Source organism: Sagittula sp. (assembly GCF_052825245.1).
Map to the genome: position 1 here is coordinate 225,206 of NZ_JBRBWD010000065.1, position 47,660 is coordinate 272,865.

Annotated in this window: 49 protein-coding genes and 2 tRNA genes (1 of these 51 cut by a window edge); 30 read left to right on the forward strand and 21 right to left on the reverse strand. The window is 66.4% G+C overall.

Annotated elements, in window-relative coordinates; translation table 11 throughout:
• Positions 1-411 carry the 3' portion of a nucleoside triphosphate pyrophosphohydrolase gene (gene mazG, locus ACU0DV_RS26285; protein WP_370313509.1) on the forward strand. Its footprint begins 390 nt before the window's first position, so the window shows 411 of its 801 coding nt (coding positions 391-801); its start codon lies off the left edge, out of view; it ends in the stop codon at positions 409-411.
• A gap of 79 nt (positions 412-490) precedes the next feature.
• Complete coding sequence (locus ACU0DV_RS26290) at positions 491-1,498, forward strand: Fe(3+) ABC transporter substrate-binding protein (protein ID WP_446242840.1); 1,008 nt, start codon at positions 491-493, stop codon at positions 1,496-1,498.
• Between the two features lie 253 nt (positions 1,499-1,751).
• On the opposite strand, the gene ACU0DV_RS26295 is transcribed toward ACU0DV_RS26290, so the two are convergent.
• Positions 1,752-1,985 (reverse strand): acyl carrier protein, encoded by a 234-nt coding sequence (locus ACU0DV_RS26295; RefSeq protein WP_005856007.1) that lies wholly within the window; start codon positions 1,983-1,985, stop codon positions 1,752-1,754.
• A gap of 222 nt (positions 1,986-2,207) precedes the next feature.
• On the reverse strand, positions 2,208-2,945 hold the full coding sequence (fabG, locus tag ACU0DV_RS26300) for a 3-oxoacyl-ACP reductase FabG (RefSeq protein WP_370313508.1): 738 nt from the start codon (positions 2,943-2,945) through the stop codon (positions 2,208-2,210).
• A 164-nt stretch (positions 2,946-3,109) separates the two neighbouring features.
• On the opposite strand from fabG, the gene ACU0DV_RS26305 reads away from it, so the two are divergent.
• Positions 3,110-4,036, forward strand: coding sequence for a CHAD domain-containing protein (locus ACU0DV_RS26305; protein ID WP_446242839.1), 927 nt, complete (start codon positions 3,110-3,112; stop codon positions 4,034-4,036).
• Between the two features lie 5 nt (positions 4,037-4,041).
• On the opposite strand, the gene fabD is transcribed toward ACU0DV_RS26305, so the two are convergent.
• Entirely contained in the window at positions 4,042-4,983 is a 942-nt protein-coding gene (gene fabD / locus ACU0DV_RS26310; protein ID WP_370313506.1) for an ACP S-malonyltransferase, read from the reverse strand.
• Positions 4,984-5,146: 163 nt separating this feature from the next.
• Here fabD and ACU0DV_RS26315 point away from each other — a divergent pair, with 163 nt between their 5' ends.
• The gene (locus ACU0DV_RS26315) at positions 5,147-6,367 is read left to right on the forward strand and encodes a cytochrome b/b6 domain-containing protein (RefSeq protein WP_446242838.1); all 1,221 of its coding nucleotides are present in this window, start codon (positions 5,147-5,149) and stop codon (positions 6,365-6,367) included.
• A gap of 72 nt (positions 6,368-6,439) precedes the next feature.
• Here ACU0DV_RS26315 and ACU0DV_RS26320 read toward each other — a convergent pair whose 3' ends face one another.
• The 4 genes from ACU0DV_RS26320 to ACU0DV_RS26335 form a co-directional block, all read right to left on the reverse strand.
• Complete coding sequence (locus tag ACU0DV_RS26320) at positions 6,440-7,105, reverse strand: hypothetical protein (RefSeq protein WP_446242837.1); 666 nt, start codon at positions 7,103-7,105, stop codon at positions 6,440-6,442.
• 256 nt (positions 7,106-7,361) lie between these two features.
• A complete protein-coding gene (locus tag ACU0DV_RS26325) occupies positions 7,362-7,931 on the reverse strand; it encodes a YceI family protein (RefSeq protein WP_446242836.1) in 570 nt (189 codons plus the stop codon).
• Positions 7,932-8,032: 101 nt separating this feature from the next.
• Positions 8,033-8,290 carry a hypothetical protein gene (locus tag ACU0DV_RS26330; protein WP_446242835.1) on the reverse strand — a complete coding sequence of 86 codons (258 nt, stop codon included), beginning with the start codon at positions 8,288-8,290 and terminating at the stop codon, positions 8,033-8,035.
• Positions 8,287-9,219 carry a dienelactone hydrolase family protein gene (locus ACU0DV_RS26335; RefSeq protein ID WP_446242834.1) on the reverse strand — a complete coding sequence of 311 codons (933 nt, stop codon included), beginning with the start codon at positions 9,217-9,219 and terminating at the stop codon, positions 8,287-8,289. Before ACU0DV_RS26335 ends, ACU0DV_RS26330 begins: the two co-directional genes overlap by 4 nt.
• Before the next feature lie 250 nt (positions 9,220-9,469).
• On the opposite strand from ACU0DV_RS26335, the gene rpsF reads away from it, so the two are divergent.
• The 4 genes from rpsF (at position 9,470) to ACU0DV_RS26355 (ending at position 12,246) form a co-directional block, all read left to right on the forward strand.
• Positions 9,470-9,832 (forward strand): 30S ribosomal protein S6, encoded by a 363-nt coding sequence (gene rpsF / locus ACU0DV_RS26340; protein WP_100927094.1) that lies wholly within the window; start codon positions 9,470-9,472, stop codon positions 9,830-9,832.
• A gap of 26 nt (positions 9,833-9,858) precedes the next feature.
• The gene (gene rpsR / locus ACU0DV_RS26345) at positions 9,859-10,086 is read left to right on the forward strand and encodes a 30S ribosomal protein S18 (RefSeq protein ID WP_005608650.1); all 228 of its coding nucleotides are present in this window, start codon (positions 9,859-9,861) and stop codon (positions 10,084-10,086) included.
• 10 nt (positions 10,087-10,096) lie between these two features.
• The gene (rplI, locus tag ACU0DV_RS26350; RefSeq protein WP_283982959.1) at positions 10,097-10,714 is read left to right on the forward strand and encodes a 50S ribosomal protein L9; all 618 of its coding nucleotides are present in this window, start codon (positions 10,097-10,099) and stop codon (positions 10,712-10,714) included.
• Positions 10,715-10,899: 185 nt separating this feature from the next.
• Positions 10,900-12,246 carry a methyl-accepting chemotaxis protein gene (locus ACU0DV_RS26355; RefSeq protein WP_446242833.1) on the forward strand — a complete coding sequence of 449 codons (1,347 nt, stop codon included), beginning with the start codon at positions 10,900-10,902 and terminating at the stop codon, positions 12,244-12,246.
• 113 nt (positions 12,247-12,359) lie between these two features.
• Here the strand turns inward: ACU0DV_RS26355 and tig are convergent, their stop codons facing one another.
• From tig to ACU0DV_RS26370, 3 genes are all read right to left on the reverse strand, one after another.
• Complete coding sequence (gene tig / locus ACU0DV_RS26360) at positions 12,360-13,688, reverse strand: trigger factor (protein ID WP_100927097.1); 1,329 nt, start codon at positions 13,686-13,688, stop codon at positions 12,360-12,362.
• A gap of 334 nt (positions 13,689-14,022) precedes the next feature.
• Positions 14,023-15,117, reverse strand: coding sequence for an AI-2E family transporter (locus tag ACU0DV_RS26365; protein WP_254698264.1), 1,095 nt, complete (start codon positions 15,115-15,117; stop codon positions 14,023-14,025).
• Positions 15,118-15,495: 378 nt separating this feature from the next.
• Positions 15,496-15,580 (reverse strand) — tRNA-Leu (locus ACU0DV_RS26370).
• A gap of 145 nt (positions 15,581-15,725) precedes the next feature.
• Between ACU0DV_RS26370 and ACU0DV_RS26375 the strand changes: the two genes are divergently transcribed.
• Positions 15,726-16,211, forward strand: coding sequence for a Hint domain-containing protein (locus ACU0DV_RS26375; RefSeq protein WP_446242832.1), 486 nt, complete (start codon positions 15,726-15,728; stop codon positions 16,209-16,211).
• 7 nt (positions 16,212-16,218) lie between these two features.
• On the opposite strand, the gene ACU0DV_RS26380 is transcribed toward ACU0DV_RS26375, so the two are convergent.
• Positions 16,219-17,076, reverse strand: a complete 858-nt coding sequence (locus tag ACU0DV_RS26380) for an NAD(P)H-hydrate dehydratase (protein ID WP_446242831.1) — start codon at positions 17,074-17,076, stop codon at positions 16,219-16,221.
• A gap of 24 nt (positions 17,077-17,100) precedes the next feature.
• Complete coding sequence (locus ACU0DV_RS26385) at positions 17,101-17,793, reverse strand: NAD(P)H-hydrate epimerase (protein ID WP_446242830.1); 693 nt, start codon at positions 17,791-17,793, stop codon at positions 17,101-17,103.
• A 154-nt stretch (positions 17,794-17,947) separates the two neighbouring features.
• On the opposite strand from ACU0DV_RS26385, the gene ACU0DV_RS26390 reads away from it, so the two are divergent.
• The 5 genes from ACU0DV_RS26390 (at position 17,948) to ACU0DV_RS26410 (ending at position 22,597) form a co-directional block, all read left to right on the forward strand.
• Entirely contained in the window at positions 17,948-18,286 is a 339-nt protein-coding gene (locus tag ACU0DV_RS26390) for a P-II family nitrogen regulator (protein ID WP_005856074.1), read from the forward strand.
• 84 nt (positions 18,287-18,370) lie between these two features.
• Positions 18,371-19,777: a type I glutamate--ammonia ligase gene (gene glnA, locus ACU0DV_RS26395; protein ID WP_446242829.1), complete on the forward strand. Its 1,407-nt coding sequence runs from the start codon at positions 18,371-18,373 to the stop codon at positions 19,775-19,777.
• A 323-nt stretch (positions 19,778-20,100) separates the two neighbouring features.
• On the forward strand, positions 20,101-20,757 hold the full coding sequence (locus ACU0DV_RS26400; protein ID WP_446242828.1) for a hypothetical protein: 657 nt from the start codon (positions 20,101-20,103) through the stop codon (positions 20,755-20,757).
• Positions 20,758-20,825: 68 nt separating this feature from the next.
• Complete coding sequence (locus ACU0DV_RS26405) at positions 20,826-21,641, forward strand: lytic murein transglycosylase (RefSeq protein WP_446242827.1); 816 nt, start codon at positions 20,826-20,828, stop codon at positions 21,639-21,641.
• A 173-nt stretch (positions 21,642-21,814) separates the two neighbouring features.
• Entirely contained in the window at positions 21,815-22,597 is a 783-nt protein-coding gene (locus ACU0DV_RS26410; protein WP_283982954.1) for a hypothetical protein, read from the forward strand.
• 256 nt (positions 22,598-22,853) lie between these two features.
• On the opposite strand, the gene ACU0DV_RS26415 is transcribed toward ACU0DV_RS26410, so the two are convergent.
• A complete protein-coding gene (locus ACU0DV_RS26415) occupies positions 22,854-23,597 on the reverse strand; it encodes a heme-dependent oxidative N-demethylase family protein (protein WP_446242826.1) in 744 nt (247 codons plus the stop codon).
• A gap of 207 nt (positions 23,598-23,804) precedes the next feature.
• Positions 23,805-23,891, reverse strand: a tRNA-Leu gene (locus ACU0DV_RS26420).
• Positions 23,892-24,177: 286 nt separating this feature from the next.
• On the opposite strand from ACU0DV_RS26420, the gene lipB reads away from it, so the two are divergent.
• Entirely contained in the window at positions 24,178-24,849 is a 672-nt protein-coding gene (gene lipB / locus ACU0DV_RS26425) for a lipoyl(octanoyl) transferase LipB (protein WP_446242825.1), read from the forward strand.
• Positions 24,850-24,866: 17 nt separating this feature from the next.
• Here the strand turns inward: lipB and ACU0DV_RS26430 are convergent, their stop codons facing one another.
• Complete coding sequence (locus tag ACU0DV_RS26430; protein ID WP_254698265.1) at positions 24,867-25,082, reverse strand: hypothetical protein; 216 nt, start codon at positions 25,080-25,082, stop codon at positions 24,867-24,869.
• Positions 25,083-25,700: 618 nt separating this feature from the next.
• Between ACU0DV_RS26430 and ctaD the strand changes: the two genes are divergently transcribed.
• The 4 genes from ctaD to ACU0DV_RS26450 all read left to right on the forward strand — a co-directional run bounded on the left by ctaD (position 25,701) and on the right by ACU0DV_RS26450 (position 29,702).
• Positions 25,701-27,374, forward strand: coding sequence for a cytochrome c oxidase subunit I (gene ctaD, locus ACU0DV_RS26435; protein WP_100927104.1), 1,674 nt, complete (start codon positions 25,701-25,703; stop codon positions 27,372-27,374).
• A 222-nt stretch (positions 27,375-27,596) separates the two neighbouring features.
• A complete protein-coding gene (locus ACU0DV_RS26440; protein WP_446242824.1) occupies positions 27,597-28,115 on the forward strand; it encodes a hypothetical protein in 519 nt (172 codons plus the stop codon).
• Between the two features lie 104 nt (positions 28,116-28,219).
• Positions 28,220-28,714, forward strand: coding sequence for a DUF2244 domain-containing protein (locus ACU0DV_RS26445; protein ID WP_446242823.1), 495 nt, complete (start codon positions 28,220-28,222; stop codon positions 28,712-28,714).
• 1 nt (position 28,715) lies between these two features.
• Positions 28,716-29,702, forward strand: coding sequence for a hypothetical protein (locus tag ACU0DV_RS26450; protein ID WP_446242822.1), 987 nt, complete (start codon positions 28,716-28,718; stop codon positions 29,700-29,702).
• Positions 29,703-30,102: 400 nt separating this feature from the next.
• Here ACU0DV_RS26450 and ACU0DV_RS26455 read toward each other — a convergent pair whose 3' ends face one another.
• Positions 30,103-30,564: a GatB/YqeY domain-containing protein gene (locus ACU0DV_RS26455; RefSeq protein ID WP_100927108.1), complete on the reverse strand. Its 462-nt coding sequence runs from the start codon at positions 30,562-30,564 to the stop codon at positions 30,103-30,105.
• Between the two features lie 187 nt (positions 30,565-30,751).
• Here ACU0DV_RS26455 and carA point away from each other — a divergent pair, with 187 nt between their 5' ends.
• Together carA and ACU0DV_RS26465 are read left to right on the forward strand one after the other, a co-directional pair.
• Entirely contained in the window at positions 30,752-31,903 is a 1,152-nt protein-coding gene (carA, locus tag ACU0DV_RS26460; protein WP_100927109.1) for a glutamine-hydrolyzing carbamoyl-phosphate synthase small subunit, read from the forward strand.
• Positions 31,904-32,247: 344 nt separating this feature from the next.
• Positions 32,248-34,140: a glycosyltransferase family 2 protein gene (locus tag ACU0DV_RS26465; protein ID WP_446242821.1), complete on the forward strand. Its 1,893-nt coding sequence runs from the start codon at positions 32,248-32,250 to the stop codon at positions 34,138-34,140.
• 5 nt (positions 34,141-34,145) lie between these two features.
• Here ACU0DV_RS26465 and ACU0DV_RS26470 read toward each other — a convergent pair whose 3' ends face one another.
• Positions 34,146-34,796 (reverse strand): GntR family transcriptional regulator, encoded by a 651-nt coding sequence (locus ACU0DV_RS26470; RefSeq protein ID WP_100927111.1) that lies wholly within the window; start codon positions 34,794-34,796, stop codon positions 34,146-34,148.
• A 100-nt stretch (positions 34,797-34,896) separates the two neighbouring features.
• Between ACU0DV_RS26470 and ACU0DV_RS26475 the strand changes: the two genes are divergently transcribed.
• From ACU0DV_RS26475 to ACU0DV_RS26485, 3 genes are all read left to right on the forward strand, one after another.
• A complete protein-coding gene (locus ACU0DV_RS26475) occupies positions 34,897-35,550 on the forward strand; it encodes a pyrimidine 5'-nucleotidase (RefSeq protein ID WP_100927112.1) in 654 nt (217 codons plus the stop codon).
• Positions 35,551-35,666: 116 nt separating this feature from the next.
• The gene (locus ACU0DV_RS26480) at positions 35,667-35,873 is read left to right on the forward strand and encodes a hypothetical protein (RefSeq protein WP_446242820.1); all 207 of its coding nucleotides are present in this window, start codon (positions 35,667-35,669) and stop codon (positions 35,871-35,873) included.
• 63 nt (positions 35,874-35,936) lie between these two features.
• Complete coding sequence (locus ACU0DV_RS26485) at positions 35,937-37,130, forward strand: UbiH/UbiF family hydroxylase (protein ID WP_446242819.1); 1,194 nt, start codon at positions 35,937-35,939, stop codon at positions 37,128-37,130.
• Positions 37,131-37,226: 96 nt separating this feature from the next.
• Here ACU0DV_RS26485 and ACU0DV_RS26490 read toward each other — a convergent pair whose 3' ends face one another.
• Positions 37,227-38,354 (reverse strand): aminotransferase class V-fold PLP-dependent enzyme, encoded by a 1,128-nt coding sequence (locus tag ACU0DV_RS26490; protein WP_446242818.1) that lies wholly within the window; start codon positions 38,352-38,354, stop codon positions 37,227-37,229.
• Between the two features lie 205 nt (positions 38,355-38,559).
• Here ACU0DV_RS26490 and ACU0DV_RS26495 point away from each other — a divergent pair, with 205 nt between their 5' ends.
• The gene (locus tag ACU0DV_RS26495) at positions 38,560-39,684 is read left to right on the forward strand and encodes a Hint domain-containing protein (RefSeq protein WP_370312541.1); all 1,125 of its coding nucleotides are present in this window, start codon (positions 38,560-38,562) and stop codon (positions 39,682-39,684) included.
• Positions 39,685-39,699: 15 nt separating this feature from the next.
• On the opposite strand, the gene ACU0DV_RS26500 is transcribed toward ACU0DV_RS26495, so the two are convergent.
• Complete coding sequence (locus tag ACU0DV_RS26500) at positions 39,700-40,164, reverse strand: Lrp/AsnC family transcriptional regulator (RefSeq protein ID WP_446242817.1); 465 nt, start codon at positions 40,162-40,164, stop codon at positions 39,700-39,702.
• On the reverse strand, positions 40,161-40,616 hold the full coding sequence (locus ACU0DV_RS26505; protein WP_446242816.1) for an Lrp/AsnC family transcriptional regulator: 456 nt from the start codon (positions 40,614-40,616) through the stop codon (positions 40,161-40,163). Before ACU0DV_RS26505 ends, ACU0DV_RS26500 begins: the two co-directional genes overlap by 4 nt.
• A gap of 124 nt (positions 40,617-40,740) precedes the next feature.
• Between ACU0DV_RS26505 and ilvC the strand changes: the two genes are divergently transcribed.
• From ilvC to ACU0DV_RS26520, 3 genes are all read left to right on the forward strand, one after another.
• Complete coding sequence (gene ilvC, locus ACU0DV_RS26510; RefSeq protein ID WP_100927119.1) at positions 40,741-41,763, forward strand: ketol-acid reductoisomerase; 1,023 nt, start codon at positions 40,741-40,743, stop codon at positions 41,761-41,763.
• 389 nt (positions 41,764-42,152) lie between these two features.
• The gene (locus tag ACU0DV_RS26515) at positions 42,153-42,716 is read left to right on the forward strand and encodes a hemerythrin domain-containing protein (RefSeq protein ID WP_283982942.1); all 564 of its coding nucleotides are present in this window, start codon (positions 42,153-42,155) and stop codon (positions 42,714-42,716) included.
• A gap of 91 nt (positions 42,717-42,807) precedes the next feature.
• Positions 42,808-43,713 (forward strand): DMT family transporter, encoded by a 906-nt coding sequence (locus tag ACU0DV_RS26520; protein ID WP_446242815.1) that lies wholly within the window; start codon positions 42,808-42,810, stop codon positions 43,711-43,713.
• A 114-nt stretch (positions 43,714-43,827) separates the two neighbouring features.
• Here the strand turns inward: ACU0DV_RS26520 and ACU0DV_RS26525 are convergent, their stop codons facing one another.
• Positions 43,828-45,735 (reverse strand): trypsin-like peptidase domain-containing protein, encoded by a 1,908-nt coding sequence (locus ACU0DV_RS26525; RefSeq protein ID WP_446242814.1) that lies wholly within the window; start codon positions 45,733-45,735, stop codon positions 43,828-43,830.
• A 149-nt stretch (positions 45,736-45,884) separates the two neighbouring features.
• Here ACU0DV_RS26525 and ACU0DV_RS26530 point away from each other — a divergent pair, with 149 nt between their 5' ends.
• Together ACU0DV_RS26530 and ACU0DV_RS26535 are read left to right on the forward strand one after the other, a co-directional pair.
• Complete coding sequence (locus tag ACU0DV_RS26530; protein WP_446242813.1) at positions 45,885-46,838, forward strand: glycine--tRNA ligase subunit alpha; 954 nt, start codon at positions 45,885-45,887, stop codon at positions 46,836-46,838.
• Positions 46,835-47,353, forward strand: a complete 519-nt coding sequence (locus ACU0DV_RS26535) for a DUF6446 family protein (protein ID WP_100927123.1) — start codon at positions 46,835-46,837, stop codon at positions 47,351-47,353. The genes ACU0DV_RS26530 and ACU0DV_RS26535 overlap by 4 nt, the downstream gene beginning before the upstream one ends.
• Positions 47,354-47,660 lie beyond the last annotated feature (307 nt).

Here is a 47,660-nt window from a genome sequence, read left to right on the forward strand (position 1 = left end):
GAACGTGCGGCCAAGGCGCAGAAAGGCACGCTCGACGGTGTGGCCCTCGGCCTGCCCGCCCTGATGCGCGCGGTGAAGCTGCAGAAGCGCGCCGCCCGCGTGGGTTTCGACTGGCCCCACGCGGGCCACGTCATGGACAAGCTGGTGGAAGAGCTGGAAGAAATCCGCCAGGCGGAGGACAAGGACCAACAGTTCGAGGAATTCGGCGACATGCTTTTCGTGGTGGCCAACCTCGCCCGCCATCTGGACATTGACCCGGAGGCGGCGCTGCGGGCGGCCAACGCCAAGTTCACCCGCCGTTTCAAATACATAGAGAACCGTCTTGCAGAGGACGGCCGCCGGCCCGAGGACAGCGACCTCGAAGAGATGGACGCCCTCTGGGATTCGGCAAAGTTGCGCGAAAAAGCCTGAGCGTTCCCGTCGGGTATTGACTGATCTTTTTTGTCGGGTTCTAACGCCCCCATCTGACAATGCTCCGAAAGGATCTTCAATGTTCGTTCGTGCCACAACCGCACTGACCTGTCTTGCCCTGGCCGCGCCCGCGCTGGCCCAGGAAGAAGTCAACGTCTACAGCTACCGCCAGCCGGAACTGCTGGCCCCGCTGACCGACGCCTTCACCGAAGAGACCGGCATCAAGGTCAACGTCGCCTTCCTCGAACAGGGGATGGTGGAGCGCCTGCAGGCCGAGGGCCAGCGCTCTCCGGCGGACGTCGTGCTGACGGTCGACATCTCGCGCCTGAACGCCGTCGTGCAGGCCGGTGTCACCCAGCCCGTCGAAAGCGAGACGCTGATGGCGAACGTGCCGGCGATCTACCACGACCCGGAAAAGCAGTGGTGGGGCCTGACCACCCGCGCCCGCGTCGTCTACGCCTCCAAGGAGCGCGTGGCAGACGGCGAAGTGACCACCTACGAGGATCTCGCCGATCCGAAGTGGAAGGGCCGCATCTGCACCCGCTCCGGCACCCACGCCTACAACGTGGCGCTCGTCAGCGCGATGCTGGTCCACCACGGCGAAGAGTACACCCGCGAGTGGCTCGAAGGCGTGAAGGCCAACCTCGCCCGCAAGCCGCAGGGCAACGACCGCGCGCAGGTCAAGGCGATCTGGGCGGGCGAGTGCGACATCAGCCTCGGCAACACCTACTACATGGGCCAGATGCTGAACGACCCCGAACAGAAGGAATGGGCGGATTCGGTCGACATCGTGTTCCCGACCTTCGAGGATTCCGGCACGCATGTGAACATCTCCGGCGTGGCGATGACCGCCGCCGCTCCGAACAAGGAGAACGCGCTGAAACTCATGGAATTCCTGACCTCGCCGAAGGCGCAGGAGATCTATGCCGAGGCGAACTACGAGTACCCGATCGCACCGGGCGCAGAGCCGGCCGAACTGGTCGAGGGCTGGGGCACATTCACTCCGGACGAGACCAACCTGATGACCATCGCGGGCGAACGCGCGGCCGCGCTGAAGCTGATCGAGGAAGTCGACTTCGACGGCTGATGGCCGGAGCCTGAAGACAGCGGTCCGGCCCTGCGCTGACGGGGCCGGACACGAGTCATTCTGGAAGAGCAAAGGGGCGCCACCCATCGGGTCGGCGCCCCTTTTCATGTCCGCCGCAGCGCAAGACCGGGCGGCTGCGCCGTGCGGCCGGGGACGGTGGGCGGGGCGATGCCGCAGGCGAGCGCCGTCCCCCGTCCGGAACGACAAACGGCGCCCCCGAGGGAGCGCCGCTAAAGCCGTCAGACGGTAACGCTTACTGCGCTTCGGTGATGAACTTCACCGCGTCGCCGAAGGTCTGGATGGTCTCGGCCGCGTCGTCCGGGATCTCGATGCCGAACTCTTCTTCGAACGCCATCACCAGCTCGACGGTGTCGAGGCTGTCCGCGCCGAGGTCGTCGATGAACGAGGCCGATTCGACGACCTTGTCTTCGTCAACGCTCAGGTGCTCGACCACAATTTTCTTCACGCGATCTGCGATGTCGCTCATGTTCTTTCCTCACAAGTCTGTGGGCCACTCAGAGCCCAGTTTGCCCGACCCCGCGGCGGACGTTCGTTGCCCGATTGGCGGGCGGCTCGATCTTCCGGGCTCACCCCGGGTTCCAGTGCGCAAGGCTGCGCACCGGCCTGTAAATCAGTGCGGCCTATAGCACAGGCGGAGGGGATGGCAAATGCTTTCCCGTGCTGCCGCGCAGAAGGCCGCCTCGCGGCATCAAAGCATTGCCATCCCGCCGTTCACGTGCAGCGTGGCGCCTGTGACATAGGCGGCTTCGGGGCTGGCGAGGTACAGGACCGCCGCCGCGATTTCCTCCGACGTGCCCATGCGGCCTGCCGGGATCTGGTTGAGGATCGCGGCCTTCTGGTCGTCGTTCAGCTTGTCGGTCATCGCCGTCTCGATGAAGCCCGGCGCCACCGCGTTCACGGTGATCCCTCGGCTCGCCACCTCGTAGGCCAGCGACTTCGACATGCCCACCAAACCCGCCTTGGCGGCGGCATAGTTGCCCTGCCCCGGGTTGCCGGTCGAGCCGACAATGGACGAGATGTTCACGATCCGGCCCCAGCGCGCCTTCATCATGCCGCGCAGCACGCCCTTGCACAGGCGGAAGGTGGAGGTGAGGTTCACTTCCAGCACCTGTGCCCACTCTTCCTCGGACATACGCATGAACAGGTTGTCCCGGGTGATGCCCGCGTTGTTCACAAGGATGTCTAGGCTGCCCATCGCCTCGACCGCCTGCTTGGGCAGTGCGTTCACCGCGTCGGCGTCAGACAGGTTGCACGGCAGCACATGCGCGCGCTCGCCCAGTTCCGCGGCCAGCGCCTCAAGCGGTTCGGTGCGGGTGCCCGAAAGCCCCACCGTTGCCCCTGCGCCGTGCAGCGCCTTCGCGACCGCGCCGCCGATGCCCCCCGATGCGCCGGTCACCAGCGCCGTCTTGCCTGTCAGATCGAACATGACCCTCGTCTCCTTCGGACTTCCTTTGCTTCCGGTTACCAGCCGGACGCGGCCTCCGCCAGTGCCGCATGCCCCCGCGACCGAGGGAAACCTTTTCCAAGCCGGCGATTCTTCCCATGATGGCCGGGACAGACGCCTCCGCCGCGCCGCGAAAGGAAAGCACCGTGCCCTATCGCATCCGCAAGAAGGACACCGGCCCGCAGGACGCCCTGCGCCGCATCGCCTGCGAACAGATCGACCGCGCGCTGGCCGAGCTTGACGACCCTGGCCTCGACACGGCCACCCGCGTCCATCAGGTCCGCAAGCGCTGCAAGAAGACGCGCGGGCTCCTGCGGCTCGTCCGTCCGGCCTTTGCCAACTACGCCGCCGAAAACGCGGCGCTGCGCGACATCGGCCGCGGTCTCTCCGGGCTGCGCGACGCTAGCACGCTGGTGGAGACCTGCGACAGGGTCGCGGCGGAGCTCGACCCGGCCTCGGTCGCGGCCTATGCCCCGATCCGCGCGCGGCTGGTGCTGGACGCCAAGCGCGTGGCCTGGGACGACCAAACCGCGGACCGGCTGCAATCCGCGCGCGCAGCCCTCACCTTCCTGCGCGGACGTGCGGCGGGCTGGACGCTGGACGACGACGGCTTCAGGCCGCTGCGCAAGGGGATGGCGCGGACCTACGACCGCGCCCGCCGCACAATGGATGCCGCCTGGCGCACCCCGACCGAGCAGACGCTGCACGACTGGCGCAAGTGGGTGAAGTACCACCGGTCCCATTGCCGCCTGCTTGCGCCCACGCATCCAGAGATGATGTCCCCCCGCCTCGACGCGCTCGACCAGCTGTCGGACCTGCTGGGCCGCCACCACGACGCCTGCGTTTTGGAAGAGCGGCTCGAACCGGCCGACGACTTCGGGTCCGATACGGACGTTGCCGGATTCGCAGCGCTGGTGCGGGCGCACAGGATGACCCTGGAAGAAGAGGCCTTTGCCCTAGGGCGCCTCATCCTGGCGGAGGAGACGAAGCCGCTGGCAAAGCGGCTCCGTCGCTATTGGAAGGCGTGGCGCAAGGGCCGGTCAAACGATGCGGGGCTCCTGCCCGGCGCCTGACGCGGTCAGCCCTTGAGGCTCTCGGCGGCGGCGACCACCTCCGCCGCGGTGCCGATGTTGCGCACGGCGGCAGAGCGGTCGATGCGGCGCACCATGCCCGACAGCGCCTTGCCCGCGCCGATCTCCCAGAACTCGGTCACGCCCTTGCCGACCATGTATTCCACCGACTCGCGCCAGCGCACGGCGCCGCAGACCTGTTCGACCAGCAGGTTGCGGATCAGGGTAACGTCCGTCACGGCACTGGCGCGCACGTTGGCCACCAGCGGCACCTTGGGTTCGGCGATATTCACGTCGTCCAGCGCCTCGGCCATAACGTCGGCGGCCGGGTCCATCAGGTCGCAGTGGAACGGTGCGCTGACCGGCAGAAGGACGGCACGCTTCGCCCCCTTCTCCTTCGCGACCTCTACGGCGCGTTCGACCGCCGCCTTGGCACCGGAAATCACCACCTGTGCCGGGTCGTTATCGTTGGCCGCGGCCAGGACCTCGCCCTTCGCCGTCTGCGCCACGACAGCGCGCACCGCCGCAAGGTCCAGCCCGAGGATCGCCGCCATGGCACCTTCGCCCACCGGGACCGCCGCCTGCATCGCCTTGCCGCGCGCGCGCAGCAGCCGGGCCGCGTCGGTCACCGTCAGGGCGCCAGCCGCAGTCAGCGCGGTGTATTCGCCCAGCGAGTGGCCCGCCACGTAGGACGCGGCCCCGATGCCCACCCCTTCGGCCTCCAGCGCACGCAGCGCCGCGATGGATGTCGCCATCAGCGCAGGCTGCGCGTTCTCGGTCAGGGTCAGCGTGTCCTGGTCGCCCTCCCAGATCAGCGCCGACAGCTTTTCACCCAGTGCTGCGTCGACCTCGTCAAAGACGGCGCGGGCTGCCGGGTAGGCTTCGGCAAGATCGCGCCCCATGCCGATGGTCTGGGCACCCTGCCCGGGGAAAATGAAAGCACGGGTCATGGCCCTCTCCTCAGCGTCTGATCCTTGGCTTTCAGCCAATACCGCCCCCGGGACAGCCATGCAACGCCTGCCGCACGATGTGTGTGCACGTGCAGAGATTGCGCTGCACCGCGGCAGGACCACATGTTGGCGAAATCCGCGCCATCCCGCACAGGAGCAAACGATGTCCCTGACCAACACCGCCACCCGCTACGGCACCGTCGCCAAGACCCTGCACTGGGCCGTGGCCCTCGGCATCCTCGCCATGTTCCCGCTGGGGTTTCTGGCATCGAACGCGGCCTATGACACGGCCGAGCAGCTGGCCACCAAGGCCACGCTCTTTTCCATCCACAAGACGCTGGGCGTGACGATCCTCGCGCTGGCCGTCATCCGCATCGCCTGGGCGGTGACCCAGCCAAAGCCGGTGGCGCTGCACCCCGAACGGCGGGCCGAGACCTTCATGGCCGAACTGGTGCACTGGCTGCTGTACGGCAGCCTCGTCCTCGTGCCGCTGTCCGGCTGGATCGAGCACGCGGCAACCGAAGGGTTCGCGCCGATCTTGTGGCCCTTCGGACAGAGCCTGCCCTTCGTGCCGAAAAGCCCGGAGCTGGCCGAGGTCTTCGCCACCATCCATTACGTGTTGCAATGGGTGATGCTGGGCTCGGTCGGACTGCACGTCGCGGGCGCGGTGAAACACGCGGTGATCGACCGCGACGCCACCCTGCGGCGGATGTGGTTCGGGCGGACGGACGCCGGTGCACATCCCGCCAGGCGTCACGGCATCGCGGCCCCCACCGGCGCGCTGGCCACCTGGGCGCTAGCCTTCGGCGTGGCCGCCGCCTCCGGTCTCTTCAGCCACGACACGAGCGCCGCCCCCGGACCGGCCCCGCTGCGCCCCGCGCTGGCAGAGGTCGAAAGCGACTGGCAGGTGACGGAAGGCACGCTGGGGATTTCCGTCCAGCAGTTCGGCAAGACCGTCGAGGGCAGCTTTGCCGACTGGACCGCCGACATCGCCTTCGACGACAGCGAGGGCACGGGCCAGAAGGGCGAGGTCACCGTGACCGTCTCCATCCCGTCCCTGTCGCTGGGCAGCGTGACGAAGCAGGCGCTCGGCCCCGAGTATTTCGATGCGGAGCAGTTCACCACCGCGACCTTCACCGCGCCGATCGCCCGGACCGAGGACGGCTATGTTGCCGACGGGGTGCTGACGCTGCGCGGGACGGAGGTGCCGGTCACCCTGCCCTTCACGCTCGACCTCGCGGAGGGCACCGCGCAGATGGAAGGCACCACAACGCTCGACCGCCGCGCCTTCGGCATGGGCGAAACGATGACCGACCCTGCGCAGCTTGGCTTCGACGTGCAGGTCAGCGTCAACCTTACCGCCGCACGCGCCGGCGGATCCTGATCACTCGCGGAAGACGCCGCCCGGTCCCGCACCGTCGGGGCCGGGCGGCGTCACTTTGCCCTGCGGTCCGGTTTAGCCGCGCAGGGTGCGCCAGCCTTCCTTCCACCGGATGATGCGTGTGCCCATGGGCTTGCGCAGCAGTGGCAGCATGCTGTCGTCGATGTTCAGCACCAGCCCGATGGGCACATAATCCATTGCATGATCGGCGAGGCGCGGCGCCGCGTCGGGATAGAAGACCCACCCTGTCTCGCCGTAGATGCGGGCGTAGGGGCTGGTCTGCCCGGTCCAGGGCATCGGGTGGCGACGTTCGAGCGCACCGACCTCGGCCCCGCCCGACAGGATGCGTCCGTCGACGAGCGCGCAGGCGAGGAAGCGGGACTCCTCCTCATGCGCGCCCTCGTCGGCGCGCGCTTCCGGCACGGCCACGATGTGCCAGGGCCGGAACTCCACGAGGCTGCCCGCCTCCAGCCCCGCCAGGTCGCGCGGCGCGCTCATCAGCATGCCGAACCAGTGGTCCCCCGCCTGCGTGTCCAGCCGCACCGGCAGCCGCTGGCCGGGGTGGTCCCCGCGCGCGGGCGCCATGAATTCCAGCATGACGACGTCGCCCGGTTCCAGCCGGGCAAGTTCACGCGGGCTAGGGATGAAATAGGTATAGGGCGCCTCCGCCTTCAGCGGGCGCGGGTCGAGCAGGCGCCACGCCGCGCCGCCCCAGTCGCCATCGGGCATCACATCGAACATGCGGGAATACCTCCGTTCCGGGCCCCGTTTTCGATGACGTTTGTGGCGCGATTGCGGACACGGACCGATCCGAGTGCTTCAAACGAAGCTCGAATTGGCGGGGCCCACGGACGCCACCGAGGCGGCCAAAGCCCAGCGGACACCACCTGACAGCCCCTGAAACAGGAACGCCCGGCCTGCGCAAAAACGCGGGCCGGGCGCTGTCAGAACCTATGGCAACAGGCCGCACCCCGGCGGCCCGTCACCGTTAGACGGATCAGTCCGCCTTCATCGCCTCGATGGAGATCGACACCTCGACCTCGTCGCTGACGTAGGGCGCGAAGGCGCCGACGTTATAGTCGGAGCGCACCAGCGTCGTGGTGGCGTCGAAACCGGCCCAGGGCTTGCCTTCCATCGGGTGGTCCATCTGCTGGTTCAGCTTGGCATCCAGCACGACTTCCTTGGTCACGCCGTTCAGCGTCAGGTCGCCGGTGATCAGCGCGGTGTCCTCGCCGGTCACTTCGATGGAGGTCGACTCGAAGGTCACCATCTCGTCTTCGTTGGCGTCGAAGAAGTCGGGGGACATGAAGTGCTCGAACCGGGCTTCCCAGCCGGTCAGCATCGACATCACCGGGAAGGAGACGGACACGGACGAGGCCGCCGGATCTTCGGCATCCCAGTCGATGGTGCCTTCGAAACCGGAGAACATGCCGGTGCCGGTGGAATAGCCGAGGTGGTTGTAGGTAAAGACGATCTGGCTGTGGCTCGGGTCGAGCGTCCATGCCTCTCCTGCGAAGGCAGAGAGCGGCAGCAGCGAGACGACGGTGGCGAGAAGTGCGGATTTCATAGTGTCACCTTTGTGGACTGTAAGATGACCCACATGTCGCCGCATTGCAGCATCCGCACAACTCGCGCTGTCTCAACATGTTGTGTTGAATTTCGAACAGGTCAGGCCCTTGTCTGCGACTTCGACATGACAATCATCGACATGCCGACGATCAGCATGAAGAGCGATACGCCCAGTTTCATCAGCATCAGCACCGGCGAACCGATGCCTCCGCCGACAAGCCAGATCCCGAAGGCCGACATCGCCAGCCCCGCCCCCGCACACAGCAGGACAAGTCGCAGGACGAGGTGACGGACCGGCCACAGGTCCATGACGTCCGCGGCCGCGCGGCCCTCCGTTGCCTGTGCCATCGCCTTCATCTCGCGTCTCCTGTCGCTGTCTGGCCCTTGCGGACCGTTAACCTTGATCCGAGCGTGACCGGCAAACCCGACGGGATTGCGGCGGCTTCCGGGAAACTCCGGGGCGGCGGCAGGGTGGCCTCGAAACTGTGCCAGATGTCTGCCGACAATCGCAGACCCAGCGTGTAGTACCAGTGTGTGTGGTCGGGGATCACGGTCAGCGTCACGTCATGGCCTGACTGTTGCAGGGCCTTCAACGCATCCCGGTGGCCGTCGAGCGGAAAGAGGTGATCGCCCTCCCCAAGGTAGACAAAGACCGGCATCCGGCGCCCGTCCGGCGCCACCGGATCGCTGCCATGTCCGCCATGCGTCGCCACCGCCCGCCACGTTGGATCGCCGCGCCGCGCGAGGTTGTCTGCCATGACCGCCCCCGTTCCATGCCCCATCAAGAAGACCCGGTCGGCGTCGATCGGATGGACCTGGCCTGCCTCCTCCAGCAGCCGCCGCAGGAAGGCCGGGCCGCTGTCCTCCATCGCCCAGCCCTTCGGATCGGAGGAGTCCGGGGCGATCAGGATCAACCCCTCGCGCCGGGCCACCTCGTCCCACATGTCGATCATCGCGTGACCGTCGCGCCCGGCATCGTGCAGCAGGACAACGGTCGGGCGCGGCGCGCCGTTCACCGGACCGAAACCGATCCAGCGGCGCGGCCCCTTCCCCGACCAGAACCGGCACGGCATCACGTGCGTCTCGCCGATGTCGGTGGGCGGTGCGTATTCGTAGCTGTAGACCGGGCCGCCGTGCAGCTCGGGCACCATCCGCTCGACGTAGTGCCCCGCCACGGGCGCCACCACAGGCTGCGCGGCCCGCATCCCCTGCGCCCAGACCAGCGAAAGCGCTACGACCACCGCCACGGCCGATCCCGACACCACTGCATATCGCAGCCAACCCATACCTGACCTCACGCACGGGGCCCTTCACGACCCCTTTCACCTCGCGCTACACCTGACGGGCGATCCCGGCGCCATGATGACCGCCCGGGGGCAATTCCGGGTCCCCGCGCCGCGTCTTGCAATGGCCGGCAAAGCGTGTATACGGGCGCTTCCTTCCGCATGAACGGTTGAACCGCGCGGTCTCTCGTGGGTCGGGCGCGGAAGGCAAAGCCCGCCCTTTGAAACGCGCCTTGATAGAAATGGAGTGCACATGCCGCTTTACGAGCATGTCTTTATCTCGCGCCAGGACCTGTCCAACGCGCAGGCCGAAGGTCTTGTCGAACACTTCTCCACCGTGCTGAAGGACAATGGCGGCAACGTCGTCGAGTCCGAGTACTGGGGCGTGAAGACCATGGCCTACAAGATCAACAAGAACCGCAAGGGCCACTACGCCTTCCTGCGCACCGACGCACCGTCGTCCGCCGTGCAGGAAATGGAACGCCTGATGCGCCTGCACGACGACGTGATGCGCGTCCTGACCATCAAGGTCGACGAGCACGAGGAAGGCCCCTCCGTCCAGATGCAGAAGAAAGACGACCGTGGCGACCGCCGCGAGCGTCGTCCCCGCGACTGATCCCCAGAGAACAAGGAGCATAAACCATGGCTGCAAAACCGTTTTTCCGCCGCCGGAAGGTCTGCCCGTTCTCCGGTGAGAACGCGCCCAAGATCGACTACAAGGACACCCGCCTCCTGCAGCGCTACATCTCCGAGCGCGGCAAGATCGTTCCGTCCCGCATCACCGCCGTCTCGGCAAAGAAGCAGCGTGAACTGGCCCGTGCGATCAAGCGCGCCCGTTTCCTCGCCCTGCTTCCCTACGCCGTGAAGTAAGGAGGCCAACATGCAAGTCATTCTTCTCGAACGCGTGGCCAAGCTCGGCCAGATGGGCGACGTCGTCGACGTCAAGCCCGGTTTCGCGCGCAACTACCTGCTGCTGCAGGGCAAGGCCCTGACCGCCTCCAAGGAGAACATCGCCTCCTTCGAAGCGCAGAAGGCACAGCTCGAAGCACGCAACCTGGAATCCAAGAAAGAGGCCGAAGCACTGGCCGACCGTCTTGGCGGCCAGCAGTTCGTCGTGATTCGTCAGGCCTCCGACGGCGGCAACCTCTACGGCTCCGTCACCACCCGTGACGCGGCCGACGTGGCCACCGCCGAGGGCTTCTCGCTCGACCGCAAGCAGATCCTGATCCGGACCCCGATCAAGGAACTCGGCCTGCACGACATCGAGGTGCACCTGCACCCCGAGGTCATGGTCACCGTGACCCTCAACGTCGCACGCTCCCCCGAAGAGGCAGAGCTTCAGGAATCCGGCAAGTCCATCCAGGAACTGGCCGCCGAGGAAGAAGCACAGGCCGAATTCGAAGTGTCGCAACTGTTCGACGACCTCGGCTCTGCCGCGTCGGACGACGACGACGCAGCGCCTGCTCCGGCTCCGGCCGCCGAGGGCGAAGACGACTGACAGGCCTTGCGCCTCTGACATGCGAAAGCCGCGCGGTCCCGGACCGCGCGGCTTTTTTCTTGGCAAACCGGCCCGCAGGCAGCGCCAGAATTTGAGATAAAATTGCGGGCACCGAAATTTGGTCAGAATTTTTAAAGGATGCGCCCTTAGGGATGTTCGGAACATCATGCATCCAGAGGTGTCCCATGTGGCCTTTCAAGACAAATGCTCCCCAGACCACATCTCCCGACTCGGAGGAGATCGATCTCGTCAACATGGTGATCGCGACACATGCCGTCATCAGGTTCAAACCCGACGGAGAGATCGAATGGGCGAACGCCGCCTTCCTCGAAGTGCTGGGCTACACGCTGGACGAGATCCGCGGACAGAACCACTCCCTCTTCGTGGACAAGACCTACCGCGAAGGCGCCGAATACGCCTCGTTCTGGGACCGGCTCCGGAAAGGTGAAACCTTCACCAGCCAGTTCCCCCGCGTCACGAAGTCCGGGGAAACGGTATTCATTCAGGCCTGCTACTCGCCGGTCATCGGTGACGACGGCAAGGTCCGTGCGGTCATCAAGGTCGCCTCGGACATCACCGATCGCCAGCTTGCGATCACTGACATCAAGAAATCGCTGGAGGCGCTGTCGACCGGGGACCTGACACGCCATGTCGCGCCCTGCAACGCGCCGGACCTCAATGCGCTCGGCGAAACCTACAACGCCTGCATGACCCAGCTGGCGGAGCTGATCAAGAACGTCAAGAACGTCTCGACCGACGTGAGCCGCACCGCTGACGAGATGATGGAAACGACGGACGACCTCTCCCGCCGGACCGAAACGCAGGCGGCGACGCTGGAACAGACCGCCGCCGCCGTGGACCAGCTGACCTCCACCGCGCGCTCTGCCGCGTCAAACGCGAACGAGGTGCGCAACGTCGCCAACCAGACCCGCACCGCTGCCGAGGGCGGGCGCACCCTCGTGGCCAACCTGACTGCCGCCATGGACAAGATCGAGGGATCGTCCAGCCAGATCAGCCAGATCATCGCCGTGATCGAGGGCATCGCCTTCCAGACCAACCTGCTGGCTCTGAACGCCGGGGTAGAGGCCGCACGCGCCGGCGATTCCGGTCGCGGCTTCGCTGTCGTGGCGTCCGAAGTCCGGGGGCTTGCACAACGCAGCTCCGAGTCCGCGAACGAGATCAAGGCGCTGATCCAGTCCAGCTCGGAACACGTCGGCGAGGGCTCCGACCTCGTGAACCGCGCCACGACAGAGTTCGAAACGATCTTCCAGGGCGTGAACGGCATCTCCGAACGCGTGAAGGAAATCGCGCACGGCATGGAAGAGCAAAGCCAGACGCTGGCGGAAATCAACGCCTCTGTCTCGCAGCTCGACCAGGTGACGCAGCAGAACGCCGCGATGGTCCAGGAGTCCCGCGATTCCGGCACCCGCCTGCAGGGCGGCGCCCGCGACCTGCTGACCGAAATCGACTTCTTCACCGTGGGCGAGGCCCGGAGTTCCGGCAGCTTCCAGCCGTACCAGGCCGCCGTCTGACAACGCCGCCCGCCCGCAGATCCGCCGAAAAGAAAAAGCCGCCCTCAAGAGGGCGGCCTTCAAGTTTATCACTGTCCCCGACCGGCGGTTTGTGACCCGCCAGCCGCGCCGGGTCACTCTTCCTCGAGTGCCTCGACTGCTTTCTCAAGCTCGTCCTTGGAGATTTCCTTCTCCGTGACCTGCGCCTGGTCGGCGATGTGGTCGATGACCTTGTCTTCGAAGATCGGCGCGCGCAGCTGCTGCTGCATCTGAGCGTTCTGGCGGACGAAGTCGAAGAAGGCGCGCTCCTGACCCGGGTACTGGCGGGCCTGGTTCATGATCGCCTGCGTCATCTCGGCGTCGGTCACCTCGACCTCTGCCTTCTGACCCAGCTCGGCCAGCAGCAGACCGAGGCGCACGCGGCGCTCGGCCAGCTTCATGTGCTCTTCGGTCGGCTCGATGGTGTCGTGGTTGTGGTCGTGCACGTCCGGGTTTTCTTCGTGCCACAGCTGATGCGCGATCTGCTTGGCCTCTGCGTCCAGCAGGGTCGGCGGCAGGTCGAAGGACACCATGCCGTCAAGCTGGTCCAGCAGGCCGCGCTTCATCACCTGGCGCGCCGCACCGGCGTACTCAGCCTCCAGGCGCTCGCGGATCTGGTTCTTCAGGCTCTCGAGGTCCTCGGAACCGAACTTCTTGGCCAGCTCGTCGTCGATCTCGGCGGCCTTGGCAGCCTTCACTTCCTTGATCTTGCACTCGAAGGTCGCGTCCTTGCCGGCGAGGTTCTCCGCGCCGTACTCTTCCGGGAACTTCACCTCGACGGTCTTCTCGTCACCGGCGGACACGCCCACCAGCTGCTCTTCGAAGCCCGGGATGAAGGAGCCGGAGCCCAGCACCAGCGGGTAATCCTCTGCCGCGCCGCCCTCGAAGGCTTCGCCGTCGACCTTGCCGAGGAAGTCGAAGACCACCTGATCGCCGTCCTCGGCCGCACCTTCCTTGGTCTCGAAGTCCTTGGCGGTGGCGGCGAGGTTGTTCAGCGCGTCGTTCACCGACTCCTCGTCGGCCTTCACCACCAGCTTCTCGACGGTGATGGTGGACAGGTCGATCTCGGGGACTTCGGGCAGCGCCTCGTAGGACATCTCGACGCGCACGTCGTCGCCTTCCTTCCACTGCTCGCCGTCCATCATCTTGACTTCCGGCTGCAGCGCCGGGCGGTCGCCGGACGTCTCGAAGTGCTCGTTCATGGCACCGTCGATGACTTCCTGCATGGTTTCGCCCAGCACGCGCGGGCCGAACTGCTTCTTCAGCAGCGCAAGCGGCACCTTGCCCTTGCGGAAGCCCTTCATCTCGATATCCGGCTGCGCCTCTTTCAGCTTGGCAGTAACCTTCTCGTCCAGCTCGGCCGCCGTCACGGTGATGGCATAGCCGCGCTTGAGGCCTTCGTTCAGCGTCTCGGTGACCTGCATCGTCTCTTCCCTCGAATGAAGACGCGCCCCACGATGGGGGCGCAATTGAATTTGGCACCTTCTATTGACCTGCGCACAACAGTGCAAGCGGGTTTGGCCGCCGCAGCGTGCCCCGGGCAGGCCTCCGGGCCTCCCCTTGCCGCTTCCGGTCCTCGAAGCCGGTACAGCCCGACCGGCGGGCCTCCATCCGATCTGCCGGCAACCCGTCTTCGGCAGCGATTCGCGGCCCCGGGTGACCGCAACGGAACCGAGGGCCCGCAAAGCCCACAGCCGCCCCCCGGACCCCGGCGGGCGGCCTCGCCCGGCCTGCCGAGGCGAACCGGCCCGGGCGCGCTCACTCCGGCTGCGTGTGCCCCAGGTCGTCGTCGCCGCGTCCCGAAAGGAACACGCCCAGCCCGTGCAGGCTGTCGACCCGTTCGGACATCGCGCGTACGATGATCAGCACCGGCACCGCCACGAACATGCCCACCACCGACCAGGCCCAGCCCCAGAAGGCCACCGCCACGAACACCGCCACCGGGTTCAGGTTCAGGCTGCGTCCCACGGCATAGGGCGTCACGAGCTGCCCCTCGATGCTGGTGAGCACGAAGTATGTGGCCGCCGCCAGTCCCGCCGCCCCCACGGTGTCGAATGACACGATGCCGATGGCAAAGGTCAGCGCCACCCCGGCCAGTGCCCCGATGAAGGGGATGAAGTTAAGCGCGAACGCCAGCACGCCGAACAGCACCGGGTTCGGCATCCCCAGCGCCCAGAGGGCAAGGCCGACAGCAGCCCCCAGCCCCGCATTGATCACGGTGATGGTCAGGAAATAGCGGCTGATCTTGCGCTCTATGTCATAGACGATGCGGATGGCGCGGCGCTTGTCCTTGAAGGTTGGACTGACGGCCACGAGCTTTTCGTAGAACATGTCGCCCGACGCGATGAGGAAGAAGAGCATCACCAGCGTCAGTACAGCCTGGGCCATGACATAAGGCACGCTCATGACCGCCTGAGTAAAGAGGCCCGGCCCCGTGTCGACGGCAACCTTCGGCCCCTCGGCGTCGGTATCGGTCAGCTCGTCGACCTTCTCGGTCGCGTCCGAGACCTTGGCCACGAGGTCGCTGATGCCGCGCAGCTTGATCTCCACGTCGCGCATGATGCTCGGGCCGTTGTCGATGTAGCTTTGCACCGGCCCGGCCAGCCCCCCGGCGGCAACCGCGCAAAGCGAGACCAGCGACAGCACGATGATACCCGCCGAGATGGCGTCGGGCAGGCCCGTCCGCTTGAAGAAGCGCCTCACCGGAGAGAATGTCAGCGAAAGCAGGAAGGCGAGGATCAGCGGCATCAGGAAGGTCCGCGCAAGCAGCAGCACCCCGCCCGCCGCGATCAGGAAGAGGCCGATCACCGCCCAGTGGGAGCGTGATCGGAGGGTGTCTGGCGTGTCGGTCATCGAAGTCCTCCGGCTTCGGCGGTCGGGATCGAGATCGACCGCTGCTGTCAACCGCATCTAACGCGACCGGACTGGAAATCACCGGTCTGTGATATCGTTCGTTACGTTTTTCAGAAGATTTTCTCCGGCGCGTGGACGGCATAGGGAGAAGCCCGCCGACGACCGGCTTCGACTTTGCGTGCCATGTATAATGCGGCCTGACCATCGGCAGAATGCCCCAGGCGGCGCACAGCCTGCGCCCGATCGAATGGATCACACGACCCATGGTGCGCTGCCCTAAGGTACGGAAAAACCGGGATTTTCACTTGTCACAGCGAGGACCCAGCCGGGCGCCTCATGCGACGATCATGGGCAGCCTGTCGAACGTGCCGTGAACGGTGGTGCGGGTGGAGGGACTTGAACCCCCACGCCTTGCGGCGCCAGAACCTAAATCTGGTGCGTCTACCAATTTCGCCACACCCGCTCCGTGGCGCGCTCCATAGCAAAGGCCCCGCGCGCTTGCGAGGGAAAAAAGCAATGCCGCCCCGGTCAGAAAATCCGTGACTTTGGCCGCCTGTTACGGGACACTCCTGCAAAAACCAGAGGCAACCAGAGCAGGACGCCCAGAAATGACGAACCGACCGAACGCGCAGTTGCGCGCGCGGCATGTCGTGTCACGCGAGCCGCTGAATGCGGTCTGCGCGGGCACGCTTGTGCTGACTCTCGACGGCGAACTGCCGGTCGAACACCTGACACCCGGCGACCGGATCATCACCCGCACATCGGGCACCGCCCGCCTGTTCAGGCTGCGCCACCGCCGTCTCATGGTCGAGGCGGTCAGTATCGCGCATGGCACGCTGGGCAACGCGCGGCCCGACCGGGACGTGGTCCTTCCCGCCCGTCAGGAGATCCTGGTTCGCGACTGGCGCGCCAGCGCGCTGTTCGGGGCCAGTCAGGCGCTGGTTCCGGCCTGCAGGCTGATCGACGGCACCTATATCCGCAGCCTCGGCCGGCAGAGACTGGACCTGTTCGAGCTGCACTTCGAGACGCCGCAGATCCTCTATGCCGACGGGCTGGAACTGGCGGCGGTGCAATGCGTGACCGCCCCCGCCTGAGACAGCGCTAGAGCCCGAGGTCGCGGAACACCCTTGGCAGCATCTCCGGCAGGTCCTCCGCGATGAGGCCGGGGCCGAAGGCGCGCGCCGCCTCCACATGCAGCCATGCGCCGGCCTTCGCGGCGTCATAGGCCGGGAGGCGCCGCGCCATGAGCCCGCAGACGATCCCGGCCAGCACGTCGCCCGCGCCTGCCGTCGCCAGCCACGGCGCGGCGCGCTCGTCTACCGCCGCGTTCACCGCCACTCGCCCGTCCGGCGCGGCGATGACCGTCTCCGCGCCCTTGATCAGCACAACCGCCCCAGCGCGCATCGCCGCCTCGCGCGCGGCATCGATCCTTGAGAACGCGTCGTCGTTTTCCATCCGCCCGGCGAGATCGGGGAACAGCCGCCGGAATTCGCCGCCGTGGGGTGTCAGGACGCAATTGTCGTGAAGCATGTCGAACAGCGCCTGCGGCTCGCGCTGGAAACGAGAGAGGGCGTCGGCGTCCAGCACCGTGCCCCGCCGCGCCTTCAGCGCACCGCGCACCAGTTCGCCGGTGGCAGGCCCCAGCCCAAGCCCCGGCCCGAGGCAGAGAGCGTTGTATCGCTCGTCCTCCAGCATCTCGGCCAGCCCCGCCGTTCCGTCGAGCCCGCGGATCATGATCGCCGTCAGTTGCACCGCGTTTTCCGTCACCGCGCGCAGCGGACAGCCGAGCGTCACCAGACCCGCACCGACCCGCAGCGCCGCCCGTGCGGCCAAGCGGGCCGCCCCGCCCTGCCCCGGTGGTCCCGAAAGGACAACGGCGTGGCCGTGGTCGTACTTGTGCTGATCGACCCGCTTCGCAAGATCCGGCAGCGTGTCGCGCGTGATGGTTTCCGACTGCATGGCACCTCCGGGCATGTGGCTGTGTTAAAGCCCAATATCCTTGACGATCAGTTTCCCGCAATGCTCCGGGCCCTCTCCGCGAAGATGGCCGGGCTTGGCGCGGTGGAAGGTCACGGTCAGGGCGCAAAACGGGCACGGCGGCGCCCATTCCCCTGCCCCCTTTCCGGGGATCTCTCCGGTGTCCGCGTCGAGACCGGAGGGCACGTCCACCGCCACCAGCTTCGGCTGCAGGGTCATCCGGTCTCCGCCATGACCTGCCAAGTGGCTCAACACGCGTTCGAGCTCTCCGGTTGGGCGCCGCGACAGACCGATGCCGAATATCGCGTCGACCCAGACATCGGGTTCGCCGGCCTGCTTCACGACGCCGAGCGTCAGCGGCCCGACCGCCCCCGTCGCGGCCCAGCGGTCGTGGTTCGTGCGTGCGTCCGGCGGCAGCCGGTCGGCCTCGCCATGGAAAAGCGCCTCGACCTCCCAGCCGCTGTCCGCCAGGAGGCGCGCCACCACGAATCCGTCGCCGCCATTGTTGCCGGGGCCGCAGAGGACCACGGCCCGCCGCGTATCGGGCCAATGCGCCTTTATCGCCTCGGCCACCCCCTGCCCGGCCCGCTCCATCAGCTCCAGACCGGTGACCGATCCGCTGTCCATCGCGGCCCGTTCGAGCGCCCGCATCTGCTCTGCCGTCACCGTTTCCGTCATCATCTGACCCTGCGTTTCCATTTTGTCGCTTTTTTAATCATATCGCTTAAAAAACGATCTCGCCTTCAAGTTCGGATGGCCATTGCCCCCCAACTGACACTCTATGTGATTGTGGGCACAAGGCAGAAATGGTCTGCCGAAGCCCGACACGGGATGCGAAAGGGGGGAGAACCTCATGAAGAAGATCGAAGCCATCATCAAGCCGTTCAAGCTTGATGAAGTGAAAGAGGCTTTGCAGGAGGCCGGCATCCAGGGCCTTTCCGTCGTCGAGGTGAAGGGTTTCGGCCGCCAGAAAGGCCATACCGAACTGTATCGCGGTGCTGAATACGTGGTGGACTTCCTTCCCAAGGTGAAGATCGAGATCGTTCTTGACGACGATCAGGTCGATGGCGCCATCGAGGCCATCGTTTCCGCGGCCAAGACCGACAAGATCGGCGACGGCAAGATCTTCGTGAGTCACGTCGAGCAGGCAATCCGCATTCGTACCGGCGAATCCGGCTCGGACGCGCTCTGACCACTGGTTGACCTCACGGGGTCGCGCCCGCGCGCGGCGCCCCTGCAAACAAAATCCAATTCTGACAGAGAAGGACACTACAGAATGAGCAACGCTGACGTTCTCAAGCTGATCAAGGACGAGGAAGTTGCCTACGTCGACATCCGCTTCACCGATCCGCGCGGCAAGCTGCAGCACGTGACCGTGATGAGCGACCTGGTTGACGAGGACTTCCTCGAAGAAGGCTTCATGTTCGACGGTTCCTCCATCGCCGGCTGGAAGTCGATCGAAGCCTCCGACATGAAGCTGATGCCCGACCCGGATTCGGTCTACATCGACCCGTTCTATGCCGAGAAGACGCTCTGCATCCACTGCTCCGTCGTCGAGCCCGACACCGGCGAAGCCTACAACCGCGACCCGCGCGGCACCGCGCAGCTGGCAGAGGCTTACCTGAAGTCCTCCGGCATCGGTGACGTCGCCTACTTCGGCCCCGAGGCCGAGTTCTTCCTGTTCGACGACGTCAAGATCGCCGTCACACCGAACAAGGTGTCCTACGAGGTCGACGCCGACCACGCCGCATGGAACACCGACGCCGAGTTCGAGATGGGCAACCTGGGCCACCGTCCGACCTACAAGGGCGGCTACTTCCCGGTGAACCCGGCCGACGACGGCCAGGACATCCGCTCCGAGATGCTCTCGACCATGAAGCGCCTCGGCATGAAGGTCGACAAGCACCACCACGAAGTGGCGACCTCGCAGCACGAGCTGGGCCTCGTCTTCTCCTCGCTGACCAAGCAGGCCGACGAACTCCAGAAATACAAGTACGTCATCCACAACGTGGCACAGGCCTACGGCCGTTCGGCAACCTTCATGCCGAAGCCGATCAAGGGCGACAACGGCTCGGGCATGCACGTCAACATGTCGATCTGGAAGGACGGCAAGCCGCTCTTCGCGGGCGACAAGTACGCCGACCTCTCCGACGAGGCGCTGTACTTCATCGGCGGCATCCTGAAGCACGCCAAGGCGCTCAACGCCTTCACCAACCCGTCGACCAACTCCTACAAGCGTCTGGTCCCGGGCTACGAGGCCCCCGTTCTGCGCGCCTACTCCGCCTCCAACCGGTCGGGCTGCGTGCGTATTCCGTGGACCCAGTCGCCGAAGGCAAAGCGCGTCGAGGCCCGCTTCCCCGACCCGTCGTCCAACCCCTACCTGTGCTTCGCGGCCCTGCTGATGGCCGGCCTCGACGGGATCACCAACAAGATCCATCCGGGCGAAGCCATGGACAAGAACCTGTACGACCTGCCGCCGGAAGAGCTGGCCGGCATTCCGACCGTCTGCGGCTCGCTGCGCGAAGCGCTGACGGAACTCGAAGCCGACATGGACTTCCTGCTGGCCGGTGACGTGTTCACCAAGGACCAGATCGAAGGCTACATCGAGCTGAAGATGGAAGAGCTGGAAATGTACGAAATGACGCCGCACCCGGTGGAATTCGCACTGTACTACTCCTGCTGATCCAGCCGGACGGCACGCATATTCCTGGACGGGCTCCGCGTTTTCGCGGGGCCCGTTTCCGTTGACGCAAAGTCACGTCAAGACAGGTTTTTCAGGGCGCACGGAAACAAACCGTTTCCAAAGTTCGGTTTTCATGTCGGAAATATGGCATTTGCCGGGGTTTGCGGCGGTATCGCCACATTTGAACGTGAATAAGACCACATTTGCACAACTATGACGGACTGTGGCGGTTTCGCCCAAATACCCCAAGATAAGGTCCAGATTCTTCCAAAGACGGCGGCAAGACTGCCCCCACAAACAAAGAAAAACCGGGGAAAATCACCATGACCGCAATCGCCACGTTCGTCTTCGAAGGCCGCCCGTCTGTCGCCCTGCCGCGGATGGCAGACGTGCTGAAACCGCACCTGCGTGCCGAAGGCCTCCGCGTCGATGACGTTTCCCTCAACGGCCTCCGGATGGTCGCGCCCGGCCTCGCGCTGTCGCTCTCCATGGCGCACAGGGCCGAAGAGACGGTCGTCACTCTCGCGCTCGATCTCGGCGAAGCCGATGCCTCCGCCCGCATGGCCGAACTCGCCTACCGCTTCGCCCGCGCGTTCGAGGTCACATCCGTCATCTGGCAGAACACCAAGACGGCCATCCCCCGCGCCGCCTTCCTCGCAGGTCTCGATACCGCTTTCGCCCCGGTGCCCGTGGCCCCCCGCCGGATCGTGGCCCGCCGCGCCGTCACGATGCGCCCCAGTCAGGTCCGCGACACCGACCGCCGCTACGATGCCCATGTCGCCGCGTTCGAGGCCCACATGCGCGACGCCTTCCTCCGCGGCGCCACCCCGGGCGAAATCGCGGGCGAGCGCAGCCGCATGCATGGGCAGGTCTCCGCCGCCGCCGGAACTGTCATGGAAAACCCCGCCCTGCGTGTCGCCTCCCTCATTGTCACCGTGACCACGCTTGTGGTCTCCGGTGGCTTCTCCGGCATGATCTGACGAACGACCCTTGGCGCGCGGAATTCGAATGCTAGTCTCCGTCTAACTGTACTTATCCGGAGAAACCGATGCGCCGTATCGTCCACGCAGCCCTGCTGTCCCTTCTCGCAGCCTCGCCCGCCTTCGCGGCGACCTGCATCACCGACCAGGGCTCCTTCGGCGCCTACAAGGCCGCTTTCGCCCAGCAGGCCGCATCCCGCGGCGTGGGCCAGCGCGGCCTTCAGGCGCTGCAGGGCGCGAAACTGTCCTCGATCACTTGGAAGTTCGAATCGCGTCCCTCCAGCCAGACCGGCGTTTCCTACTCCGACCCGGCGACCTTCCTTGCCAAGCGCACCGGCGGCTCCGCGCAGAACTTCGTCAACGCTGCGCGCTCGCGGATGAACAAGAACGCCAACTTGTTCAACGCTGTCGAGCGCCAGTACGGCGTGCCCGGCAGCGTACTTGCGGTGATCTGGGGGCTGGAGACGTCGTGGGGCGGCTACCTCGGCAAGACCTCGATCGTGGACGGCGCCGTGACGCTGTCCTCCTACTGCCGCCGCCACCCGCGGTTCGAGCCCCACGCCGAAGCGGCGCTGATGATGGTCGACCGCGGCATGATCTCTGCAAACACGCAGGGCGGCCCCTCGGGTGAACTCGGCCACATGCAGTTCCTCGCCGGCAACTGGATGCGCTATGGCGTCGATGCCAATGGCGACGGCCGGGCCGATCCCTACAATGCCGCCGACGCCCTTGCCTCCGCTGCCAACCTGCTGCGGCAGAACGGCTGGAAGGCGGGCCAGCCGTTCGGCGAAGGCACCGCGAACTTCCGCGCGCTTTCCGCGTGGAACGACAGCGGCAACTACCAGCGCGCCATTGCCTACGCCGCTCAGGCCGTCGGCAACTGACCGCGTTTGGCCCCGGGCGAGTCTGTAAACTTAAGGTTGATATGACATTCAATTTTCTCGTCTAAATTGACAAGAAAGTTGCTTCATTTCGCCCAAATCGGACCACGATCTGCAGGCACACATTGGTTAACGCGGCGCGCCGAAGCGCCGCGAATAAACCTAAGGAGCCCGCCATGAGCAGTGCCGAGTATCCGTACGCAGGTCTGATTCTTCCTGATGCCGCCGATCTCGATCCGGCGCCCTACGTCGAAAGCGCAGCCCGCGTGCTGGCCCGCCTCGACCCGGCGCCGGGCGCAAAACCCCACCGTTCCGCCCATGCCAACAAGGTCTTCGGACGCCGCTACGGCATTAACGTCATCGCCGAAGAACAAAGCGATTACGGCCCGCGCGTCGTGCTCGAGGTCATCACCGCCGACGGCGAGCCGCTCGACGACGAGAAGGCCGCGCGTATCCTGTCGGACACGGTGCTGACCGCGCTCGATCATTCCTCCGCCGATATCCTCGAATGGTATTCGCCGGATGTGCTGCTGGACCGCGACGACTTCATCCGCCTGCGGTCCTACGTGTCGCCCCGCCGGATGCCGGAAGTCGACGCCGAGATGGAGAACGAGCTCTTCGAGCACGAGAACCTGAACAGCCGCATCAGCAAGAGCCCGTACGCCACGTCCAAGCCCGAACCGGTCGAAATGCGTCCGAGCACGGCAGAGCGCCTCGCGCCTTACAAGGTGAAGCTGGAGGCGCAGGAACCCGCCAAACGCCGGCTGTCCGTCGCGGGTTACCTGATGACCGGCGTCCTGGGCATCGTCTACTTCCCGGCGGCGGTCTTCGTCTACATCGTCAGCCTGCGGGGCATGGACTTCCGCCTTGCGTCACAGACGCTTGCGGTGACATGCCTTTTCGCCGTCCTTCACAACACGAACCGGCTGGACGGTGTGATGGGCGCCCTGGTGAATTGACGGGGTGCCGGTAGCGGCGACGCTCCGGCATGCACCTGATTGCCTGCTTGCAGCAGGCGCCGCTTTTCATGCCTCAAACGCCCGGCTTCGCGCCGGGCGTTTCACGTTCCGGAGCGGGTATGCCCGGAAACGCCGTTTTCCGTGCACCAATCGCCCAAGCTCTCCGAAGATCCAGCATCCTTTGGGCGCCAATCCTGCGCGATCTGCCCGAAACCTTGCACAAACGCCGTCGCCTGTGCCTTGCCAGCCAAGTCGCTCAGGTAGCTGGCACAGCCCCGCCAGCCCGCCGGGCCACGACATACGTGTGGATGGAAAACACCACCGCGCCGGTCTTTGGCAGGCGCACGAGGCATTGCCGTTCGCTGCGGGTGAAGGGGGCCGTCTCTTGGTCCACGTGCGGACGCCGCGCCTGTTCCGAGCGCGGCTGGAACAGCGTCGGATCGTCGTAATGCAGCAGGTTGTAGCGCCAAAGCGGCCGACCCGCCTGCACCCCGTCGAACAGCCGCTGCACCCGGGCGGCCAGCCCGTCGTCATAGACCTCGACCGGCGCATGTATCCCCACCAGAGGTCTGAGGAATTTCTCTGCCAGAAGCCAGCTTGCCGGAAAACACAGCACCGCGCCGGTCAACACATGCACACCGTCGCGAGGCTCCATGAGGCACAGGTCTTCCTGCACGATATGTCCCAGCGTACCCAAAGGATCACCCCTGTCGATCTCCACCACGCGCCCGTCCGGACAGGCGACGCGCAGCCCTTCAGACACGAACCCCTCAGGCAGATGCGCAAGCACCATGTCCAGCAGCTCCTCCGCCGCCGCATGAGCGTCCGGGTCCAGCCTCAGCACCTCGCTCCGCCGTTCTGACAAAAGCCGCACACGCTCCGCCATCTGTCCGGCATAGGCCTCGTCCACGTGCAGCCAGTCGGCCATCTCGAACGGGGCGACGCCCGGAAGCCGGCGCGGTGTCAGGACATCGTAGGGAATGCGTTTCTGCAGGATCATGGTGGCATTTAAGGTCAGCCCCGCTGACCAGTCCACCCCGAACACAGCTGAACAGAGAAAACGGACGCCCCTTCGGTGCGCCCCCGATCCCGCGGACCCGCACGGCCCGAACGCTTGCGATCCGCATGCTATGCCGCGCCAGAGCCGGCTCTGATGTGGTTGGGGCGGCAACAAAAAAACGCCCCACGAACGGGGGCGTTTTTTGAATGGTGCGGTCGAGAAGACTCGAACTTCCACGGGAGTTACCCCACAGCGACCTCAACGCTGCGCGTCTACCAATTCCGCCACGACCGCACTGTCTAGGCTTGGTGACGCGCCTCTTAGCGAAGCCCGCCGGCAATGTGAAGAGGAAAATTGCATTGCCGTGCCGACAGTTTGCGGGAGGGTCGGGAACGCCCCGGGCCATGTGGCACCGGGCGGCCTTGCCCGCCTGACCGAAAGCCGATCAAGGCAGCACCGAAGCCCCCGCGTTGCGCTTTGCTCCCAATCGCATTACCTCCGGTGGCGCAGGCAGGCGGCCCGGTCCGCCGCCGCGGCGATGCACATCAGGGAGGCGGGGCTCGGACGTCCCGGCGGGCGCATGGTAGAATGGAAGATCAGTGACGGCCTGACCTCCTACGAGGAGGCGCTCACCTTCATGGAGGCCCGCGCCGATGCTATCGCGCGCGGCGAGGCCGGTGAATGCGTCTGGCTGCTGGAACATCCGCCGCTCTACACCGCCGGCACATCGGCGAAACGCGAAGACCTGAAGGACCCCGACCGCTTCCCCGTCCACGACACGCGGCGCGGCGGGCAGTACACCTATCACGGCCCCGGACAGCGGGTGGTCTACGTGATGCTCGACGTGGGCAAGCGCGGCAAGGACGTGCGCCGCTTCGTGCAGGATCTGGAGAACTGGGTGATTGCCACGCTCGACACCTTCAACCTGCGCGGCCACATCCGCGATGGCCGTGTCGGCGTCTGGATCGAGCGGCCCGACCGCCCCGCCCTGCCCGACGGGAACATGGCCGAGGACAAGGTCGCGGCCATCGGCATCCGCCTGCGCAAATGGGTGAGCTTTCACGGCATCTCGATCAACGTCGAGCCGGACCTGAGCCATTTCGACGGCATCACGCCCTGCGGAATCACCGATTACGGGGTGACGAGCCTGGTCGATCTGGGCCTGCCGGTGACGATGGACGACCTCGACGTGGCGCTGAGGGAGACCTTCGAGCAGGTCTTCGGCCCGCTGCCTGCGCAGGTCACCGCCTGACGTCCCCCGGGGACGCCTCAGATAACCGCGCGGCCGCGGAAGACGTGGGGCACGATCTCGTCCCGCGTCAGGCCCATCGCCGCAAGATCCGCGTCGGACTTGGCGCGCAGGGCCGCGATGGTCGCGGTGCGCTGGCGATAGCGCCGGTCGAACGGCGTTTCGAACATCCGGGCGAGGCGCTGGCGCAGCGTGCTGCCGGTGGTGTGAACGGACATCATATCGATAGCAGTCATGGTAGCCTCCTCCTCACAAACGGTGCACGGGCAATTTTGTTGCGTGGCCGTAGTACAAAAATAGGCACTTCCGCCCGGACCGACAGTCAGGAATGCCTGACCCGGCCCGGTTCCACGTCAGCAAACGCCGCCCCGCAGGGTGACGCACGGCCCCCTAACAAGGTCTTAAGGCGCCAGCGGGCGGAGCATGTTTTCCCCGGGCCGTCGCCGCTGCGCACCCGAACGACGCTCGACCGTTCCGAACACCAAAGCAGCCGAAAACCGCAGAAATAGGAAACAACGCCAACGACTTGAGCGGCGCATTTCGCGCGGCCCCAAGGCATCCCGGCAGCCAGGAAGACACCCGCCGCCCCGTCGCGAACGATTCGCCTGTGGCCGCCAGACCACAGCAGAAGCCCTATCCGCAACGCCCGGTCTTCAAGTACCCGTGACAATCACCGTCAAGCACCGCCCCCGCTTCAACGAGGTGCGACAAAAAGTTTGATCGAGATCAAATCGCCGCATGGACGCAGTCGCGGACACATTCTAAAAAACGGGACAGAACACCGGACGCACGGAAAGATTCTTGCCAGGAGTCTTTTCGGGCGTCCCTGCATGGAAACGCTAGGGAGGCAGACAATGGCAGACGCCGCCATTCATGGCCACGAGCATGAAGACAACCGGGGGTTCTTCACCCGTTGGTTCATGTCGACCAACCACAAGGACATCGGGATCCTTTACCTGATCGTGTCGGCCTTTGCCGGCCTGATCTCCGTCATCTTCACCGTCTACATGCGCATGGAGCTCATGGAGCCGGGCGTTCAGTTCATGTGCATGGAAGGCGCGCGCCTGTTCCCGACCGCGATCGAGAACTGCACGCCGAACGGGCACCTCTGGAACGTGATGATCACCGCCCACGGCATCCTGATGATGTTCTTCGTCGTCATCCCGGCGCTGTTCGGCGGTTTCGGCAACTACTTCATGCCGCTGCAGATCGGCGCGCCGGACATGGCGTTCCCGCGGATGAACAACCTGTCGTTCTGGCTCTATGTCGCGGGCACCACGCTTGCGGTCTGCTCGGTCTTCTCGCCGGGCGGCAACGGCCAGCTCGGTTCGGGCATCGGCTGGGTCCTCTACCCGCCGCTCTCGACGACCGAAGGGGGCTTCTCCACCGACCTCGCGATCTTCGCGGTGCACGTCTCCGGTGCGTCCTCGATCCTCGGTGCGATCAACATGATCACCACCTTCCTGAACATGCGCGCCCCGGGCATGACGCTCTTCAAAGTGCCGCTGTTCTCCTGGTCGATCTTCGTCACCTCCTGGCTGATCCTGCTGTCCCTGCCCGTCCTGGCCGGCGCGATCACCATGCTGCTGACCGACCGGAACTTCGGGACGACCTTCTTCGACCCGGCCGGCGGCGGTGACCCGATCCTGTACCAGCACATCCTGTGGTTCTTCGGCCACCCGGAAGTGTACATCGTGATCCTGCCGGGCTTCGGCATCATCTCCCACGTGATCGCGACCTTCTCGCGCAAGCCGGTCTTCGGTTACCTGCCGATGGTCTGGGCGATCATCGCCATCGGCGCGCTCGGCTTCGTCGTGTGGGCGCACCACATGTACACCGTCGGCATGTCGCTGTCGCAGCAGTCCTACTTCATGCTGGCAACGATGGTCATCGCGGTTCCGACAGGGGTGAAGGTCTTCTCGTGGATCGCAACCATGTGGGGCGGCTCGCTCGACATGAAGGCACCGATGCTCTGGGCCTTCGGCTTCCTGTTCCTCTTCACCGTCGGCGGCGTGACCGGCGTGGTGCTGAGCCAGGCAGGCGTCGACCGCGCCTACCACGACACCTATTACGTTGTGGCACACTTCCACTACGTGATGTCGCTGGGCGCCGTCTTCGCGATCTTCGCGGGCATGTACTTCTACCTGCCGAAGATGTCGGGCCGGATGTACTCCGAACCGATGGCCAAGCTGCACTTCTGGATGATGTTCATCGGTGCGAACCTGACCTTCTTCCCGCAGCACTTCCTCGGCCGTCAGGGCATGCCGCGCCGCTACATCGACTACCCGGAGGCCTTCGCCACCTGGAACATGGTCTCGTCGATCGGTGCGTTCATCTCCTTCGCCTCGTTCCTGCTGTTCTTCTTCATCATCTTCCACGCGCTCACCCGTGGCGCGCGGGTGACGCAGAACAACCCGTGGAACGAATGGGCCGACACGCTGGAGTGGACCCTGCCCTCCCCGCCGCCGGAGCACACCTTCGAGCAGCTCCCGAAGCAGGAAGACTGGGACAAGGGCCACGCGCACTGAGCGCCGCTCTGAAAGACAACCGGAAGGCCCCGCGACACGCTCGCGGGGCCTTTTGATTTCCGCCCTCCGGACGGGACGCGGCCGAACCGGCCAGCGCACTCTCCGCCCGGCGGCCACTGGCACGAAGGCCACACCCCGACCGGCGCATGTGCTCCGGGCCTTTCTCCGGTCAGGGCGCCCGCTATCTTCCTGTCTCTCCCCCCGCCGCAGCCGGAGCCCCCGTTGTCCTACATCGTCCTCCTGATCGTCACGGCCCTGCCGTTTGCCGCCTTCCTCAGGCGCCCGGGCTGGCCGCCGATCCTCCTGCTGTCCATCCCGTTCTCATGGGCGCTCTATGCCGGATGGCTGCACGCGATGACCGAGGTCCCGGCGCTGCGCGACACCTCCCTGCACGACACCTTCTCCACCATCCCGCTGCCCCGGCTCTTCGCCCGCGTGGCGCTGACCTTCGCGATCTTCCCGGCGGTCTACTTCGTGATCGACTTCCTTCGCGCGCTGCGCTTCGGACGCAACATGGCGCTCTGCGTGCTGACCCAGCACGGCATCCTCTCGGCGGTGGAATTCGGGGCGCTGCACGTCCGCGGCGTGATGCCCGACGCCGAAGAGCTGCCGGCCATGTTCTGGACGCTCGAGGTGCAGCAGGCGCTGACCGCAATCGCCGGTCTGGCGCTTCTGGTCTTCGCCGCGCTGACGCTGGGGCAGATCGTGCTCCGGATCGTGCGCGGGCCCGCCCGGGCATGACCGCGCCGCCCGCTGCCCTGCATCTGCGCGAAACGGTCGCAACCTCCCGGAAACACGACAGCTTCCCGCTTTGCGGACGCCATGTGGCACGTTATAGGACTGACATGCCGTACCACTGGACGACCCCCCCGCGCGCGCACGTACAGGAGATGCAGCTCTGGCCGCACAACTCCCTGTCGCCCAAGGGCTTCGCCGCCATGGTGCTGGGCTTCTTCCTCGCCGCCTCGATTCCGCTCTACGGCGTCCTCGGCACGCTGGTGCTCTGGGGGCTCCTGCCGTTCATGCTGGCCGCCACCGCCGCGCTCTACTATGCGCTGCGCCGCAACCTCCGCGACCGCCGCATCCTCGAGGTGCTCACCCTCTCCCACGACACCACCAGCCTCGTGCGCACCGATCCGCGCGGCGACTCCCTGTCGTGGGATGCCAACACCTTCTGGGTCACCGTCTCCCTGCACGAGACCGGCGGCCCGGTTCCCAACTACGTCACCCTCAAGGGCAGCGGGCGCGAGGTCGAGATCGGCGCCTTCCTGTCCGAGGACGAACGCAAGGCGCTCTACACCGACCTGCTGACCGCCGTCCGCCGCGCGAAGGAGAGCTGAGATGGCCCAGGCCCCCGCAACACCCAAATGGCACCGCGCCGCCCTCTCGCTGGCCGCCCGCGCCGCGCGCGACGACATCGCCGACCGGCTGACCCCCGTCCCGTCCGAGGCCGCGGCCCTCGCCCTGCGCCACGCGCTCCGGACACGGGTGCCCGCCATGCGCCGGCAGGTGATCTTCCTCATTCCGCTGGTCGGGCCGGAGCAGGTCGGCGACTGGCGCGCGGTGAACATCCGCCTGCGCGCCACGCTGCAATGCATGATCGCGCAGGACGATCCGCACTGGCAGGCAATCGTCTGCTGCCAGGAACGGCCGCTTCTGCCCGACGACCGCCGCATCCACTTCCTGCCGTTCGACGATCCGACTCCCGGCAACGACAAGTGGCGCAAGCTGGCCGCCCTCTACGGTCAGCTCGACAGGCTGGACACCGGCCCCTCCTACGTCATGAGCTTCGACGCCGACGACCTGATGCGGCAGGGCATGGTGCGCGAGATGCTGCGCCGGCAGGCCCCGGGCGGTTACCTCGTGCAGCAGGGGCTGGTGATGGACGACGCCACCGGGGTGATCGCCCTCGCCGATGCGCCGACCCTGCGCGAGCCGATGCGCAAACCCTTCTGGAAACTCTGCGGCAGCTGCGCGGCGGTGGCCCATGATCCGGACCTGCCGCAATCGGCGGGCTTCCTGCAGGCGATGACCCAGCACGAGCACCGGATGTTCCCCTATCTCGCCGCGCTGGCCGGGCACAGGCTGGCGCCGCTGTCCTTCCCGGCGGTGCTCTACGTCCTGAACCACGGCGAGAACTTCGGCGCCCGGCGCGGCCGCGTCAGCTTCAAGACGAAGTTCGTGGAACGCTTCCGCATCGACGACCCGGAGGAGCTGGCCCGCATCGCTCAGGGCTTCCCCCTGCCCGAGGATCTGCCGGAAGAGCTGGCCACCATGTCGCCGCCACCGGGACAGTCGGGAACGGACCCGGACGCGCAACCGGTGTAGGGCGGGGCTTCGCGCCGCCTTCCCCCGTTAACCGTTTGCGACGCAGCGTCATTCGGCGCGCCGGTGCAAAGGTTAACAACCGGCCGTTTCGCCCCCCCGTACCGGCCGGAAGTGTCCCGCTTTCCGAACGAATTCCCGGCACCGGGAACGGCCCGGTCCCGCGCCTTGTGCAGGGCCCGGCCTGCGACACAAGCCCTGCCCACCGAACGGCCCGGTACCCCGGCGCGCGTTGCGTGAACGGCAGCTTTTCGGGCGGGTGCGACTCGCATGCAGGTCATCCCAAGGACCGCGCGAAGCATAAGAACAACCTCGTCGCACGACCGCAGGGACCGCATATATCAACCGATTTTCAGGGAAGATGACCGCGGCGTTTACCCGTGTAACCTGCCGCGCGCCACTGTCAGGACGCCAGCCGCGCCTTCACCAGCGGGCCTGCCGCCGCAAAATCCATCTGGCCGGTGTACTTCGACTTCAGCACGCCCATCACCCGGCCCATGTCGCGGATGGATTCGGCGCCGACTTCCGCGACCGCCGCATCGACCGCCGCCGAGACCTCCGCGTCGCTCAGCGCGCGCGGCAGGAATTCCTCGATCACCTCGATCTCGGCCATCTCGCGCTCGGCCAGGTCCAGCCGTCCGCCTTCCTCGTAGGTCTTCGCGCTCTCGCGGCGCTGCTTGACCATCTTGCCGAGGATCGCCAGCACTTCGGAGTCGTCCACGCCGTTTTCCTGCCCGTCTGCACGGGCCGCGATGTCGCGATCCTTGATCGCGGCATTGATCAGGCGCAGGGTGGACAGCCGCGCGGCGTCCTTCTCCCGCATCGCCTGTTTGACGGCCACGTTGACTCTTTCGCGCAATTCCATGCCGCAATCCCCGCGGTTATCCACATTCAAGACCCGACCCTATCCCAACCGCCGCGTCGGCGCAACTCCGCCAGATTTGCCCAAGGTCCTGAAATAAAAGGGATTTACATTTTCAGAACGGGCTCTTGACCGCCTCCCGGTGCGGGCTTAGGTTCCGCACGATTTGCCCACAGTCCGGAGTCGCCCCATGCCGAGCCAAAAGCCCGCGCCCACCGCATGCCTCGCCCTAGCCGACGGTACACTTTTTTACGGGCAGGGCTTCGGCGCCACCGGCCAGGTCACCGCCGAGCTGTGCTTCAACACCGCCATGACCGGCTACCAGGAAATCATGACCGATCCGTCCTACGCCGGTCAGGTCGTCACCTTCACCTTCCCGCACGTGGGCAACGTCGGCGTGAACCCCGAGGATGACGAAACCGGCGATCCGGTGGCGGCAGGCATGGTCGTCAAGTGGATGCCCACCGCGCCGTCGAACTGGCGTGCCGCGCAAGGCCTGTCGGAATGGCTTTCCGCCCGTGGCCGTATCGCCATCGGCGGCGTCGACACCCGCCGCCTGACCCGTGCGATCCGCCAGTCCGGCGCGCCGCATGTGGCACTTGCGCACGATCCCGACGGCAACTTCGACATCGCGGCACTGGTCGCGGCGGCCCGCAGCTTCTCCGGGCTCGAGGGGCTCGACCTCGCCAAGGACGTCACCTGCGCGCAATCCTACCGCTGGGACGAAATGCGGTGGGCCTGGCCCGACGGCTACGTCCGCCAGACGGAGGCGCGCCACAAGGTCGTCGCGGTCGATTACGGCGCCAAGCGCAACATTCTTCGCTGCCTCGCCTCTGCCGGTTGTGAAGTGACCGTCCTGCCCGCCACGGCCACCTATGAGGACGTGATGGCGCATTCGCCCGACGGCGTGTTCCTGTCGAACGGCCCCGGCGACCCGGCGGCGACCGGCACCTATGCCGTGCCGATGATCCAGGACCTGCTGAACAAGACCGAGCTGCCGGTGTTCGGCATCTGCCTCGGCCACCAGATGCTGGCGCTGGCGCTGGGGGCACGGACGATCAAGATGAACCACGGCCACCACGGCGCGAACCATCCCGTCAAGGACATGGAGACCGGCAAGGTGGAGATCACCTCCATGAACCACGGCTTTGCGGTGGACAGCCAGACCCTGCCCTCCGGCGTGCTGGAGACGCATGTGTCGCTGTTCGACGGCTCCAACTGCGGCATCCGCGTGGCCGACCGCCCGGTGTTCTCCGTCCAGCACCACCCGGAGGCCAGCCCCGGCCCGCAGGACAGCTTCTACCTGTTCGAACGCTTCGCCGCCTCCATGGCGCGCGCCTGAGACGTTTCCGGCGGTCCTTGCCGACTGTTTTTCTGACAAAAGGCCCCGACGCCCCGCGCGCCGGGGCCTTTTCCGTTCGTGTCCGGCGCAATACCGTCGCCGCAGCGCAAACCGGCATCAATCGCCCGGACGGGGCCCCACGACCTGCGCGGCTCGGGTTGCCTGAGCCTCCAGGCCTAGCCGGCCGATATTCCGCCCAGCCCGTTTCCAACTTGTTAACCAACCTTAAGAAAATGCATTAACGCCTTGCACTAAATATAAAAATACACGCGTCAGCCCGGCCGTCATTAACCGTTCCTTAAACCCCAAGCACGACACTCCCGGCAGGCAAAGCCGGACCCCCCATGACCCAGACCCGCCTCTTGTTGACGGACGTCACCCTCGCGCAGGCTCGCGGGCCAAGGGGCCAGCCTGTCAGTCACATCCTCATGGAGGCCGGGACCGTTGCGCCGCGCACCATGCTTGTGGCACTGGCAGAGGCGGCCCGGCTGGATCAGCCCGTGTCCACCGTCGTCATGGCGGAGGCGCTTGCCACCCGGAAGGACGTCCTTCAGGCGCAGGCGCAGCACTACGGCGCCATGGCCCTGGATCGCGCGACTTCCCCGCCCGATCCGGCACTGGCGCAGCTCCTGCCCACCGACTTCTGCCTCAGACATGGCGTGCTGCCCTGGATCAAGGTCGGCGACACGCTCCTTCTCGCCACAGCGCGCCCCGAACGGTATGACGAACTGCTGCCGCTCCTGCCGCCGGACATCGGGCCGGTGGTCATGGCCCTCGCGACAGAGGCCGACATCCACGACGACATCGCCCAGCGGCACGGCGAGGCCCTGGCCACCGCCGCCGAGAACTGGGTCAGGCCGGAGGACAGTTGTCGCGATCTCAACACCTCAAGTCCGGCGACGACCGCGCTGGCGATCCTTGTCAGCCTCGTTTGCCTCTCCATGCTCGCCACCGCGCCGGCGCTGCTGTTTGCCATAGGCCTCGTGCTCGCCCTAGGCTCGTTGATGGTGTCGCAGGGGATGAAGCTCGCCGCGCTCATCGTCGTGCCCCGTCGCCTGGCGCCGCCGCGTCACGCCCTGCCCGCCGATCCGCCGGTGGTTTCGATCCTTGTGCCGCTGTTTCATGAACAGGAGATTGCCGGAACGCTCGTCAAACGGCTGTCACGGCTGACCTATCCGAAATCGCTGCTGGACGTGGTGCTCGTGCTGGAGGCGGAGGATACCGTCACCCGCGCGACCATCGAACGCACGGCCCTGCCGCCATGGATCAGGACCGTCGTCGTGCCGCCGGGCCGCATCCGCACGAAGCCGCGGGCCCTGAATTACGCCTTTCATTTCACCCGTGGCGCCATCGTCGGCATCTACGACGCCGAAGACGCGCCCGCCCCCGACCAGATCGACCATGTGGTCAGCGCCTTCGAGACCGCCGCGCCGGAGGTCGGCTGCCTGCAGGGCATTCTCGACTTCTACAACCCGCGCGCCAATTGGCTGTCGCGCTGTTTCGCCGTCGATTACGCAAGCTGGTTCCGCATCCTGCTTCCCGGGTTCGCCCGCATGGGATTCGCCGTCCCGCTCGGGGGCACAACCGTCTTCTTCCGGCGCGAGGCGCTGGAGGAGGTGCGCGGCTGGGACGCCCACAACGTGACAGAAGACGCCGACCTCGGCATCCGGTTGGCGCGCTATGGCTGGCGGACAGAGATGATCCGCTCTGTCACGCGAGAGGAGGCCAACAACCGCTTCTGGCCGTGGATCAAGCAGCGGTCCCGCTGGCTGAAAGGTTACGTCATCACGTGGTGGGTCCATTCGCGCCGCCCGCGCCGGCTGTGGCATGACCTCGGCCCCAAGCGATTCTTCGGGATGCAGGCGCTGTTCCTCGGGACGATCCTGCAATTTGCCTTTGCGCCGGTGCTCTGGTCGTTCTGGCTGATCCTCGCCGGGCTGCCGCACCCGCTGGACCCGTGGATCGGGCGCGGCGGGATCCTGGCGCTGACGGCGGTGTTCCTGACAGCAGAGGGAATGACCCTGCTGGTCGGCATGGCGGCCCTGGCGCGCAGCCCGCACCGGTCGCTGTTCCCATGGGTTCCGACGCTGTTCGCCTATTTCCCGCTTGGCACCGTCGCGATCTACAAGTCCCTGTGGGAGACTCTGCGCAATCCGTTCTTCTGGGACAAGACCCAGCACGGCCATTCCTCGCCCGATGCGCCGGGGGCGGACATCCCGCCCGACACGAAGCTCTAGCGCCCTCAGGCGCCGAGCGCCTCCTGCGTGTCGAGCTTCAGCCGCGTCACGAACGCCACTGAGATATGGTCGCGCAGCGCCTGGTAGGCCGCATCCTCGTCCCGCCGGGAAATCGCGTCGACGATGGCCTGATGCTCTGCCATGGCAATCTCGCCCCTTCCCTGCGCCGCCAGCGAGGTGGTGGCCATCAGCGCCATCGACCGGTGCACGAGGTCGAGCTGCTGAACGAGGTAGCGGTTGTGCGAGGCGAGGTGGATCATCTTGTGAAACCGCCGGTTCGCCCGGCTCAGCGCGTTGGGATCGTTCATCAGCGCGCGGTCTTCCTCGACCATCTCGGTGAGGACCTGGATCTCCTCCTCCGTGGCGTGCCGGGCGGCCAGCCGTGCCGCCAGCCCCTCCAGCTCCGTCCGCACGGCGTAAAGCTCTGCCATCTGGTTGTGGTCGAGCGAGGCCACGATCAGCGACCGCCCGTCCCGCGCCAGCAGGCTTTGCGTTTCAAGCCGTTGCAGGGCCTCGCGAATCGGCGTACGCGACACGCCGAATCGATCCGCCAGTTCGCTCTCCACGAGACGGTCCCCGGGCCGGTAGACCCCGGAATCGATGGCGTCGAGGATCAGCGAATACGCGTCCTTCTGGGCGGTCTTGGGTTGGGCCATGGGGCTTCCTTGAAATCTTCCCGGCAAAATAGACCTTTGGGGCGCTAACGTACAAGCAACTTGCTTTGCCTCATTGCCGCAGCAGGGGTAAACTGCCGCAATGGACCGTTTTTCCCGACTGCGCACCTGGGTCTTCGACCTCGACAACACGCTCTACCCGCCCGCGATGCGGCTCTTCGACCAGATCGAGGCGAAGATGACCGCCTTCGTGATGGAGGCCCTGTCGGTCTCTCACAAGGCCGCCGACGAGCTGCGCCACCGCTACTGGATGGACCACGGCACGACGCTGGCGGGGCTGATGACCCACCACGGCGTCGATCCGGAGCGTTACCTGACGGAGGTGCACGACATCTCCTTCGACGCGCTGACCCCCGATCCGCACCTCGCCGAGCTGATCGGCCAGTTGCCGGGACGGCGGGTGGTCTACACCAACGGCAGCGCCCCCTACGCCGCGCAGGTGCTGAAGGCGCGCGGACTGGAACATGCCTTCGACGCGATCTACGGCGTGGAGGATGCCGACTACCTGCCGAAGCCGCACGCCGATGCCTTTGCGAAGATCTTCGCCAAGGAAGAATTCGATCCGGCCGAGGCGGTGATGTTCGAGGACGACCCGAGGAACCTCGCCGTGCCGCACGGCCTTGGCATGGTGACGGTGCACGTCGCCCCCGAGGCTGCGCCAGCGGACCACATCCATCATCACACCGACGATCTGACCGGGTTTCTCGACCGTGTGAAGAAGCACACGCGGCGGTGATCCCGCTGCGGGCCGTGGCGCCCGCAGCCGCGCGATCCGTCACATGCGGCATTTCGCACGTATGCCTTGCCCGTCAAACATATATGTCACGCAGGACAATTGCAGGAGACCCGCCCATGACCACCCAAAACGCCGCCCTGTCCCACGACGCCGCCAGGACCCCTGCCCGCGTCGAGACAATGATCCTGATGTGCGTGGCGCTTTTCGTGGCGCTTACCGCGCTTGCCACCTGGACCTGGGGCCTTCCGGCGCTGGCCATGATCGCGCTGGCGCTGGTGCCGGTGATGTACGTCGTGCTGATCCTGATCTCGGTCGGCAGATAACCCATCACGTCGCATGGCGATCTGCCCTTGCGCGCCCTAGGTTTCGGCGCAAGGAGAGTGTCCATGGATTACGACATCACGATCTCGGGCGGCGGCATCGCGGGACTGACCGCGGCCGCCGCCTTTGCACAGGCCGGTTTCTCGACGCTGGTGGTCGACCCGGCCCCCCCGGTGACAGAGCGCGAGGCCGAAGGCTCCGACCTGCGCACCACCGCCTTCCTGCAGCCGGCGCAGAGCTTCCTCGAGGAGATCGGCCTCTGGCAGCGGCTCGCCGGTCACGCCATGCCGTTGCAGACCATGCGCATCGTCGACGCGGGCGGCGCGGCGCCGGAGCCGCGCGTGGTCAAGGACTTCGACGCCGGCGACATTTCCGACAAGCCCTTCGGATGGAACCTGCCCAACTGGCTGCTGCGCCGTGAAATGGCGGCGCGGCTCGGTGAACTGGCGCAGGTCGACTTCCGTCCCGGCACCGCCACGACCGGTCTCTTCACCCGCGAGGGAGAGGCGCGCGTCTCGCTCTCCGACGGCAGCCGCATGCGCACACGACTGGTGATCGCAGCCGACGGGCGCAATTCGCCGATGCGTCAGGCGGCGGGAATCGGCGTTCGCACCACGCGCTTCGGGCAGAAGGCGCTGGCCTTCGCCGTGACCCACCCGATCCCGCACGGCAACGTTTCGACCGAGGTGCATCGCACCGGCGGGCCCTTCACGCTGGTGCCGCTGCCGGATTTCGAAGGCCGCCCCTCCTCCGCCATCGTCTGGATGGATGACGGCCCGAAGTCCGAAAAGCGCATGACGCTCGACAAGGCGGCGTTCGAAGCGGAGATGTCGGAACGGTCCTGCCACCTGTTCGGGCCGCTGGAACTGGCCTCGCGCCGCAGCATCTGGCCGATCATCGCGCAGGAGGCCGAGCATCTGTCCGGCCAGCGCCTCGCGCTTGTCGCCGAAGCCGCGCATGTGGTGCCGCCCATCGGCGCGCAGGGGCTGAACATGAGCCTGCGCGACCTGGTCACGCTGCGCGACCTTGCCGTGGCACATCCCGACCGGCTGGGGGATGCGGAGATGCTCGACACCTACCACCGCCGCCGGATCACCGATATCCGGGCGCGGGTCGCGGGGATCACCGCTCTGAACCGGATCTCGCAGATGTCGTCGCAACCGCTGCGCGACCTGCGGGCCAGGGGGCTCGACGCGCTCTACGGCCTGAAACCGGTGCGTACATCGCTGATGAAGATGGGGCTCGGCGCGGGAGGCTGACGCGACCCCCTTCATCTTGGTGAAAAATACCTCGGGGGAGCCGCTCCGCAGGAGCGGCGGGGGCAGCGCCCCCACCCTCCTCGAACGGAAAACCGCTCAGAACACCGCGTCGACGACGCGCTTCAGCCGCGCCACCGTGCCGTCCACGTCATAGAGCTTGTCGAGGCCGAACAGCCCGATCCGGAAGGTCGAGAACTCCGGTCCCTCGTCCACGGCCAGGGGCACGCCCGCGGCGATCTGCATGCCCTGCGCGGCAAAGGCCTTGCCCGACTTCACATCCGGGTCGGAGGTGTAGAACACCGCGACACCCGGCGCGGCAAACCCCTCTGCCGCGACCGATCTCACGCCCTTCTCGGCGAACAGGTCACGCACCGCGTTCCCCAGCGCCCACTGCGCCTCCTTCAGGCGGGTGAAGCCGTAGGCCTTGGTCTCTGCCATGGCGTCGCGGAAGGCGCGCAGGCCGTCGGTCGGCATGGTGGCATGGTAAGCGTGGCCGCCGTCCTCGTAGGCCATCATGATCTGGCGCCACTTCTTCAGGTCCACGGCGAAACTGTCGGAGGTCGTCTCCTCCAGCCGGGCCACCGCGCGTTCGGACATCATGACAAGGCCCGCGCAGGGCGTCGCCGACCAGCCCTTCTGCGGGGCCGAGACCAGCACGTCCACGCCGCAGTCCTTCATGTCGACCCAGACGCAGCCCGAGGCGATGCAGTCCAGCACCATCAGCGCGCCCACGTCATGCGCCGCCGCCGCCATACGCCGGATGTAGTCGTCGGGCAGGATCATTCCGGCCGAGGTCTCCACGTGAGGGGCGAAGACGATGCCGGGTTTCGCTTCGGCGATCCTGGCTTCCACTTCCTCGATCGGCGCGGGCGAGAACGGGGCGTCGGTGGCGTTGCCGGGGCGGCGGGCCTTCAGCACCGTCGTCTCACCGCCGAATTTGCCGGCCTCGAAGATCTGCGACCAGCGGTAGGAGAACCAGCCGTTGCGCACCACCAGCACGTCGGTGCCCTGACCGAACTGGCGGGCCACCGCCTCCATCCCGTAGGTGCCGCCGCCGGGGACAAGCGCCACCGCATCGGCGTTGTAGACTTCGCGCAGCATGCCCGAGATGTCGCGCATCACCTGCTGGAACGCCGCCGACATGTGGTTCAGCGAACGGTCGGTGAAGACCACCGAAAACTCCTCGAGCCCCTCCGGGTCGATGTTGTCGAGCAAAGCAGCCATATATCCCTCCAAAGGTCGTTGCCCCGGACCTACCGCAGCGCGCGCCGCTTGGCAAAACAACCTTTGGTCCCGGTGGTCGTGTCGCAGATGCCTCAGTGTCATTGCTGCGTCAACAAAGGGATTCACGAACCCTGAGAACCTGTTAAACTCCGCAACAATCAGAGAGCAGCCGGGCACTAAAGACCCGGCGCCGGGGCAGAGCAGAATGGCGGACACAACGATCCTCCTCAATGCGTACAGCATTGTGGGCGGCCCGAAGCTTTCGGTCGTCAACCACGGGGGCAATTTCGACGAGGGCGGCATGCTCCTCAGGGACGCCGAGTTCCTGTGGGAACACGACGACATCATCCTCATCGAGGTGACGGACGCCACGGAGGACGGCGGCGTCAGCCATGCCTCGGAAATCACCCGGATCACGGTCTACGACAACGCCGCCGATTACTTCGCCGGGACGACGAAATACGTCTACGAGGGCGACAACGGGCAGAACGGCACGATCCGCGGAAACACCGCGGGCGTCGGCGACAACTACCTGCGGTTGAACGCGAACGTCCTGACATCTGACGATCCGGACGCGCCCGACCTCAACCAGCTTTTCCTCGTCGCCGGGACCGACCTGTCGGACGTGGTCTACAACGGCGTGCCGCTGTTCATCGACCAGTACAGGGACAACGACTACAACGCCAACGACACCATCGACGGCGGCAGCAGCGAACAGGCCGACGGGATCTTCCACGGCGGCGCGGGCGGCAATGACATCTACGTGGTGCTCTGCTTTGCGCGCGGCACCCTGATCGAGACGCCGGACGGCCCGCGCTATGTCGAGACGCTGAAGGAAGGCGACCTGGTGGTCACGCAGGACGACGGACCGCAGCCGGTGATGTGGGCCGGGTCCGACCGGCAGCCGGGGATCGGACCGAACGCGCCGGTCCGCATCCGCGCCGGCGCCTTGGGCAACCTGCGCGACCTCGTCGTGTCACAGAACCACCGGATGCTGTTCACCGGGCCGCGGGCGGAGCTGATGTTCGGCCAGACGGAGGTGCTGGTCGCGGCCAAGCACCTTGTCGACGGGCGGGACATCCTGATCGAGGAATGCCCGGTCGTGCACTACTATCATCTGCTGTTCGAACGTCATCAGATCATCTTTGCCGAAGGGTGTCCGGCGGAGTCGCTGCATCTGGGCAGCCAGGCGCTGAAGACGGTGGGCCCCCAGGAACGCGACGAGATCATCGCCCGCTTCCCGGACCTGTCGCAGCGGCCGGACACGGGCCCCCTCTCCCGCTACGAGCTGAAGCGCTACGAGGCGCTGGCGCTCAGGCGGTCGGCCTGAGCGGGCCCGATCCGGTCAGATCGCGAACAGCGGCCCCGGCCTGCGTTCCTCGGACAGCATCACGTTGGCATCGAGGTTGCCGACCCCCGGCAGCGTCATGATCCGGCGCCGCAGGACACGCTCGAAGTCCGAGATGTCGCGCGCCACCACGCGCAGCCGGTAATCGTAGGCGCCGAGGACGTGTTCCACGGTCTGCACCTCCGGGATGGCGGACACCGCGCGTTCGAAGTCCTGCAGGCTGACGCGACCCTTGGTCGCCAGCTTCACCCCTAGGAAGACCGTCACTCCGAATCCCAGCGCCTGCGCGTCGAGGTCGAGCCGCGTGTTGCGGAAAAGGCCCGCCTCGCGCAGCCGCCTGATCCGCCGCCAGCAGGCCGGTTGCGACAGGCCGAGTTCGCGCCCCAGTGCGCCCGCGCTTGCGGTGGCGTCCTCCGCCAGTGCCCTGAGGAGCGCACGGTCGATGTCGTCGAGGTCGATCACAGCGGCAGCGTCTCCTCGTCCTTGAGGCGGGCGACGTGCATCAGTGCCTCGATGTCCTGGATGTGCGGCAGGTCCAGCAGCCGTTCGCGGTAGATGCGCTGGTAATGCGCCATGTCGCGGGCAATCACGGCGAGGCGCACGTCCACCTGCCCGAGGAAGGTCTGGATCTCCAGCACCTCCGGCACTTCGCGGGCCGCCGCGATGAAGGTGTCGAAGGCGCGCGGCTGGGTCTTGTCCAGCGTGACACGCAGGCTGACCTCGACCTCGTACCCCAGCGCGTGCCAGTCGATGACACCGCGCACGCCCTTCAGCACGCAGGTTTCCCGCAGCCGTTCCAGCCGCCGCGTCAGAGTCGAAGCGGTCACGCCGGCGCGCTCCGCCAGTTCGGTGGCGGGTGAGTCCGGGTCGGCCTGGTAGTGCCGAAGGATGCGTCTGTCCGTGTCGTCGAGCATGATTTCACCGAATACCCCTGTAACGGCGAATGATAAAGTCTCCATCTCGTCAATTTACCCGAAAAACGAAAACTCTCTCACCATACCGCGGCTATTGTGCCCGCCATCACAGAGGAGAAGACACATGCGCGTTTACTATGACCGCGATTGCGACGTTAACCTGATCAAGGACAAGAAGGTCGCGATCCTGGGTTACGGCAGCCAGGGCCACGCCCACGCCCTGAACCTGCGCGATTCTGGCGCCAAGAACGTTGCCATCGCGTTGCGCGAGGGTTCGCCCTCCGCCAAGAAGTGCGAAGCCGAAGGCCTGCAGGTCATGGGCATCTCGGAAGCGGCAGCATGGTGCGACGTCATCATGTTCACCATGCCCGACGAGCTTCAGGCCGAGACCTACAAGAAATACGTGCACGACCACCTGAAGGAAGGCTCCGCCATTGCCTTCGCACACGGCCTGAACGTGCACTTCGGCCTGATCGAGCCGAAGGCCGGCGTCGACGTCATCATGATGGCGCCGAAGGGCCCGGGCCACACCGTGCGCGGCGAATACACCAAGGGCGGCGGCGTGCCCTGCCTCGTGGCCGTGCACAACGACGCCACCGGCAAGGCGCTGGAAATCGGCCTGTCCTATTGCTCTGCCATCGGCGGCGGCCGCTCGGGCATCATCGAGACCAACTTCCGCCAGGAATGCGAAACCGACCTGTTCGGCGAGCAGGCCGTGCTGTGCGGCGGCCTTGTGGAACTGATCCGCATGGGCTTCGAAACGCTGGTCGAGGCCGGTTACGAGCCGGAAATGGCGTATTTCGAGTGTCTGCACGAGGTGAAGCTGATCGTCGACCTGATCTACGAAGGCGGCATCGCGAACATGAACTACTCGATCTCGAACACCGCCGAGTACGGCGAGTACGTCTCTGGCCCGCGCATCCTGCCCTACGCCGAGACCAAGGCCCGCATGAAGGAGGTCCTGACGGACATCCAGACCGGCAAATTCGTGCGTGATTTCATGCAGGAAAACGCCGTGGGCCAGCCGTTCTTCAAGGCGACCCGCCGGATCAACGACGAGCACCAGATCGAGCAGGTCGGCGAGAAGCTGCGCGAGATGATGCCGTGGATCTCTGCCGGCAAGATGGTCGACAAGTCCAAGAACTGAGGTCTTTTGCAGACCTCGATGCGGGGCGGCCTTCGGGCCGCCCTTTTACGTTTCGCCGTTAACCGTGACGGCAGCGCGCGGTGACGTTAACGCGGCGCACGGCGCAGGCGCGGCACCACATGCGGTGTGTCCACCCGGATGCTCCACCACGGCGGCAGAAAGCGTTCAGCGACCTTAACCGCCTGTAAGGGGTGAACCGGCCGATTGGACCCCGATTCCCGGCCGGTTGTTAACCTTTGCGCCCGAGTCGGTCTGAAACCCCCGTTGCGCGGGATTTTTTCGCGTTAACCCTTCGTTCGGGGCGGGTGCGAAATCGGTGCGCTCCGGTCATAGCGTCTGTGCGCGGGCACGAAGTTGTTACATCATAACACGCCCACCATCTTCCGGTCATGACTTACGACATCAACACGCGCGAGGGGCTTCCGCCCGAAATGCGGACCCTCTATCGGGACCTGCCACGCGACGGCTGGCTGGATCACCCGGGCCTGAAACAAGCGACCCGCAACTGGATGGGCGCACACCTGGGCTTTCGCCACACCGGCGCGCTCCTGAAGGCCGAGACGGAGCGGTTCCTCGACAAGGAGACGCCCGCCGACCTCTACGCGGAGCGGCTGGGGTACTTCGGGCACCGGCTGGTGGTGAGCCTGCACGGGCATCACACCTGGGAGGACCGCAGCTTCTTCCCGGAACTCGAAGAGGCCGATCCCCGGTTCGCCCGCGGGCTGGAGATGCTGGAGAGCGACCACGCCACGCTGGACGAGACGCTGGACCGGCTGACCCGGCAGGCCAACCGGGTGATCGCGCTGGAGACGCTCGACCCCGCGCAGATGACCGAAGAGGCCGGGCCGCTGCATGACACGGTGACTTCGCTGACGGGTTTCCTCGAACGGCACCTGACCGACGAGGAGGACCTTGTGGTGCCGATCATCCTGCACCACCGGCTGCGCGGCTGACATGACCCCGAGGGGGGCGGAAGACCTCCGCCCCTTCTTGCCGCCCGTGCGGGGCCTTGGCGCGCCACGACCCGCCCGCTATAGCGCCCCAATGACACCAGAGATCACGCCCCGCAGCTGGGCCATGGTCGGGAGCCTCGGCCTAGTCTGGGGTGCGACCTTCCTCTTCATCGAGATTGCCCTGCAGGGCATCACGCCGTTCTGGCTGGCCGCCTACCGCATCGGCTTTGCGGCGCTGCTGACGCTCGCCGTCTGGGCGCTGCGCGGCGGGGCGCTGTGGCTGACGGCCAAGCGCAACTGGCCGTCGCTGATCCTTATCGGGGTGCTGTCCTCGGGCCTGCCGTTCATGCTGCTGGGCTGGGGCCAGCAATACGCGACCTCGGGCTTTGCAGGCGTCAGCATGGCGGCGGTTGCGCTGATGGTGCTGCCGCTGGCGCATGTCCTCGTGCCGGGCGAACGGATGACGGCGCGCCGGGCGCTGGGGTTCGCGGTGGGCTTTGCCGGGGTCGTGGTGCTTATCGGACCGCAGGCGCTGCAGGCCAGCGGCGACGCGATGGAGCCGTGGGGGAGGCTCGCCTGTCTCGGCGCGGCCTGCTGCTATGCGATAAGCTCGGTCGCCATGCGGCGCCTGCCGCCGATCGACGCCATCGGGCTGGCGGCGGTGCCGCTGGTGATCGGCGCGCTTTTCGTGCTGCCGCTGGCCTGGGTGCAGGAAGGCCCGCCGCCGCTGCCGCAGGGCCAGACGCTCGTCGTGCTGGCGGTGCTGGGGCTGGTGCCGACGGCGGGGGCGAACCTCCTGCGCGTGCTGGTGATCCGCTCTGCCGGGCCGGTGTTCATGAGCCTGACGAACTACCAGGTGCCGCTGTGGTCCGTCGCTCTGGGGGTGATCGTGCTGGGAGAACCGCTGCGCGCTTCGCTTCTGGTGGCGCTGGTGCTGATCCTCGCGGGGGTGTTCCTGAGCCAGTGGGGCGCGCTCAGGCGGCTGTTCGTGCGCTGACGCCTGCCATGCAGAAAGGCCCCCGCCCGGTCGGGACGGAGGCCTTCGATCTGTCTTTGGTGCCACGGGACGTAGGGCGGGGCTTTGCGCCGCCCTGCCCCGGGTCGGGGTGTCTTACCAGCAGGACACCAGCACGGTCATGTCGGTGGCCAGCGCGGTCAGGTCCTCGGGCTCCATGATGCCGCCGGACACCTGGCTGCCCGCGGTCACGCCGTTGGCGCGCAGGAAGTCGAGGATCATCTCGCCCTTGGCGGCAAAGTTCACCTGGTCGGGCAGTTGCCGTCCGCCTTCCGTCTCGCGCGGCAGGAGCATCCCCATGACGGAGCCGCCCGCGTCGAAGACCGGGCCGCCCGCATCGCCCGGCATCGCCGAGAGCGCAAGGCGCTTGACCTGCGGTTCGCCGGACAGGCCGCGGGTGTCCTCGAGCGTGCCGAAGGTCAGGGTCGGCGCGGTCAGCACGCCGCCGAAGGAGAAGCCCGCCACCGCGACCTCGGACTGGAGCCGCTGCGTGCCGGTGGCGAACTGCGCCACGCGGCGGGGGGCCAGGGTTTCCTCGGGCCGCAGCAGCGCCACGCCCAGCGACGCATCGCGCGCCACCACCTGAGCGGTGTAGCTGCCGTTGATCGTCACGCGCTCGCACTGGGCCACCGCGTCCGCAGAGGTCAGCACGGCACCGCCCGGCGCGACGAAGAAGCCCGAGCCGTTGCCCTTGGGCGTGCGTACCTTCAGGCCCGACACGAGGTCGACCGACTGGCCGTCGTCCGACACCGTCGCCGGGTCGAGCACGCCGGGAATGCGCTGGTAGCTGTCCTGCATCAGCGCCAGCACGCGCGAGCGGCGCTCCTCGTCGTTGGCGGGCCAGACAAGGGTGAAGCCCTTGATCTCGCCGTCGCGCAGCCCGACCTCGGTGTGGCTGACGATGCGGGAGTTCGCCCCGGTCAGCAGGAAGCCCGCGTTGTCGCGGCGGCGCTCGCCCTCGACGGGGACGATTTCCAGCGTCTGCATGATCTCGTAAAGCCCGTTCAGCGTGTCGCGGTCGCCCGGCTGGGAGATCAGCAGCACCTGCGCCGGCAGGTCGGTCTTCGAGCCGTAGATCGCGAAGGGCGCCTCGTAACGGTCGAACTCCACAACCCCCAGCGGCATCTGCATGACGATGCCCGCGCGCTGGTCGACGCGGTCGGCCATGCCCATGCCGTCGAGCACGGCGTTGTACTGACCCAGAAGCGCGGCGCGCTGGCGCGATGTCAGGACGCCCGTGGGCTCGTAGCCGTTGGCCTCCTGCCATCCGGCCATCGAACGCCGCGTGCCGGGGCCGAAGGCGCCGTCGATGCGGCCCTCGTAGAAGCCCGCCCACTGGAGCGCGATCTGCAGCATGTCGCGCGCCTCGCGGTCGAGCTCCGCCTCGGAGGCGCGGGCCTCGCGCGGGGTTTCCTCGGGGATCGCGGGGGCGGCCGGTTCGGGCGCGGCCTGCGGTGCCGGTGCGGGCGCGGGCTGCTGCTCCGCCGGTGCGGGCTGCTCCTCTTCGGCGAGCGCGGCGGCGAGGTCGTCGGCGGTCAGCGGCTGTTCCTCGGTCGCGGGCGCCTGGGCCGTGTCGGTCGGCGCGGCGTCGTCCTGCGACGGCTGGACCTCGGGCTGGGGCGCCTCGGCGGTCGTGTCCTGCCCATCCTGCGGCGCGTCCAGATCGACCTGCGCCCCCACCGGCCAGAACTGGCGGCCATAGACACGCGAGGTCTCGACATAGCTGTCGGGCGGGATCGCGCCGGAGCGCATCAGCTCGCCCAGGAAGGCCTCTGCCTCGTTGCGGTCGGCATAGGGGCCCACGGCCACGCCATACCAGCCGCCGCCAAGCGAGAACCCGTTCACATTGTTCAACCGCTGGGAAAACTGGCGGACACTCGACTGCGCCCCGGCCAGCGACGTGCGCGCCTCGACCTGGATGAAGAACCGTTCTTCCTGTTGCGCGTGAACGCCCTGCCCCAAAAGAACCAGCGCAAAAACAAGGGAAATCAGATGTCTTGGCATCGGTGTCGTCGGCCTTCTCGTGCTGCCCAAATTTCGCCACCCTTACCAGATCGCGCGTTGTGTGCACGTGAAAATGACGTGAGGCGGCGCATTGACCCCACGCCTGTTGCCGCCTAATCAGACGCCCAAGCGCCGCGAGGAAGCCAGCCATGTCCGAGACCCAGCAAAAGAGCCTGCACAAACCCGCCTCCTTTCAGGAGATCATCCTGCGACTCCAGACCTACTGGGCGTCGAAAGGATGTGCGATTCTGCAGCCTTACGACATGGAAGTCGGGGCCGGCACCTTCCACCCGGCGACCACGCTGCGTGCCCTGGGCAACCGCCCCTGGACCGCCGCCTACGTGCAGCCCTCGCGCCGCCCGACCGACGGGCGCTACGGCGAGAACCCCAACCGGCTGCAGCATTATTACCAGTACCAGGTCATCATCAAGCCGTCCCCGCCGGACCTGCAGGCGCTCTACCTCGGCAGCCTCGAGGCAATCGGCATCGACATGGCACTGCACGACATCCGCTTCGTGGAGGACGACTGGGAAAGCCCGACGCTGGGCGCCTGGGGGCTGGGCTGGGAGGTCTGGTGCGACGGCATGGAAGTGTCGCAGTTCACCTATTTCCAGCAGGTCGGCGGGCACGACTGCCATCCCGTCTCCGGCGAGCTGACCTACGGGCTGGAACGGCTGGCGATGTACGTCCTCGGCGTCGACCACGTGATGGAGATGCCGTTCAACGACCCGCAGTCGCCCATCGCGCTGACCTACGGCGACGTGTTCCGCCAGACCGAAGAGGAATACTCGCGCTTCAACTTCGACACCGCCGACACGGCGCTCCTGCTGCGCCACTTCGAAGAGGCGGAGGCAGAATGCGCCGCCATCCTCGCGCGCGGCGCGGAGGACCCGAAGACCGGCAAGCGCATCGTCATGGCGCATCCCGCCTATGACCAGTGCATCAAGGCCAGCCACATCTTCAACCTGCTCGACGCCCGCGGCGTGATCTCCGTCACCGAGCGGCAGGCCTACATCGGCCGCGTCCGCGCGCTGGCCAAGATGTGCGCCGATGCCTTCGTCACCACCACCGCGGGCGGCTACGACAGCGGCGCGGCGGCATGAGCGGCAAGGTCATCGGGATCGGTATCGTGCTCGTTTCCCTGATCTTCGGCGCGGTCGTCTATTACACGCAGGTCTACTATTACTACGAGCCGGTGCAGGCGACGGGCCGCGACGACGTGCTGCTGACCAACATGGTCACCGACGCGCCCGAAGCGATCCTCTACGACAACTTCGAGGCAATCGACGCCGACAGCTCGCCGATCCGCTACCGCGCCTGCTTTACCACGACCCTGTCGCTGGCGATGCTGACCGAGACCTACGAACCCTACGAAGGCGCCGTGCCGCGCAACGCGCCTGCATGGTTCACCTGCTTCGACGCGGAGGCCATCGCCGAAGACATCGGGGCCGGCCGCGCCCTGGTCTTCGCCGGTCAGCGCAACATCGAATACGGCATCGACCGCGTCGTCGCGATCACCGAGGACGGCCACGGCTACGTCTGGGAAGAGGTCAACGAGTGCGGCGACAAGGCCTACGACGGCACGCCGCTGGGCGAGGACTGCCCCGTCCGCGACTGACACCCTGTCCGCGACTGATCCTCGCACAGCGACTGACACCCGGCCCGCCACCACACGGCAGCCCCACCGCGCCCGCCGGAACAAAGCCGCGCCACCGCATCCCCCTGTCCCTTCATCTTGGCAGAAATACCTCGGAGGGGGTCCGGGGGAGGCAGCGCCTCCCCCGCGGATCGCCGCGCGGAAAGTGCGGCGAAACCCGGGCCTGCCACAACTTCCACGGAACTTTATCGCCCTGCCAAGCGCTCTCCCTGCAACAAAGGAGAGATCGACCATGTCCGAAAAAGCCCCCGCCTGGGTTCCGCCCGTC

Excerpts from the sequence above, each read along its gene's own strand:
- ACU0DV_RS26290 (WP_446242840.1), top strand. The coding sequence starts at position 491 with ATGTTCGTTCGTGCCACAACCGCACTGACCTGTCTTGCCCTGGCCGCG.
- ACU0DV_RS26295 (WP_005856007.1), bottom strand. The coding sequence starts at position 1,985 with ATGAGCGACATCGCAGATCGCGTGAAGAAAATTGTGGTCGAGCACCTG.
- fabG (WP_370313508.1), bottom strand. The coding sequence starts at position 2,945 with ATGTTCGATCTGACAGGCAAGACGGCGCTGGTGACCGGCGCATCGGGG.
- fabD (WP_370313506.1), bottom strand. The coding sequence starts at position 4,983 with ATGACCCGTGCTTTCATTTTCCCCGGGCAGGGTGCCCAGACCATCGGC.
- ACU0DV_RS26315 (WP_446242838.1), top strand. The coding sequence starts at position 5,147 with ATGTCCCTGACCAACACCGCCACCCGCTACGGCACCGTCGCCAAGACC.
- ACU0DV_RS26320 (WP_446242837.1), bottom strand. The coding sequence starts at position 7,105 with ATGTTCGATGTGATGCCCGATGGCGACTGGGGCGGCGCGGCGTGGCGC.
- ACU0DV_RS26325 (WP_446242836.1), bottom strand. The coding sequence starts at position 7,931 with ATGAAATCCGCACTTCTCGCCACCGTCGTCTCGCTGCTGCCGCTCTCT.
- ACU0DV_RS26330 (WP_446242835.1), bottom strand. The coding sequence starts at position 8,290 with ATGAAGGCGATGGCACAGGCAACGGAGGGCCGCGCGGCCGCGGACGTC.
- ACU0DV_RS26335 (WP_446242834.1), bottom strand. The coding sequence starts at position 9,219 with ATGGGTTGGCTGCGATATGCAGTGGTGTCGGGATCGGCCGTGGCGGTG.
- rpsF (WP_100927094.1), top strand. The coding sequence starts at position 9,470 with ATGCCGCTTTACGAGCATGTCTTTATCTCGCGCCAGGACCTGTCCAAC.
- rpsR (WP_005608650.1), top strand. The coding sequence starts at position 9,859 with ATGGCTGCAAAACCGTTTTTCCGCCGCCGGAAGGTCTGCCCGTTCTCC.
- rplI (WP_283982959.1), top strand. The coding sequence starts at position 10,097 with ATGCAAGTCATTCTTCTCGAACGCGTGGCCAAGCTCGGCCAGATGGGC.
- ACU0DV_RS26355 (WP_446242833.1), top strand. The coding sequence starts at position 10,900 with ATGTGGCCTTTCAAGACAAATGCTCCCCAGACCACATCTCCCGACTCG.
- tig (WP_100927097.1), bottom strand. The coding sequence starts at position 13,688 with ATGCAGGTCACCGAGACGCTGAACGAAGGCCTCAAGCGCGGCTATGCC.
- ACU0DV_RS26365 (WP_254698264.1), bottom strand. The coding sequence starts at position 15,117 with ATGACCGACACGCCAGACACCCTCCGATCACGCTCCCACTGGGCGGTG.
- ACU0DV_RS26375 (WP_446242832.1), top strand. The coding sequence starts at position 15,726 with ATGACGAACCGACCGAACGCGCAGTTGCGCGCGCGGCATGTCGTGTCA.
- ACU0DV_RS26380 (WP_446242831.1), bottom strand. The coding sequence starts at position 17,076 with ATGCAGTCGGAAACCATCACGCGCGACACGCTGCCGGATCTTGCGAAG.
- ACU0DV_RS26385 (WP_446242830.1), bottom strand. The coding sequence starts at position 17,793 with ATGGAAACGCAGGGTCAGATGATGACGGAAACGGTGACGGCAGAGCAG.
- ACU0DV_RS26390 (WP_005856074.1), top strand. The coding sequence starts at position 17,948 with ATGAAGAAGATCGAAGCCATCATCAAGCCGTTCAAGCTTGATGAAGTG.
- glnA (WP_446242829.1), top strand. The coding sequence starts at position 18,371 with ATGAGCAACGCTGACGTTCTCAAGCTGATCAAGGACGAGGAAGTTGCC.
- ACU0DV_RS26400 (WP_446242828.1), top strand. The coding sequence starts at position 20,101 with ATGACCGCAATCGCCACGTTCGTCTTCGAAGGCCGCCCGTCTGTCGCC.
- ACU0DV_RS26405 (WP_446242827.1), top strand. The coding sequence starts at position 20,826 with ATGCGCCGTATCGTCCACGCAGCCCTGCTGTCCCTTCTCGCAGCCTCG.
- ACU0DV_RS26410 (WP_283982954.1), top strand. The coding sequence starts at position 21,815 with ATGAGCAGTGCCGAGTATCCGTACGCAGGTCTGATTCTTCCTGATGCC.
- ACU0DV_RS26415 (WP_446242826.1), bottom strand. The coding sequence starts at position 23,597 with ATGATCCTGCAGAAACGCATTCCCTACGATGTCCTGACACCGCGCCGG.
- lipB (WP_446242825.1), top strand. The coding sequence starts at position 24,178 with ATGGTAGAATGGAAGATCAGTGACGGCCTGACCTCCTACGAGGAGGCG.
- ACU0DV_RS26430 (WP_254698265.1), bottom strand. The coding sequence starts at position 25,082 with ATGACTGCTATCGATATGATGTCCGTTCACACCACCGGCAGCACGCTG.
- ctaD (WP_100927104.1), top strand. The coding sequence starts at position 25,701 with ATGGCAGACGCCGCCATTCATGGCCACGAGCATGAAGACAACCGGGGG.
- ACU0DV_RS26445 (WP_446242823.1), top strand. The coding sequence starts at position 28,220 with ATGCCGTACCACTGGACGACCCCCCCGCGCGCGCACGTACAGGAGATG.
- ACU0DV_RS26450 (WP_446242822.1), top strand. The coding sequence starts at position 28,716 with ATGGCCCAGGCCCCCGCAACACCCAAATGGCACCGCGCCGCCCTCTCG.
- ACU0DV_RS26455 (WP_100927108.1), bottom strand. The coding sequence starts at position 30,564 with ATGGAATTGCGCGAAAGAGTCAACGTGGCCGTCAAACAGGCGATGCGG.
- carA (WP_100927109.1), top strand. The coding sequence starts at position 30,752 with ATGCCGAGCCAAAAGCCCGCGCCCACCGCATGCCTCGCCCTAGCCGAC.
- ACU0DV_RS26465 (WP_446242821.1), top strand. The coding sequence starts at position 32,248 with ATGACCCAGACCCGCCTCTTGTTGACGGACGTCACCCTCGCGCAGGCT.
- ACU0DV_RS26470 (WP_100927111.1), bottom strand. The coding sequence starts at position 34,796 with ATGGCCCAACCCAAGACCGCCCAGAAGGACGCGTATTCGCTGATCCTC.
- ACU0DV_RS26475 (WP_100927112.1), top strand. The coding sequence starts at position 34,897 with ATGGACCGTTTTTCCCGACTGCGCACCTGGGTCTTCGACCTCGACAAC.
- ACU0DV_RS26480 (WP_446242820.1), top strand. The coding sequence starts at position 35,667 with ATGACCACCCAAAACGCCGCCCTGTCCCACGACGCCGCCAGGACCCCT.
- ACU0DV_RS26485 (WP_446242819.1), top strand. The coding sequence starts at position 35,937 with ATGGATTACGACATCACGATCTCGGGCGGCGGCATCGCGGGACTGACC.
- ACU0DV_RS26490 (WP_446242818.1), bottom strand. The coding sequence starts at position 38,354 with ATGGCTGCTTTGCTCGACAACATCGACCCGGAGGGGCTCGAGGAGTTT.
- ACU0DV_RS26495 (WP_370312541.1), top strand. The coding sequence starts at position 38,560 with ATGGCGGACACAACGATCCTCCTCAATGCGTACAGCATTGTGGGCGGC.
- ACU0DV_RS26505 (WP_446242816.1), bottom strand. The coding sequence starts at position 40,616 with ATGCTCGACGACACGGACAGACGCATCCTTCGGCACTACCAGGCCGAC.
- ilvC (WP_100927119.1), top strand. The coding sequence starts at position 40,741 with ATGCGCGTTTACTATGACCGCGATTGCGACGTTAACCTGATCAAGGAC.
- ACU0DV_RS26515 (WP_283982942.1), top strand. The coding sequence starts at position 42,153 with ATGACTTACGACATCAACACGCGCGAGGGGCTTCCGCCCGAAATGCGG.
- ACU0DV_RS26520 (WP_446242815.1), top strand. The coding sequence starts at position 42,808 with ATGACACCAGAGATCACGCCCCGCAGCTGGGCCATGGTCGGGAGCCTC.
- ACU0DV_RS26525 (WP_446242814.1), bottom strand. The coding sequence starts at position 45,735 with ATGCCAAGACATCTGATTTCCCTTGTTTTTGCGCTGGTTCTTTTGGGG.
- ACU0DV_RS26530 (WP_446242813.1), top strand. The coding sequence starts at position 45,885 with ATGTCCGAGACCCAGCAAAAGAGCCTGCACAAACCCGCCTCCTTTCAG.
- ACU0DV_RS26535 (WP_100927123.1), top strand. The coding sequence starts at position 46,835 with ATGAGCGGCAAGGTCATCGGGATCGGTATCGTGCTCGTTTCCCTGATC.